The organism is Winogradskyella sp. SYSU M77433 (assembly GCF_029911945.1).
In the GTDB taxonomy this organism is placed as follows: domain Bacteria; phylum Bacteroidota; class Bacteroidia; order Flavobacteriales; family Flavobacteriaceae; genus Winogradskyella.
Genome location: NZ_JARYTG010000006.1, coordinates 288,358 through 333,695 on the forward strand (window position 1 = coordinate 288,358; position 45,338 = coordinate 333,695).

Annotated in this window: 35 protein-coding genes and 1 tRNA gene (1 of these 36 running past the window's edge); 19 read left to right on the forward strand and 17 right to left on the reverse strand. The window is 33.6% G+C overall.

Translation table 11 applies throughout. The features are described from left to right. A protein-coding gene (locus QGM60_RS13815; protein WP_281140834.1) for a carboxypeptidase-like regulatory domain-containing protein crosses the window boundary here: on the reverse strand, positions 1 to 1,592 show its 5' portion. It extends 1,237 nt beyond the left edge of the window; the window shows 1,592 of its 2,829 coding nt (coding positions 1–1,592); it begins with the start codon at positions 1,590 to 1,592; its stop codon lies off the left edge, out of view. A 555-nt stretch (positions 1,593 to 2,147) separates the two neighbouring features. Here QGM60_RS13815 and QGM60_RS13820 point away from each other — a divergent pair. Genes QGM60_RS13820 through QGM60_RS13830 form a run of 3 tightly spaced genes read left to right on the forward strand, consistent with a single transcriptional unit; the run spans position 2,148 to position 5,574 of the window. Then, complete coding sequence (locus tag QGM60_RS13820) at positions 2,148 to 2,561, forward strand: OsmC family protein (RefSeq protein WP_281140835.1); 414 nt, start codon at positions 2,148 to 2,150, stop codon at positions 2,559 to 2,561. Between the two features lie 42 nt (positions 2,562 to 2,603). Next, positions 2,604 to 4,295 (forward strand): single-stranded-DNA-specific exonuclease RecJ, encoded by a 1,692-nt coding sequence (gene recJ, locus QGM60_RS13825; protein ID WP_281140836.1) that lies wholly within the window; start codon positions 2,604 to 2,606, stop codon positions 4,293 to 4,295. A 4-nt stretch (positions 4,296 to 4,299) separates the two neighbouring features. Continuing rightward, the gene (locus tag QGM60_RS13830) at positions 4,300 to 5,574 is read left to right on the forward strand and encodes an MFS transporter (protein WP_281140837.1); all 1,275 of its coding nucleotides are present in this window, start codon (positions 4,300 to 4,302) and stop codon (positions 5,572 to 5,574) included. Here QGM60_RS13830 and QGM60_RS13835 read toward each other — a convergent pair. Both QGM60_RS13835 and QGM60_RS13840 read right to left on the reverse strand, forming a co-directional pair. Beyond that, complete coding sequence (locus QGM60_RS13835; protein ID WP_281140868.1) at positions 5,571 to 6,323, reverse strand: UDP-2,3-diacylglucosamine diphosphatase; 753 nt, start codon at positions 6,321 to 6,323, stop codon at positions 5,571 to 5,573. The two genes, QGM60_RS13830 and QGM60_RS13835, sit on opposite strands and share 4 nt — an antisense overlap. A gap of 10 nt (positions 6,324 to 6,333) precedes the next feature. Beyond that, entirely contained in the window at positions 6,334 to 6,786 is a 453-nt protein-coding gene (locus QGM60_RS13840) for a 6-carboxytetrahydropterin synthase (RefSeq protein ID WP_281140838.1), read from the reverse strand. A 117-nt stretch (positions 6,787 to 6,903) separates the two neighbouring features. On the opposite strand from QGM60_RS13840, the gene QGM60_RS13845 reads away from it, so the two are divergent. Then, positions 6,904 to 7,533 carry a 2OG-Fe(II) oxygenase gene (locus tag QGM60_RS13845; protein WP_281140839.1) on the forward strand — a complete coding sequence of 210 codons (630 nt, stop codon included), beginning with the start codon at positions 6,904 to 6,906 and terminating at the stop codon, positions 7,531 to 7,533. Between the two features lie 99 nt (positions 7,534 to 7,632). Here QGM60_RS13845 and QGM60_RS13850 read toward each other — a convergent pair whose 3' ends face one another. The 3 genes from QGM60_RS13850 to QGM60_RS13860 are packed head-to-tail and all read right to left on the reverse strand — an operon-like array spanning position 7,633 to position 9,661. Then, positions 7,633 to 7,806, reverse strand: coding sequence for a hypothetical protein (locus tag QGM60_RS13850; protein WP_281140840.1), 174 nt, complete (start codon positions 7,804 to 7,806; stop codon positions 7,633 to 7,635). A 23-nt stretch (positions 7,807 to 7,829) separates the two neighbouring features. Continuing rightward, entirely contained in the window at positions 7,830 to 9,164 is a 1,335-nt protein-coding gene (locus QGM60_RS13855; RefSeq protein WP_281140841.1) for an MATE family efflux transporter, read from the reverse strand. Then, entirely contained in the window at positions 9,161 to 9,661 is a 501-nt protein-coding gene (locus QGM60_RS13860) for a GNAT family N-acetyltransferase (protein WP_281140842.1), read from the reverse strand. The genes QGM60_RS13855 and QGM60_RS13860 overlap by 4 nt, the downstream gene beginning before the upstream one ends. A 34-nt stretch (positions 9,662 to 9,695) precedes the next feature. Here QGM60_RS13860 and QGM60_RS13865 point away from each other — a divergent pair, with 34 nt between their 5' ends. The 3 genes from QGM60_RS13865 (at position 9,696) to QGM60_RS13875 (ending at position 13,109) form a co-directional block, all read left to right on the forward strand. Next, entirely contained in the window at positions 9,696 to 10,493 is a 798-nt protein-coding gene (locus QGM60_RS13865) for a universal stress protein (RefSeq protein ID WP_281140843.1), read from the forward strand. Between the two features lie 5 nt (positions 10,494 to 10,498). Next, positions 10,499 to 10,572 (forward strand) — tRNA-Ala (locus QGM60_RS13870). Positions 10,573 to 10,754: 182 nt separating this feature from the next. Beyond that, positions 10,755 to 13,109: a hybrid sensor histidine kinase/response regulator gene (locus QGM60_RS13875; RefSeq protein WP_281140844.1), complete on the forward strand. Its 2,355-nt coding sequence runs from the start codon at positions 10,755 to 10,757 to the stop codon at positions 13,107 to 13,109. 9 nt (positions 13,110 to 13,118) lie between these two features. Here the strand turns inward: QGM60_RS13875 and QGM60_RS13880 are convergent, their stop codons facing one another. From QGM60_RS13880 to QGM60_RS13900, 5 genes are all read right to left on the reverse strand, one after another. Beyond that, entirely contained in the window at positions 13,119 to 13,937 is an 819-nt protein-coding gene (locus tag QGM60_RS13880) for an alpha/beta fold hydrolase (RefSeq protein WP_348634909.1), read from the reverse strand. A gap of 20 nt (positions 13,938 to 13,957) precedes the next feature. After that, on the reverse strand, positions 13,958 to 16,714 hold the full coding sequence (locus tag QGM60_RS13885; protein ID WP_281140846.1) for a PD-(D/E)XK nuclease family protein: 2,757 nt from the start codon (positions 16,712 to 16,714) through the stop codon (positions 13,958 to 13,960). A 63-nt stretch (positions 16,715 to 16,777) separates the two neighbouring features. Next, entirely contained in the window at positions 16,778 to 18,142 is a 1,365-nt protein-coding gene (locus tag QGM60_RS13890) for an OmpA family protein (RefSeq protein ID WP_281140847.1), read from the reverse strand. 123 nt (positions 18,143 to 18,265) lie between these two features. Beyond that, positions 18,266 to 19,459, reverse strand: coding sequence for a glycine C-acetyltransferase (gene kbl / locus QGM60_RS13895; RefSeq protein WP_281140848.1), 1,194 nt, complete (start codon positions 19,457 to 19,459; stop codon positions 18,266 to 18,268). Positions 19,460 to 19,498: 39 nt separating this feature from the next. Continuing rightward, positions 19,499 to 22,630: a UvrD-helicase domain-containing protein gene (locus tag QGM60_RS13900; protein ID WP_281140849.1), complete on the reverse strand. Its 3,132-nt coding sequence runs from the start codon at positions 22,628 to 22,630 to the stop codon at positions 19,499 to 19,501. Between the two features lie 114 nt (positions 22,631 to 22,744). Here QGM60_RS13900 and QGM60_RS13905 point away from each other — a divergent pair, with 114 nt between their 5' ends. Beyond that, positions 22,745 to 23,353 (forward strand): superoxide dismutase, encoded by a 609-nt coding sequence (locus tag QGM60_RS13905; protein WP_281140850.1) that lies wholly within the window; start codon positions 22,745 to 22,747, stop codon positions 23,351 to 23,353. A 519-nt stretch (positions 23,354 to 23,872) separates the two neighbouring features. Here the strand turns inward: QGM60_RS13905 and QGM60_RS13910 are convergent. Together QGM60_RS13910 and QGM60_RS13915 are read right to left on the reverse strand one after the other, a co-directional pair. Beyond that, positions 23,873 to 25,771: an amidophosphoribosyltransferase gene (locus tag QGM60_RS13910; RefSeq protein ID WP_281140851.1), complete on the reverse strand. Its 1,899-nt coding sequence runs from the start codon at positions 25,769 to 25,771 to the stop codon at positions 23,873 to 23,875. A gap of 87 nt (positions 25,772 to 25,858) precedes the next feature. Further along, complete coding sequence (locus QGM60_RS13915; protein ID WP_281140852.1) at positions 25,859 to 26,785, reverse strand: PfkB family carbohydrate kinase; 927 nt, start codon at positions 26,783 to 26,785, stop codon at positions 25,859 to 25,861. 148 nt (positions 26,786 to 26,933) lie between these two features. On the opposite strand from QGM60_RS13915, the gene QGM60_RS13920 reads away from it, so the two are divergent. From QGM60_RS13920 to QGM60_RS13935, 4 genes are all read left to right on the forward strand, one after another. Then, entirely contained in the window at positions 26,934 to 28,901 is a 1,968-nt protein-coding gene (locus tag QGM60_RS13920; RefSeq protein WP_281140853.1) for a histidine kinase, read from the forward strand. 38 nt (positions 28,902 to 28,939) lie between these two features. Further along, positions 28,940 to 29,587, forward strand: coding sequence for a response regulator transcription factor (locus tag QGM60_RS13925; protein ID WP_281140854.1), 648 nt, complete (start codon positions 28,940 to 28,942; stop codon positions 29,585 to 29,587). Between the two features lie 101 nt (positions 29,588 to 29,688). Beyond that, positions 29,689 to 34,026, forward strand: coding sequence for a T9SS type A sorting domain-containing protein (locus QGM60_RS13930; protein ID WP_281140855.1), 4,338 nt, complete (start codon positions 29,689 to 29,691; stop codon positions 34,024 to 34,026). Positions 34,027 to 34,041: 15 nt separating this feature from the next. Next, positions 34,042 to 36,513 carry a T9SS type A sorting domain-containing protein gene (locus QGM60_RS13935; RefSeq protein WP_281140856.1) on the forward strand — a complete coding sequence of 824 codons (2,472 nt, stop codon included), beginning with the start codon at positions 34,042 to 34,044 and terminating at the stop codon, positions 36,511 to 36,513. Between the two features lie 34 nt (positions 36,514 to 36,547). On the opposite strand, the gene QGM60_RS13940 is transcribed toward QGM60_RS13935, so the two are convergent. Genes QGM60_RS13940 through purN form a run of 3 tightly spaced genes read right to left on the reverse strand, consistent with a single transcriptional unit; the run spans position 36,548 to position 38,565 of the window. Continuing rightward, entirely contained in the window at positions 36,548 to 37,189 is a 642-nt protein-coding gene (locus QGM60_RS13940) for a viroplasmin family protein (RefSeq protein ID WP_281140857.1), read from the reverse strand. 29 nt (positions 37,190 to 37,218) lie between these two features. Further along, a complete protein-coding gene (locus QGM60_RS13945; protein ID WP_281140858.1) occupies positions 37,219 to 37,998 on the reverse strand; it encodes a hypothetical protein in 780 nt (259 codons plus the stop codon). Continuing rightward, entirely contained in the window at positions 37,999 to 38,565 is a 567-nt protein-coding gene (gene purN / locus QGM60_RS13950; RefSeq protein ID WP_281140859.1) for a phosphoribosylglycinamide formyltransferase, read from the reverse strand. A gap of 182 nt (positions 38,566 to 38,747) precedes the next feature. Between purN and QGM60_RS13955 the strand changes: the two genes are divergently transcribed. From QGM60_RS13955 to pyk, 5 genes are all read left to right on the forward strand, one after another. Beyond that, positions 38,748 to 38,981, forward strand: coding sequence for an acyl carrier protein (locus QGM60_RS13955; protein ID WP_008269813.1), 234 nt, complete (start codon positions 38,748 to 38,750; stop codon positions 38,979 to 38,981). A gap of 9 nt (positions 38,982 to 38,990) precedes the next feature. Then, entirely contained in the window at positions 38,991 to 40,241 is a 1,251-nt protein-coding gene (gene fabF / locus QGM60_RS13960; RefSeq protein ID WP_281140860.1) for a beta-ketoacyl-ACP synthase II, read from the forward strand. A gap of 7 nt (positions 40,242 to 40,248) precedes the next feature. Continuing rightward, positions 40,249 to 40,992, forward strand: coding sequence for a ribonuclease III (gene rnc / locus QGM60_RS13965; RefSeq protein ID WP_281140861.1), 744 nt, complete (start codon positions 40,249 to 40,251; stop codon positions 40,990 to 40,992). Between the two features lie 133 nt (positions 40,993 to 41,125). After that, positions 41,126 to 41,605 carry an IPExxxVDY family protein gene (locus QGM60_RS13970; protein WP_281140862.1) on the forward strand — a complete coding sequence of 160 codons (480 nt, stop codon included), beginning with the start codon at positions 41,126 to 41,128 and terminating at the stop codon, positions 41,603 to 41,605. 4 nt (positions 41,606 to 41,609) lie between these two features. After that, positions 41,610 to 43,055: a pyruvate kinase gene (gene pyk, locus QGM60_RS13975; RefSeq protein WP_281140863.1), complete on the forward strand. Its 1,446-nt coding sequence runs from the start codon at positions 41,610 to 41,612 to the stop codon at positions 43,053 to 43,055. On the opposite strand, the gene dinB is transcribed toward pyk, so the two are convergent. After that, the gene (dinB, locus tag QGM60_RS13980; RefSeq protein WP_281140864.1) at positions 43,052 to 44,167 is read right to left on the reverse strand and encodes a DNA polymerase IV; all 1,116 of its coding nucleotides are present in this window, start codon (positions 44,165 to 44,167) and stop codon (positions 43,052 to 43,054) included. The two genes, pyk and dinB, sit on opposite strands and share 4 nt — an antisense overlap. 30 nt (positions 44,168 to 44,197) lie before the next feature. Here dinB and QGM60_RS13985 point away from each other — a divergent pair, with 30 nt between their 5' ends. Both QGM60_RS13985 and QGM60_RS13990 read left to right on the forward strand, forming a co-directional pair. Continuing rightward, entirely contained in the window at positions 44,198 to 44,674 is a 477-nt protein-coding gene (locus tag QGM60_RS13985; protein ID WP_281140865.1) for a CYTH domain-containing protein, read from the forward strand. Then, positions 44,662 to 45,210 (forward strand): hypothetical protein, encoded by a 549-nt coding sequence (locus QGM60_RS13990; protein ID WP_281140866.1) that lies wholly within the window; start codon positions 44,662 to 44,664, stop codon positions 45,208 to 45,210. The genes QGM60_RS13985 and QGM60_RS13990 overlap by 13 nt, the downstream gene beginning before the upstream one ends. The last annotated feature ends 128 nt before the right edge of the window (positions 45,211 to 45,338 follow it).

Sequence of the window (45,338 nt, forward strand, 5' to 3'; positions counted from 1 at the left end):
TAGGCAGTATTGCTAAATACAATTTTAGAGTGTCTATTGTATTCTAGAGTAACAGACTGATTTGGTCGTAGCACATTTCTATTAATGCGATTAGAAATTTCAGTTGTATTATTTGGATTTGAAAATGTAAAGGCATCAAACCCTTCAGATTCCTTAAAGCTATAATCTAGACGTTCATTTTTAAATCTAGTAACGGAACGTACATCTATTGAAAAATCTCCCAAGTATTTGTCATAGTGTAAGTCTAGCATCGCATTGAAGCTATTGTTTTTTATGGTTTTGTTGCTTAGATAGCCACTTTCAAAACCTACAGTGTTGGTAAACAAACCAAAGTTTTGCTCGTTTTCTGTTGTTTTATAGCTTAGTTGACTTCCTATTGAAAAGTCATCACCAATATTTAAGTCATTTTTTAGGTTGGCTACAAATAAGGTGTTGGCATCATAGTTTTTATTGTTAAACAACCATTCAGGATTGTTATAGTTGGTTGGGCTAAAACTGCGTTGTGTATTGTCTGGTAAAACGCTGCCTTGACCATTATTAAAAGACACAGGTGTTACCCATGAATTTAAAAGGAGGTTATTTCTAAATCCATTAATATTAGGTTGGTTGTTTTTCCAGTTACTATACTTAACAAAGGATTTCCAGCTTAGTTCTTCACTGTTAGGATTAAGGGTTTTAAAGTTTAGTGCGAGATCGTTATTTATTTTTTGTGCTCTACCAAAAATATCTTCAGTGTTTTTCTGACTAAAGTCAAGTCCTGTAGTCCATTCATCTGTATCAATATCAAAATACACATTGGTAAACCTACTAATGGCAGTGTTTAACACGCTATTGTTGTATTGCTTAGAGCTAACGCCATTTCCATTGCCTTGCGTAACCAGTCTGCCGTTGTTGTCGTATATATAATTACTTCCATCAAACTCCAAAGTATTTAGGTTTGGTCCATAAGAAAAGATGTTTCCTGTTTCTGGTCCTAAAAAAGCAATAGATCTATTTTCGGTGGCTCCTTGGCTGTAGGAAGATTGTAACTTTGGTAAGTTACTTTCCTTAACAAACTGAAAGCTTAAGTTAGATTTTACTCCAACCTGAAAATAAATATCTGGATTAAAATAGGTTAGGTTAACATGTTCTGGGTCAAGATGAATATCTTTTATTCTATGCAAAGCATTGTAGTTGTCTTTTTTGTTATAGCTATGCTTTGAATCTGCTATGGAAGGTATTTTAAAACGCTCCTTTTTTTTGTTTTTTAAAGCTTCACTATAAGCGTCAGTTTCAATAGATTTCACTTTTACTCGCTTAACCGCTGTTTTTTGTATGGCTCCGAACATATCAGCTGTCACTGTAATTTCTTTAGGATCCATACCAACATAGCTAATAACTAAAACATCACCTACATTACATTTTATACTGTAATTTCCATCAAAATCGGTTTGTACTCCATTGGTTGTTCCTTTAACAAATATATTTGCTCCAGGCAAAGGCAAGCCGTCTGATGAAGTGGTTAGTGTTCCTGTTACCGTTCCTTCTTGAGCAAAACAGAATACTGGGAATAATATGAGCAATACGAATATTTTGAATGTAATTTTATTCATAATTGTGTGTGTTGGTTGATTTCAAATGTATAATCAACTTCATTGGTTATAAATAAGAAATGAGTAAAGTACCCAAACGAATGAGTAAAGTGTATAAAGCAAAAAAAACTTCACCATTTCTGATGAGGTTTTTATTGTATTTTTCTTAGTACTAGTGGAGCATTCTGCGCCATAACGCTTAGTTGTCCAAATAGACATACTTAAAAAGAGAAGTTACCCGTTGTACATTTTGAAAAAATTCGTCAATTCGAGTGGATTTTACGACTGATAAAGAGTAAAATCAGTATCGAGAATAGAATTTTTTAATTTAAACAAGTTCTCGATACAATTTTAGGTATCTTCAAACAAAATATATTTTGTTTTCGATAATCTCAAAATCACTCGAACTGACGCTTAATTATGATTTTGAAATCAAAATGCACAACGGGTAGAAGTTATAAATATCTAAGAACTTAAATTCATTCGGCATTACAAACCGTACTTTTGGTTACCTTATCCCATATTTACTTAGTAACTTTAGAACTTTAAATACTTTTAACTTTTAAACTAAAAAATATGTCTCATAAAATCACAACCCAATGGAAAGGTGGAATGACCTTTGAATCTGATAACCCAAGCGGAAAAACCGTAATTATGGACACTGATGTCGAAGGGCAAGAACGAAATGGGCTTTCACCAAAGGCTATGATGCTATCCTCATTGGCAGGTTGCTCAGGATTAGATGTTATTTCTATTTTAGATAAAATGAAAGTTGAAATAGATGATTTTAAAATGGAAGTTTCTGGTGAACTTACCGATGAACATCCTAAATATTATCATTCTGTAAAAGTAGATTATCATTTTTACGGAAAAGATTTAAACGAAAGTAAATGTGAAAAAGCAGTAAATCTCTCTGTTGAAAAATACTGTGGAGTTATGGAAATGTTTAGACAGTTTGCTAAAGTTGAAACAGAAATTCATTTTCATTAATTTATAAAAGTTCCCTTTTGGGGAATTTAAGGGGCTATTTTTATGCGCTGGACACTAAAACCAAAACCAGAAACTTCAAAAGTTGAAACTTTAAAAAATGCACTTCAGGTTGATGATGTTGTGGCAACATTATTGTTGCAACGTGGCATCGAAACCTTTGAAGAGGCTAAAACGTTTTTCAGACCAAGTTTTGAGGATTTACACAATCCATACCTCATGAAGGATATGGATAAGGCCGTCACACGCATAGAGCAAGCTATAGCAGAAGGTGAAAACATTTTGGTTTACGGAGATTATGATGTTGATGGTACTACTTCGGTGGCTTTAATGTCTTCCTATTTAAAAACCAGAACGGCAAATGTAGCCACATATATTCCAGATCGCTACGATGAAGGTTATGGGGTGTCTTACCAAGGTATCGATTTTGCAGATGATAATGGTTTTAGCTTAATCATTGCTTTAGACTGTGGTATCAAAGCCATTGAAAAAGTAGCTTATGCTAAAGAAAAAGGCATCGATTTTATCATTTGCGATCACCATAGACCAGGTGATGAAATTCCGGATGCGGTTGCTGTTTTAGATCCAAAACGAGACGATTGCGAATATCCATTTAAAGAACTTTGTGGTTGTGGAGTTGGCTTTAAGTTGGTAACGGCTTTGGCTTCAAATCAAGGACAAACCGTAGAAGATTTAACCGAATATCTTGATTTGGTTGCCACAGCTATTGGTGCTGATATTGTACCTATTGTTGGTGAAAACAGAGCGCTAGCCTACTTTGGTTTAGAGGTGATTAATAGCAATCCAAGACCAGGTATGAAAGCCATAATTGCCGAGGTAAAAAAAGACAAGCTTACCATTACTGATGTGGTGTTTATCATTGCGCCTCGTATAAATGCCGCAGGTCGCATGAAACATGGCAATCATGCCGTAACTTTATTAACCGAAATAGATTTTAATCTTGCAGCAAGTTATGCTGTAGATATCGATCAATTCAATACAGATCGCAGAGAAACCGACCAACAAATTACCGAAGAGGCTTTAGTTCAAATTGAAAAAAACAATGAACAAGAGCGTTTTACAACCGTAGTTTATGACAAAAACTGGCACAAAGGTGTTATTGGTATTGTGGCTTCGCGTTTAACAGAAACTTATTACAGACCAACTCTGGTATTTACAAAAAGTGGCGATAAGTTAGCGGCTTCAGCACGTTCTGTAAAAGGTTTTGATGTGTATAACGCATTAGAAGCTTGTGGTGAATTTATAGAACAATTCGGAGGTCATAAATATGCTGCTGGTTTAACCTTGTTACCAGAAAACTATGAGGCGTTCAAAGCTAAATTTGAAGCTGTTGTAAAGGAAACGGTTGATCCAAAACTTCTAACTCCAGAATTAAAAATCGATTTAGAAATTAATCTCAACCAAATTGATGATAAATTAATGCGGATTATTCGTCAGTTTGCTCCATTTGGACCAGGAAATATGACACCAGTCTTTATGACTCAAGGCATTCAAGATACAGGTTGGGGAAAATGTGTTGGTGAAGGAGATAAACATTTACGTTTTACAGGAATGCAAGCCAACAGTAATTCTATAGTGTGCATTGGTTTTGGTCTTGGCGATAAATTAGAATTGATAAAAGACAAAAAACCATTTGATGCTGCGTACACTATAGATGAAAATCATTGGAATGGTAATGTTAGCTTACAGTTAAAATTAAAGGATATTAAAGCATAAGATTTTGGCAAAAACAGATCCGTACGCAGCACTCCGCTTTAAAGAATTCAACATCTTTCTTTTAGTAAGATTTGCCTTGGTTTTTGGTTGGTCTATGCAATTTGTGGTTATAGAATGGCAAGTGTATTCTTTAACTAATGACGAACTAAGCCTTGGAATTATTGGGCTTTGCGAATTCCTTCCAGCATTCTTTCTAGCACCTTTTGCAGGTCATATTGTGGACAGAAAAGAGAAACGTAATCTTTTCACAGTTTGTATCGCCTTATTTTCTTTAATAAGCTTTGGCTTGTTTTGGTTAACTTCTGAAAATGTTGAAGCCTCTTGGGAAACCAAAAGTATTTTAATAGGCATTTACGGTTTAGTCTTTTTTGGAGGAGTCTTAAGAGCCTTTTTTGGACCAACTATTTTTTCATTAATTGCTCTGATAGTTCCGAAATCAGCTTACCCAAATGCTGCAACTTGGAGTAGTAGCACATGGAAAGGAGCTGCTGTTTTTGGTGCATTATGTGGTGGTTTTCTTATTGCATGGATAGGAGTGCATTACACGCTAGGAATTATTTTTGGGTTAGTGATGTTGGCTTTGGTGTTGGTTTTTCAAATTGGTAAAAAACCGATTTTAAACAAAGCTACCAACGAATCCATGAAAGAAAGTTTAATATCTGGAATCAAGTTTGTGTTTAATGACAAAGTGATTTTAGGTGCACTAACTTTAGACATGGTTGCCGTATTATTTGGTGGAGCGGTTGCTATTTTTGCTGTCTTTGCAAAAGATGTTTTAGATGCAGGACCTAAAGGCTTCGGAATTTTGAATGCCGCATTATCATCTGGAAGTATTATTACCATGGTAGCCACAACCTATATTCCAATTACAAAGAATACAGGTAAAAAACTGTTGACAGCCGTTTTTGGATTTGGTGTGTTTATGATCATTTTTGGGGCTTCAAAACTAATGTGGCTTAGTGTTATTGCTTTATTTTGTTCTGGTGTGTTTGATGGTATTTCTATGGTAGTTCGCCAAACCATTCTTCAACTTAAAACTCCAGACCATATGCGAGGACGTGTAGGTGCTGTAAACTCTATGTTTGTGGGTTCTTCTAACGAACTTGGTGCGGTTGAAAGCGGTGTTGCAGCAAGAATATTTGGTGCTCCTTTGGCTGTTGTTCTTGGCGGTTCGGTAACGTTACTAGTTGTAGCTATAATGAGCTTGAAAAATAAACCACTTCGCGAACTCGATTTACAACAAGATGTTGAGGAGCATTACGATGAAGTAAAAAACTAGTATTCCTTCAACTCAAAAGTTTCTCCATCAAAAACGCCATAAGTGTAATATTGAATCCAATCTCCTAGATTAATGTATTTTGAGCTGTCATTGAGCTCAATATCTAAAGGCAAATGTCTGTGACCGAAAATAAAATAGTCGCGATGCTTTTCTTCGAGTTTACGTTTGCAATAAACGACTAACCATTCTTTGTCTTCACCTAGAAATTTAGCATCATCATCACCAGAAATCAGCTTATTTTTTACTGAAAAGTATTGCGCGATTCTTACACCAATATCTGGATGTAACCATCTAAACAACCATTGAAAGAAAGGATTGGTAAAAACTTTCTTCATGCGTTTATAGCCTTTATCTTCTGGACCCAAACCATCTCCATGACCAATAAAAAAAGAGGTGTTATTGAAAGTAAATTCTTGTGGTTTATGAAAAACAGGAATATTCAATTCGTCTTCAAAATAACCATTCATCCACAAATCGTGATTACCAACAAAAAAATAAATTGGAATTCCTGAATCCGTGATTTCTGCCAATTTACCCAAAGTTCTGGTAAAACCTTTTGGGATAACGGTTTTGTATTCAAACCAAAAATCAAATAAATCTCCCATCAAAAAAATGGCAGCAGCATCTTTTTTAACTTCGTCTAACCAAGCCACAAACTTTTTTTCACGAGGTCTGGACTTGTCACTCGTAGGAGCGCCAAGATGATTATCTGAAGCAAAGTATATTTTTTTGCCTTTCGGGATTTCTATGTGATGATTTTTACTCATTATCAGAAGCGTACCATTCTGCAAAGCTGGTTGCTGTCTCTTGAAGTTTTAAGGAGTGTAATTTAATATTGTCTGGTAAACGTTCTTTTATTTTCTCAGCAAAGTCAATCACCATCATTTCACTTGTAGGCTGATAATCTACCAGTAAAACATTGTGACCTCTGTCTTGTAACTCTTTTGCCAATTCTACATGAGGTGTGTTTTTGTTAAAGACAGTGGCGTGGTCAAAAACATCTACGATTTCCTCTTTTACAATTTTCTTTAGATCACCAAAATCGATGACCATCCCAAACTTTACATTGCTGTTGTCTGAAATTGGTGTACCAATAACCGTAACGTCCAAACGGTAACTGTGCCCATGTACATTTTTGCATTTACCATCGTAGCCATAAAGTGCATGACCAGTTTCAAAAGAGAATTGTTTTGTAATTCGGATTTTACTCATTCTAATAAAATAATACTGCAAAGATATTATAAATGTAAAACGAAAGGGATTTTAGATTACATTTGCGCACTTTTTTAGAGATTTATAATGAAAAAACACTTCTTTTTTTAGACTAAATTGGAAAGTCTATTTGAATCTATTCCGTTTTCAGAAAACCCTCTGTACGAGAATATTATAACAGATCTTACATCTAAACAATTTAGCATTATAGATAACTTTTTTACGAGTGAAGAGGTTTTGGCTTTGCGTCAATCATTATTAGATAAATACGAAGAGGACGCTTTCAAAAAATCTGCAATTGGTAATAGAACCAATGAGGTTATAAAAAAGGCTATTCGTGGTGATATTATTCTTTGGATTGATGAAAATAACATCAATCTGTCTGAACAGTTATTTTTCAATAAAATTAATGACCTCAAGGATTATTTAAATAGAACTTGCTTTTTGGGTATTAACCAAAAGGAATTCCATTATGCTATCTATCCTGAAGGGACATTTTACAAGCGACACTTAGATACGTTTCAAAATGATGACAGACGAAAACTTTCTTTTGTTTGTTACCTTAATGAAGAAAACTGGAAACCAGAAAATGGTGGCGAACTCGTATTGTATTTAGAAAAAGGAGAAGAAGTTGTTTATCCTTTTCCTGGTAAAGTTGTCATTTTTGAAAGCCAAATTCTAGAGCATGAAGTAAAACCTGTTAACACTCCAAGATTGAGTATAACAGGTTGGCTAAAAACACGATAGTTATCGACGTTTACGATTGTAGAAATAGGCTACGACAAGCACTATACCTAAAATTAAAAACAAGCCGTTTCCACCTAAAAATCTAAGTATATCCATGGGTTAGTCTTTTATTCTGTTTTTGTTATATCTGTAAATGGCGTATGCTATAATTACAAGTACTACAAAAGGTAATAGAGTCCCTATAAACACTCCAATACTGTAACTGTCATCTGGAGCATCTTTAAGTTTTTGTTCTATATCTACTTCTTGAAGTAAGGTAATAAGCAAATGCATGAGATTTGTTTTAAACGTCAAATTTAAAGGTTTTCGGCAAGAGGTTTAAAAGTTTTTCTAAATTTTATGATAAGCGGTAAGCCACGTGCAATTATCCATAGTGTAAAGGCAATAAATACTCCATGAAGTTTATAATCGAAATAATCTAAAGCAAGTATTACTGGTGTAAAAACCAAAAGTGATGAGAACAATAAGACGTCTCTTAGATATTTCATTTCGCCAAGACCTTTAAAAACACCATCAAATATAAACGCTAAAGCACACAAGGGCTGCATGGCTAAAACAATCCAAAAGACCTTATAAAATTCGTGTAACACTTCAGGATCGTTACTAAAAATGTTGCCAATAGGATAATAGAGTATTCCACCAATAACGGCTATAATGATTCCGACCACAATGCCGTATTTTATAAGTTTATCACTGAGGTCAATAAGATTTTTGTAGTCTTTAGCACCAAGTAATTTTCCCGATAAAATATTACCAGCACTAGCATAACCGTCAATAAGAAAAGCACCCAAAAACCAAAGGTTAATCGCGATGGTATAAGCGGCAATATAGTTTTCTCCATATTTGGTAGCAAAACTTGTGGCCAGATATAACGCTAAATTCAATGCTAATGTTCTTATAAACAAATTAGCAATCATTAATAGAAAACGTTTTATTTCTGGATTAAATGGAAACTTTACAAGTAACGGAATATCAGTTTTCTTCAAAATATATACAGCCGAAAGCACAGCCATAATAATTTGTGCTAAAACACTTGCATAAGCTGCACCTTCAATATTGTAAGCAGGAATAAGACCTTCAATACCATACACCAGAATAACATCGAGAATGATGTTGGCTAAAGCCCCTACAATAGCAATTATCATAGGATAGAAGGTGTTTTGTAAGCCTCTAAACGTTCCGAAGACAGCAATGGTAAATAAAGTAAAAGGAAATCCAAACACACGAATGCGATAATAGTCTACACAAAAGTTAAGAATATCTTCTGAAGCATTATAAAGCTTAAATATCTGAGTAGCTAAAGGATAAGTTACCGCAATTATAATAAGGCTCAAAGAGGTGATAATAAAAATGGCTTGTGCAGGCAGGTTTTTTACCTCGTCAATTTTTCCTGCTCCGAGATATTGTGATACAATAGAAGAAATAGCACTACGTGTCTGTCCTAAAACCCAAATAAGCATCGAAAAAAACGTGCCTACAATACCAACAGCAGCTAAAGATACAGTAGCATTTTTATCCATATTACCAATGATAGCAGCATCTGTCAATGATAAAATAGGTTCAGCCACACCAGAAATTAAAGCTGGTATGGCAAGTTTATTAATGTGCTGTAATGTAATTTTTGTACTCAAAGTATTAGCTCATAACAATGAAAAGGAAATTCACTTTGTTTTGGAAAATAAACATCTCCTAATCGTTTGTAGCCGCGAATTTCGTAAAACTTTTGGTTTCTTTTGTTCTGTGAAAATGTGTCTAATCTTATAGAGCTATAATTGTTTTCTATAGCATAATTTTCGGCAAAGCTCATAAGTTGCTGTGCGTAACCTTTACCTTGAAGTCTTGGGTGTACTGCCAATCGGTGGATGTAAACATTGTTTTCGTTTTTTGTCAACCAATTTATAGGTTGGTATTCTTCATCCATAAGAGTTGAAATCACAATGCAACCTTTGATTTCATTATCAACTTCTAAAACAAAAAGTTCGTTTCTAGCTACGTCATTTTCAAAAGCCAATCGGTTAGGGTAGTGTTCATTCCATTGAAAAATACCATGTTCTATCATGTAGGCTCCACATGCTTTGGTGATGTTTAGGATGGCGTCAATATCTTCTTTTACTGCTTTTCGAATCATTAATTATGCTTACTTTTGTTTAAATTTCACTGTAATGAAAACAATACTTGTTCCTGTTGGATCTTCAAAAAATGCAAAATCACATTTACAATATGCCGTTGATTTTGCTCAAGCTTTTGGTGCTAAAGTTTACGTTGTTCAAATATATAATGTTTACACTAAAGCTGGGACAATGATAAAAGTAGACCATATACTAGAACGAGAATCTCAAGCTTTTTTAGAAGCGCATATTGCCTCAATTAATACAAGAGGAGTTGAGGTTGTTGCTAAAACTTTCAAAGGGAAGTTAATAGATACTTTAGAGAAGGTTTGTAATGCTTTGGATGTGGATTTAATTATTTTGGAACCTAGAACCAATTCTATAAAAGATGAGGTTTATTTAGGAAAAACGTCTGGAAAGATTATAAAGCGTACACAAATACCAGCTTTAATTGTTCCTGAAGGTTATGTATATAAGCCTATTGTAAAGATATTACTGGCTGTAAAATCGGCTATCATTAGAAAAGAAGGAGTATTAAAACCTTTACAGTCTATAAAAAATCAGTTTAAAGCAGTCGTTAATATTCTGTTGGTGAAAACATCATATCATATTGAAGCTGATTTTAAACTTAATGATGATTTGGTAGGCATGATTACTAATACCACTGTTGCAGAGAGTCCTTCAACTTTTCAAGCAGTGTTAGAGCATTACAAATCTAATTCGCCAGATTTATTATGTGTGGTAAGACGAAAAAGAGGATTTTTCACCAAATTATGGGAAAATGATACTATCTTGAAAAAAGATTTTCACAGTTCTACCTTACCTGTTCTGGTGTTGAGTGGACTTAAATAAAATTTGGGGCATTAGCTCAGCTGGCTAGAGCGCTACGCTGGCAGCGTAGAGGTCATCGGTTCGACTCCGATATGCTCCACAACTATTTTAAAGCTTTAGACTTATTATGTCTAAGGCTTTTTTATTTATCACCGAATTAAATTGTTCAAAATAAATAGGGAACATTATTTTTATGACTTATCTTCTTAACAAACATTATGATTGTTAAATGCCTTATGTAGTTATTATTTAGTATGTTCGCAGCTGTTTAATGCCCCTTACATGAACAAGCCCTTACTAATTATCTATTTTTTGGCGACCTCCCTATTCGCTCAAAAAACATCTTTCGATCCTGAAACCTCTGAAAAAGAGTTATTTGAATACGCTGAGTACGTAGAAGCTTATGACAAAGTGCTGTCAATTGACGAAGTTTTAGCTAGTGATACACTCAATTACAAAAAGTTAGAATCTGCAAATCATGACCTTGGTTTTACTTCAGAAAACTATTGGGTAAGATTTAAATTAGAAAATTCTTCAAATCACGATAAGCTTTATTTCTTACAAACCGCAAGAGCTATTACCGATGTTGCAAATCTTTATCAGATAGGTGACAAAATTTTAGAACACAAAAGTGGTGATCAAATTAATTTTAGTGACAGAGATGTGAGTCACAGGGAAACGGTTTTTAAGATTATTCTTCCTGCAAATACTGTACAGCAGTTTTACATGGAATTATCTAGTGATGGTGAAACCATAAATATCCCTTTAAACCTCTATGATGGAGTTTCCTTTTTTCTAAGTAATTATAGACAGCAATTGTTTTTGGGTCTGTTTTATGGAGTTTTGTTTTTGGCAGGATTAGTATATCTCTTTTTCTACGGTAGTCTTAAGAGAAAGTCATTTTTATACTATAGTTTTTATGTGTTTTCCATTGCTTTAATGCAAGCCGCTTTAGATGGTTTTATATATCAATATGTTTTTCCTTCAGGTGGTTACATTAATAGTAGAATGGTGCTTATAGCAGCACTACTTTCTAATTTTTTCTTACTAAAATATTGTGAGTACTTTTTAAATATAAAAGTCAACCTTAAGGGTTTTATGAAAGCTTACAATGTTGTTTATGGTATTATAGTAGTGTCGTTTGTAATGCTCTTTATTAGTCCAAAAACTTTTGAACTAAGTTACCCTTTAAGTAACCTTAATGGGCTTATAAGCTTGCTACTTATTCTCACTACGGTGTTTACCATGAGGTTCAAAAAAATAAAGATTGACCGTTATTTTTCTCTTGGAATATTATTCTTGGTGGTTGGACTTTTAGGTTTTGTAATGAATAATTTAGGACTATTGCCAAGTAATTTTTACACGTTGAATAGTTCTAAGTTTGGATCTGGTTTAGAGGTAGTGTTCTTATCACTTTCCATGACCAATTTAATAAAGCGATTAAGACAAGATAATGAGAAAGCACAAAAATTAGCTTTAAAAAGATCAGAAGAGATTAGTGAACTGAAAACGTATTTCATGTCTAACATGAGTCACGAGCTACGGACACCTATTAATGCCATTATGGGAATAGTAGAAGCCGAGCTAGGAAATGGTGATAATAGTATTGAAGATCGAAAGAAATATCAAACGATTAGAAATGCAAGTATAAGTCTTTTGAGTAATGTCAACGATGTCTTAGATTTTGAAAAAATAGAAAAGAACGAATTGCAATTGCGAAATGAAGATTTCAACCCATCACTAATCCTAAACCAGATTAGTGAAAACTGGAAGTTGGAAGCGCAAAATAAAGGTCTAGCTTACAATTTTGAAATGGATACCGATATACCAGCCAAGGTTTCTGGTGACGCTGATAGATTTGTACAGATTATCAATAACGTATTAAGTAATGCTGTAAAGTTTACTAATAGCGGTCAGGTAGTAATGAAGCTGAAATGTATAGACCGACCAGATAATGTATCTGAATTTTCATTTCAAATATCTGATACAGGTGTTGGAATGAATGAAGAAGATAAGGATGATGTATTTAATAGTTTTAACCAGATGCGTTTGAATCACAAACGTCAATTTGGTGGTATTGGTTTAGGTTTAACCATAGCAAAACATTTGGTTACTCTTTTTGGCGGTAAAATCAATATTGAAAGTAAAGTAGACGATGGTACGGATGTCTTTATAGAAATACCTTTAACTCAAGTTGCTGATAACAAAACTAGAGACATCGAAAACCATGTTGTCTTCGAAAAGCAAATGCATATTTTAGTTGTTGAGGATAATAAACTGAACCAAATGGTAATGCGCCAGTTGTTGAAAGGGTTAGACAATGTATCCTTTACCGTTGTTAAAAATGGAGTAGAAGCTATCGATGCATTGAAAAAGGAAGTTTATAACGTTGTTTTAATGGATCTGCAGATGCCGATTATGGATGGTTATGAAGCTACGAAACTAATTAGAAGTGGCGAATTAGGTCAAGCCATAGGAAAGATACCAATTATTGCAGTTACAGCGGATGCCATGCAAGAAACAAGACAACGCGTTATGGATTTGGGTATGAATGATTACATGACCAAACCCGTTAAAAAAGAAACACTTCTAAATAAAATAAAGCGTTGTTGCGATATCGAACTTAGTGTCGCTTAAGTATGATTTTTAGGAATTTAAAAACGTAATGATTTCGGCAACAACTTTTTGTAATTCTATTGATAATTCATCCTTCTGCCATGGATGCGAAGTATTAAAAACATGATTGGCGCCTTCAATAATTTTTAATTGACTTTTGGGATTCCATCTGTGTAGAGCTTCTGATTCTTCCAATTTTACTGAGGTGTCATCAGAACCATGAATCACTAAATGAGGAATATTAATCGACTTTGTGGCTTTTCTAATATTTAGTCGTTCTTCATTGGCTTTAAAATCTTCAAAAAATTGAAAAAAGTGTGGCATTTCTTGTTTAGTTCTACCATTGATCACATATTTTACACCATCTTTCTGCCATTTTTCAATATCGCTTTCAGAACCAAAACGTGAAGCATAGTCACTAACGCTGGCTAAGGATACCAACTTTGATATTCTATGGTCTTCAGAAGCTTTTAAAATGGTAATGCCACCACCTCGACTATGTCCAATTAATGAAATCTCGTTGATGTTTACTTTAGAGTCATTTTTGAAATGTTTTTGAATCCAATCTAGAACATCATTTAAATCATCTAATTCTTTGGTATAGTTGTTATGACCAAAAGCCTCAAGATCTGGAAAATCTATTGGGTTTTCCATAGTGCCTCCGTTATGCGAAAAATTGAATTTCAAAAAACAAAAACCCTTATCAGTTATAGCTTTAGCCATTAAATCCCAAGCTCCCCAATCTTTAAAGCCTTTATAACCATGGCAAAAAATAACGATTGGCTGATTTGTGTTTTTCTGATTATGGAATAGGTCTAAAAGAATGGGTTTCTTGTTAGTTCTTTCCATAACTATGTTTTTCTCAATAATCATTGGTCTAGTTCTTTTTCTATGAAGTCAACATCTGGATTACAGATTTCTATAATTAGATTTTTCAATTCTGTTTCAAAATTTTGAAGCGTTTCTTGAGAGATGAGTTGATCTTTTGTTCTACTAAAAGGAGTTGGTTTTTTTCCAAATTTCAAAAAGCCTTCTCCAAGATTTTTAAAAGATATTATACCACCTTCAATCGGTAATTGAATCTTATTATTTTGATGCATCATATACGCATAGCATAACACTTGAAATGATTTGCTATACTTGTCGTAATCTGTTGTAAGGTCTTCCCAATCTACAATTTCAACTTTGTTTTGCTCAACTTTTCCAGATTTGTAATCGATCACTCTTGTGATGCCATTAAACTCGTCTATTCGGTCTACTTTTCCTGTTAATTTAACCGGAAAATTTAATTCGTCAATTTTAATTTGAACATTTTCATCAGCTTCAATAACTAGAATTTTAATTTGGTTTCCAGCCTTAAGAATTTCAATTTCTAAATTAATAAAGTTGGAAATGTATCTCTGTGCAATTTCGAATATGATAAGGTTTTTTCCTTTTGAAAAATCTCCTTGATTATAAATTAACTTGAAGTGTTTGGTAACCGTTTCTTTTGTTTTTTCTTTAAATGAGTTGAGGTCTTCAATTGTTAAAAATTTTCCTTCAAGAGGTTTATAAAAATCTTCAAGAGTGTTATGAATTACAGAACCTAATGTGTTTGCAGCAATGTTCTCTTCTACGTCTTCAAACTCTTTAATCCCTAAAACCTTTTCATAATAAAAGGCTATAGGATTTCTAATGTAATTGGTAAGAGATGATGGAGAAAAGCCTTTTGCAGACAGCGCTTTTAATTTCTCAATAACAGCATTGTTTTTTGCAATTTGTTTTAAGCTATTGTTTACAACAGGAACCGATGGCGAGGCAATTTTATGTTTTATGTTATGAATGCCTTCAATATCTAATTGCGTAATAAATCTACTTTTTTCACCTCCTTTTAGTGCATCAATTTCGGTATTGTAGAGTATGTAAACATTTTTTGCGCGCTGTAAAAGTCTATAAAAATGGTAGGTATATACAGCGTCTTTTTCTTTATAGGTTGGTAGGTTGTTTTCAACCTTTACATCAAAAGGAATAAAGGAATTATTTGTTTTTCCAGATGGCAAAATGCCTTCATTAACCGAACTTATAATGATGGTTTCAAAATCTAAAACACGAGATTCTAACATTCCCATAATTTGTAAACCTTCTAAGGGTTCTCCTTTAAAGTCTAAAGTTTCAGAACTTAGTAATTCTTTAAAAATGGTATGTAAGGTTGCAACAGTTTTTAAATGTTTGTACGTACTATTTAATTCAGTTAACTGATTAAATAATTGATTGAATCGGTAAAGGTATTCTAATTCAAGTTTATTGGAATTTTCAGTATAGTTTGCCTTCATCTTATAAATAAGATTTGAGCAATTTTTTAAAGCAATAAGTGCATTATCTACCCACGAATTGAATAAAAAACCTAGCAAATCAACGTGAAATTTAGCTAACTTTTTTAATTGTTCTGAATCTGCATAAACAATATTGTTTTTTTGAATATGGGCAATAATTTCATCAGCTGTGTTACGATTTTCATGCTGAAATAGTCCATGAATAGATGGGTGAGAAAGTATGGCAACAATATCTTTATAATAGAAGTTTTTAGGGTTGTGTTTATGAATCGAAAATAACTTTTCAAATAATGACGCAATTGGTGTAAACTTTAAAGGTAAACCCATAGTAACATTTAAAGCCTTAACACTTTCCGGAATTGAGTTAAGAACAGGTACTAAAAGATTTTCTTCTCCTAATATGACGGCTGTTTTAGTAAGATTTTCATTTGTTTGGCTAAGATGTTCTAAAAGCTGCCCAATATATTTTGCCTGTCCAACAAGTTTAGGAACACCAATGACCTCAATGTTTTTTTGTGCTTTGTAATGCGATGTTATCCAATTGAAAGAATGATTTTTAAAGTATTTCCATTGTGCTTTATGAACTCTTGTGAAAATCCCTGCATCATGTATGGGATCATTTATAAAAGTACTGTCAATATCCCAATAGATATTAGCTAAATCACTTTGTAGTAATCCTTGGATAATTTGTGATTCAGATTCATTGAGTGCATTAAAACCAAGAAAAATATGTTGTACTTCGCTATTGTTTTCAATGTAGATTTCTAGGTTATCTACAGCTTCTCTGTAAATTAAACCTTGATAACCTTGTTTGTTTTCAAGAAGGGTCTCGGTATAGGCTAAATAGTAATCTTTTAAACGCTTCCAGAACATAAGATGACGTTTTACGATATCAGTTTGCTCTTTTTCTACCGACCAATGATCTAGCTCTTTTATAGCACTTAAATAATCAAAAATCTTTTCTTGAGGGATTAAGTAACGATCTATTTCATTAAAGTCTTGAAGTAATATTTGTCCCCATTTAGAAAAACTGTCAAATGGTTCTAAATCTTTTTCACTTGTAGTTTTTTTGTAAACATCGAATAAAATGAAAAGTAGATCAGTATTGGGTATGTTTTTTAATCCAGATAATTCCTCTACAAATTCTTCTATACTCAGAATTTTTGGTGCAAAAACATGCTGTTGAATTATTTGGGATAGATGATGTTTTAAAAATACACCAGCACGTTTACTGGGAAGTATAAAAACAAAATCTTCAACGTTTTCATTTTTACGTTGAAGATCTAATAATACTGATTGTATAAAACTTACCATTATATAAAAATAAAAAACGCTCCGAAACTCGGAGCGTTTTTCAAAATATATTTTAGAAAGTTATTAGTTTGTTAACTTAACTTCTACACGTCTGTTTTCAGCTCTACCAGCTCTAGTTTTGTTAGTAGCGATAGGATTTTCTTCACCGTAACCTTTAGCTGTTAATCTTTCAGCTTTAATTCCATTAGCGATTAAGTAATCTCTAACAGCGTTAGCTCTTCTATCAGATAAAGCTTGGTTAGTAGATTTAGCACCTACACTATCAGTATGACCTTCGATAGCAAAATTTGCTTGAGGGTATTCTTTAAAGATAGCTACCATTGCTTGTAATACTTGGTCAGTTTCTTTTTGGAAAGAAGCTTTACCTGTATCGAATAAGATAGTTCTAGCGTAGCTATTTAAAGTTTCCATTACTTCTTGAGTAGGCTTAATTTCAGGACAACCATTGTTAGCAGCTGTACCAGCTTCGTTAGGACACTTATCGTCTTTATCTAAGATGCCATCACCATCAGTATCTGGCCAAGGACAACCGTTGTTAGCAGCAGGACCAGCTTCGTTAGGACAGTTATCATCACCGTCAGCAACACCGTCACCATCAGCATCTGGACAACCAGCTAAAGATTTTAAACCAGCAACATCTGGACATTTATCATCTTTATCAACAACACCGTCACCGTCAGAATCAGGACAACCGTTGAATTCAGCTAAACCTGGAGTGTTTGGACAGTCGTCTTTAGAATCCTGAATACCATCGTTATCAGAATCTGGACAACCGTTGAAGATCTCTAAACCAGCTTCTTCTGGACAAGCATCGTCCTGATCATAGATACCATCACCATCTGTGTCAGTTCCTCCAAACTTGAAAGTTAGACCTACTGAATGTTGGAAATGCTTTGATAAATAGTCTTCGAAAGAATGTTTGTAAGTAGACTGTACATTTATCCCTAATTTTTCACTTAACCAAAAATTAAGACCTAATGAACCATTTAAAGTACCAGCTCCAATATCATCAACCCAAGTATAACCACCACCAACGCCAAGATAAGGGTCAATGACTTCTGATCCAAGGATATTCATAAAGCTGTAAGACACTTTACCATCCAAACCGAAATAAGTTAAATCTTCTAATCTGTCATCACCAAACTTATCTATTTTATTCAAAGAACCAGTAGCGGTGAAAACAAATCCATCACTTAAATATCTTGAAACAGATAAGGTTGAAAGAGAAGGAAGTATATTCCAGTGATCTCCTGTGTTAAAGTATTCATCAAAATAACCTCCTTGTGGTGCATCTTCTCCAACAGGATAAAAATCAACTGCGTTAGCACCAATTGTTATAGCCCATGGATTGTTTTTGTCTTGAGCATTCGAAGTGCTGAAACTCATAAGAAGCACTACGACAAATAATAATCTGCTAAGATTTTTCATATTCAAATTAATTTTAATTTTAAGTGTTAATTGTTGTCAAAAGTAAGTTGTTAAATTTTACTAACAAAGACAAATATAATAAAATATTGTTACAAACCCTTACACAAAGCCGTTTGAACCATTTTAAATTATTTCTAATGTCTTTCCAACTTTAATAAAAGCAGAAATAGCTTTATCTAATTGTTCCTGAGTATGTGCCGCAGATAATTGTACGCGAATTCTGGCTTTGTCTCTCGGAACGACAGGAAAAAAGAAACCAATGACATAGACTCCTTCTTCTAAAAGCATGTTAGCCATAATTTGAGATAATTTGGCGTCATAAAGCATTACAGGAACAATTGCAGAATCACCATCAACAATATCAAAACCTGCTTCTTTCATTCCTCTTTTAAAATATTTTGTATTCCACTCGACTTTGTCCCTTAGGGCGGTGTCGTTTTTAAGCATATCAAAAACTTTAATAGAGGCACCAACAATAGCAGGAGCTAAAGAATTTGAAAACAAATAGGGTCTAGATCTTTGACGTAAAATCTCTATAATTTCTTTTTTTGCTGTAGTGTAACCTCCCATAGCACCACCAAGAGCTTTTCCTAAAGTTCCAGTGATAATATCAATTCTTCCTAAAACACCTTTTTCTTCAAGTGTACCAATTCCTGTTTCACCAATAAATCCTGCCGCATGACATTCATCTATCATAACCATAGCATCATATTTATCTGCTAAATCACAGATTTTATCTAATGGAGCCACTAAACCGTCCATTGAGAAAACACCATCTGTTACAATGATTTTATAACGTGCTCCGTTTTTGTTTGCAGCAATGAGTTGTTTTTCTAAATCTGCCATATCATTATTTTGGTAACGATATCGTGCAGCTTTACACAATCTAACACCATCAATAATTGAAGCATGATTTAAAGAATCTGAAATTATAGCATCTTCTTTTGAAAGTAAAGGTTCAAAAACACCACCATTAGCATCAAAAGCTGCCGCGTACAGAATAGTGTCTTCTGTACCATAAAAATCAGCAATTTTCTGTTCTAATTCTTTATGAATATCCTGAGTACCACAAATAAATCTTACTGAAGACATTCCGAAACCGTGAGAATCTAAAGTATCTTTAGCTGCTTGCACTACATCTGGATGAGATGATAATCCTAGGTAATTGTTAGCGCAAAAGTTAAGTACTTTTTGGCCTGTATTTAAAGTGATTTCTGCTCCTTGAGGTGAGGTTATTATACGCTCTTCCTTAAAAAGGCCAGCATCTTTAATAGACTCAATTTCTTGTTGTAAGTAATTTTTAATATCTCCGTACATAGTTTTTATATTAAGTTACACAAAGATACTAAGTGTATTTTAGACTTCAATGACATCAATCGTGTCATTTATATAGACCAATATTTTTTTGGTTACAGAGAGGTTCATTTGATTAAGAATTAGTTCATATCTCTCCAATTGTTTTGCATAACTAGGCTTATGTGCACCAGTTTTATAATCTATAATGACAACCTCTTTTTTTGAGTTAATATTCAAACGGTCTGGTCTTATTATTTCACCATAATTAGTCACAATATCTTGCTCCATGTAAATGATGTAGTCATCATTAAAATAGGTGCTTAATTTAGGGTGGTCAGTAACCTGAGAAACAAGTTCTTTTAAAGATTCTAGCTGTTCACTTTGAATATCACCAGACATCAACACCTCTTCCATGGCATAATCGATATCTTGGTTGGTTCTTACTTTGGACAAAATTAAATGCACAAGATTACCTCGCTCAATAGCTTTTTCTTGTTTAGTGTCCCACAATAGACCTTCTTTGGTGATTATTTTAAGATTATGATTTTCTTTTGGCACAGATATCAAAGGAATGGTATTTAAACTGTCTTTGGCTTCAGTTTTAAGTGAATTTTTTTCTGCCTTTCCAAAAGTATAAACGAGTTGATTGTCATTCCACAGATGTTCTTCTTTTAGATATGAAATAAACATCCCAGAAAAGGTGTTTTCTTTCACCACACCTTTAGTTGAAATATCTTTTTTTGAAATAATATAAAGCTGTTTTTCGGCCCTTGTCAAGGCAACATAAAGAAGATTAATGTTATCTAATTCTAATTTTGATTGTCTGTTTTGATAAATTTCTCTTCCCGCTTCACCGAATTGTTCAACATTCTTATTGTAGTTAATTAACAAGGTTTCAAAACCATTATAATCATCTTTATTTACTGGAAACCAAATTTTTGGCTCTAGCTCTCTATAGATGTCTAGTTCAGCAAATGGAAAAATAACAATAGGGAATTCTAGGCCTTTCGATTTATGAATAGTCATGATTTCAACAGCATTAGTATTGTTTGGCGACACTATACTTAATGCGTCTTTCTTATTTTCAAAATAAGTAACAAAATCAACTAAATCAGAATTTCTCTTTTGCGTAAATTCTAAAACAATATCTAAATAAAACTGAACGTAAGCATCAGATTCCTTGTTAAGCTGAAAACGTCTCACTAAGTCTTCTATAAGTTCGTACAACGGCTGTTGAAGTAATTTTTCTTTATCTAAAAATATATTTAAATCTTTAAAACCCTCAAAAAAGTTTGATAAGTCTCTTTTGAGATAACTTTCAAAAAAGAGATGCTGATCTTCAACCTGATGTTGCTTAGCTAAAAAGGATAATAACTCAATTTTAAGTTCATCATTATTTGGTTGAATTAATAGCTTCAGGAAATTTGAAAGGAAGTCAACCTTATCAGAATTTTTCAGCAAAAGTGTTTCAGAAGAGGTAATTTTCACTCCTTTTTCTGTAAGATAATTGGCGATCTTAACACCTTCTTTTTTCTTTCTTACCAAAACACAAATATCGCTTAATGCATAATCATTATCTAAACAGTGTTGTATAGTTTCTAAAGTTTTAACAGCATAAAGTTCAGCGGCATCATCTTCCTTTTGAATATCCAAAAATTGAAGATTAACATAGCCTTCGTAATCTGAATGCTGATTTTGACTTGAATTTTGATACAAGTCCGCATAATCATCAAGGCTAAAATAGCGTTCACTCAAAAATTTAAAAAACGAATTATTAAAACCAATAATCTCTTTTGAGCTTCTATAGTTGGTCTCTAATGCTAAGACATTAGGTTCAACATGAAAAGGGTTTACAGTTTTGTTATATAGATCAATAAACTGCTCAGCTTCACCGCCACGCCATCTATAAATTGCTTGTTTGGCGTCGCCGACCAGCATTGTGGTGCCGTTTGCAGAAGATAATGCATTATCTAATAAAGGCACCAAGTTTTGCCATTGTAAAGTTGAAGTATCTTGAAACTCATCAATAAAATAGTGCTTAAACTTTTCTCCCAAGCGTTCGTAAATAAATGGTGTGGGTTGGTTTTTTATTTCATTGCTAATGATTTTATTAAATTCTGAAATAAGCATTTTATTTTGCTCTTCTTTTAAGGAGTCTAATTCCTTTTGAATGGCATTTAAAACTGAAAGCGGTGTAATATTTCTGTAGACAGCTTTCTTAAATTTTACCTCGTAAATCAGAGCTTTAGTTTTTGTAAAAGCATCGGATAAATTTGGTTGAATACTCTCAATAGTTGAAGCGATAAACTCAGTAACACGTTTTGGGTAGAGTACATTCCCTTCGATTAAATCTGTTTGCCAATTAGAGTCGAAACTTACATTATAATCTTTTCGCTGTAGTTTTTCAAAATGATTTGGTAATGATTTACGGTTAAAATCATCGTATTGTAAACCACATTCGTTTATTAAATTCAATGTGGCTTCAGCAGTTTCTACAATGAGATTTTCAATTGTTTTTATCTGACTAACAAGCTGCTTTTTTAAGGCTTTAAAATCTTCTAGTGATTTGTTTTTTAGCGTGTTTAATGCGGTTATGTCATTTTCGTTAACAAGTAGCTTTGCTATTTTATTAAAATCATAACTAATATCCCAACTTTTATCATCATCGGCTTTTTCAATAGCAAAATCCACCAACAGATTTGTTAAGTTCTCATCACTTCCTGCTCTAGAAATTAAACGATCTACAGCTTCATTAAGTAGTTGATCTTGGTCTAATTCAACTTCAAAATTTATGGGTAAATTAAGGTCGTAAGCAAATGTCCGGATGATTCTGTGTGTAAAGCCATCAATCGTAGAAACATCAAAACCACCATAATTATGAACAATATGTTTTAAGATTAGTTTGGATTTGTTGTGAAGTTTTTCTGGCGAAATAGAAAGTTCATTACAGATAGCCTCAAACATTGGGTGAGGTTCGGTTAAACTTTTCTCAGATGAAAACAGCTTTAGCATATCTATAATACGCGCTTTCATTTCACCAACCGCTTTATTAGTAAACGTAATGGCTAGTATGGTTTTAAAGCGATCTAAATTATTGGATTGTACCAATATTTTTAGATATGATTTGGTTAGTGTAAATGTTTTCCCACTACCAGCTGAAGCGTTATAAATCTTATATGTTGACTCTTTCAAAAGATAAATTTTATACCAAAATAGGGAATCTTAATAATTTATTTAGAACTTCTTAATGTCAAAGTTGTAAATTTGTTAAGAATCGAAATATTAACAAAAAAATCAAAAAATATTATGGCTTTTGAATTACCAAAATTAAAATATGCATATGATGCTTTAGAACCAAATATTGATGCTCGTACAATGGAGATACATCATTCAAAGCACCATAACGGATACACAACAAAACTAAATGCTGCAATTGAAGGAACAGATTTAGAAGGAAAAACAATAGAAAATATCCTTATCAATTTAGATATGGATAATGCTGCTGTTAGAAATAATGGTGGTGGATTTTATAACCACTCATTATTTTGGGAAGTAATGAACCCTGAAGGAAAAGGGCGTTTATCAGGAGAATTAAAAGATGCTATTGAAGCTGAATTTGGTTCTTTTGATGCTTTTAAAGATGCATTTTCTAAAGCGGCAGCTACACAATTTGGTTCTGGATGGGCTTGGTTATGTGTACACGAAGGTGGTAAAGTAGAAGTTTGTTCTACTCCAAACCAAGATAACCCATTAATGCCAGGCGTAAGTTGTGGCGGAACACCTATATTAGGTTTAGACGTTTGGGAGCATGCTTATTACTTAAACTACCAAAACAGAAGACCAGATTATATTGAAGCTTTCTTTAATGTAATCAACTGGAATGAAGTTGAGCGTCGTTATGCAGAAGCAAAATAATATTTGATAATTTTATATTATCTTAATAAAAAATCCAAAGCATTTGCTTTGGATTTTTTTATATGTATATGTAAGAAAATAAAGATCTTACGAAGTTTTTAAAATGAAAAAGGTGAACGAGAGTGTTCACCTTTTTGCCCCAAATCTACCATAAACTTAACCTACTTATGTTATGGTGAGTCAAATATAAGTTGACATTAATTTAACTATTAAATTTTTTGGACAAACGACCTATATATTAGTCTAAGAGTGGAAAGCGTAATGTTTTACAATACTTTGAGTCGAAACAAAACTCAATAGTAAGGTTACTTAAAGTGATACTTTAAATTCAAGGAATAAAAAAAGGTGAACAGTGTTCACCTTTTTTTGCCCCAAATCTACCATGAACTTAACCTACTTATGTTATGGTGATACCAATGTAGATTTTATTTGATAAAAAGTTGCAAATATTGGATGAAATACCTTTTTCTTCGGCAAAACACCTTTTTTTCGGATAAAAAGCTTGTTTTTTGTTAATAACTAATAAGCACGTTCTTTGTTTCCTTCATAGAAATTAATAAAAGCTCTATTCACAACTCTGTTACCTCCAGCTGTTGGATAATTTCCTGTGAAATACCAATCTCCTAAATTTTTAGGGCAGGCTTTATGAAGATTTTCAACAGGTTGAAAAATGATTTTAACCTCTGCTTTTACTTCATCATCACTAAGCAATTCTGAGATTTTATCTGAAATCTCCTCGTTGGTGAACTTGTCATAGATTTCTTTCACATAGTTAATGACTTTTTTATCCTTAAGGTTAACCTGAGAAAGACACTTTTTATAAACGTCGTCAACAATACTATAAAGTCCTCGTTCCTTTAATAGTTCTAATGCAGCTCTAAAGGCAACTAAACTTTCAAGATTGGCCATATCTATACCATAACAATCAGGATATCTAATTTGTGGAGCCGAAGAAACCACAACTATTTTTTTAGGGTTTAGTCTATCCATCATTTTGATGATACTCTTTTTAAGCGTTGTACCACGTACAATACTATCATCAATAATAACTAAATTGTCAGTTGGTTTTATAACACCATAGGTTACATCATAGACGTGAGCTACTAAATCATCTCTACTGCTGTCTTCAGTGATAAATGTTCTTAGTTTGGCATCTTTAATAGCTATTTTTTCAATTCTCGGACGTTCAGATAGTATTTCTGTGACGCGCTCTGCGGACAACTTACCATTACCATCTAAAATAGATTGAGTTTTTTTCTGATTAAGATGTTCTTCAACGGTATCAATCATTCCAAAGAATGATGTTTCTGCTGTGTTTGGTATGAATGAAAAAACAGTATTTTCTGTATCGTTATCTATAGCTTCAAGAACTTTTGGCATTAATAATCTACCCAGTTCTTTTCGTTCTTCATAAATTTCGGCATCACTTCCTCTAGAGAAATAAATACGTTCAAAAGAACAAGCTTTTCGCTCTAAAGGTTCAAGTATTTTCTTGATTTGGATTTCACCAGACTTTTTAGTGATGATAGCATGTCCTGGATCTAACTCTATAACGTCTTCAAAAGGTACATTAAACACGGTTTGAATAACTGGTCTTTCTGATGCTACCACAACAACTTCATCATCTTTGTAATAATAAGCTGGACGAATTCCTGCAGGATCTCTAAGTACAAAAGAATCACCATGACCTAAAAGACCTGCCATAGCATAACCTCCATCCCAGTTTTTAGCAGCACGCTTCAGGATTTTTCCAACTTTTAGGCGTTCTGCAATAAGTGGAGAACATTCTCTTTTGTTATAGCCTTCTTTTTTAAGGTCTTTATATACTTTACTTACAGCATCATCCAAAAAGTGACCTATTTTTTCCATAACGGTAATAGTATCGGCTTTTTCTTTAGGATGCTGACCAATATCAACTAAATTATCAAAGAGCTCGTTAACGTTGGTCATGTTAAAGTTACCAGCTACAATTAAATTTCTATGCATCCAGTTGTTTTGTCTTAGGAAAGGGTGTACACTTTCTACACTATTTTTCCCGAAAGTTCCATAACGAACATGTCCAAGTAAAAGCTCACCTACGTAAGGAATGTATCTTTTTTGAAGCTCAACATTGTCTTGGTATTCAGGATGTTTTGTGAGCTCTAAATTAATACGTTGGTTAATTTGGGCAAAAATATCTTGTATAGGTTGCTGAGCGATAGATCTTACTCTACTGATATAGCGTTCACCTGGATGTGTATCTAATTTTATACTTGCAAAACCAGCACCATCTTGTCCACGGTTGTGCTGTTTTTCCATCATTAAATACATTTTGTTTACACCATAGAAAGCACTACCGTATTTTTCCTTGTAGTATTCTAAAGGTTTCAAAAGTCTAATAAGTGCTATACCACACTCATGTTTTAAAGCGTCACTCATACCTATGTAATCTGCTATTAATATATAAATATCTGCTTTACTGGTGTAAGCAGAATAAAAAACGCGCTCAGTTTAGAGCGCGTTTGTTTATGTTAATTCTATTTCAAATTGTGTTAGACTCTTAAATTGGTCTAATCGTTTGTAAATTTCTTCGTCATTAAGATTCAGCATGCGTTCTGTGCCAAATTTTTCTACACAAAATGAGGCTAACGTAGATCCGTAAATAACTGCTGTTTTCATATTCTCGAAAGAATAATCTCCTGTCTTGGCTAAATAGCCTGCAAATCCGCCTGCAAAAGTATCACCAGCTCCAGTTGGATCAAAAACCTCTTCTAATGGTAAAGCAGGAGCAAAGAATACATTACCATTATGAAATAATAATGCACCATGCTCACCTTTTTTAATAACGACAAACTTAGGTCCCATTTCATGAATTTTTCTAGCGGCAACAACTAAAGAGTATTCTCCTGTTAATTGTCTAGCTTCTTCATCGTTTATGGTGATAACATCAATTTTTGCAATGGTTTTGTGCAAGTCTTCAAGCGCACAGTCCATCCAAAAATTCATAGTATCTAAAATAACCAGTTTTGGTTTTTCAGTCATTTGATTTAGGACACTCATCTGTGTTAAAGGATGAAGGTTTCCTAACATTACCACTTCAGCATCTTTGTAATTTTCAGGAACTACAGGTTCAAAATCAGCTAAAACATTTAATTCTGTTGCTAAAGTATCACGAGAGTTCATATCATTATGGTATTTACCACTCCAAAAGAATGTTTTACCATCTTTTACGATTTCAACACCAGAAACATCGATGTTTCTATCAGTCATTAAATCCAAGTATTCTTGAGGAAAATCACCACCAACCACAGAAACTACAGCCGAATCTACATTAAAGTTTGAGGCTGCAAGACCTATAAAAGTACCTGCTCCTCCAAGGATTTTATCAGTTTTACCAAATGGAGTTTCAATAGCATCAAAAGCTACAGTACCCACAATTACTAATTTGCTCATAAAGCGTTTTGAAAATTTGTTGCAAATATACAGTTTTTAGTTGCTAAAAAACGAATTAAATTTTGTGATTAGGCGTGGTTTTGTGAGTAAATCTAGTTCTTCAAAAAGTAAAGATGACGTATCTTTATAGCTTTTATCAACAGCTTTTATGAGATTTAGTTATTCTATTTTTTTATTGTCTTTGTTGCTAGTTAGTTACAGTTCTGTGGCAAGGTCACAGAATATAACAAGTAATGCAACCAAACGATTGATAGAGCTAGACAGCTTGTGCGATAGTCAGTTAAAAAACGATTCTCTGCTAAAGGAAACAATAACATTGGCTAAACAATTAAAAAAGTACGACATTGCTGTTAAGCAAAGCGCTAATCTTATCCGTTTTTTTAATTATGAAACCAATACAAAGCACCAAGGTAAATTAGTAATTTCCGAAACAAAACCTTTATTACCCTATGTTAATGATAAGGAATTGGTAGGTAAATATTTCTTTGAAGTTGCAGATTTGCACTACTATTTAGGTGAATTTGAAGCTTCATTAGAGAATTACGATAGCGCTTTTTATTATGCCAATAATAGAAGCACGTCTTTACAAGGGCTTTCAAAATTTGGAAAAGGTATTGTGTATGTTGATAAAGGTGAATTCGGAAAAGCATCTTTGGCTCTACAAGAAGCTATAGCATATTTTCAAGCAGATAAGGATACTTTAAATTGGATTAATGCCAAAAATTCTATGACCATCTTATATGGAAAAAATGAATTTTATAATGATGAAACAACAGAGCGAAAAGAGCTTATAGATTTAGCATTAAAATATAAAAACTACCCTAGCTTACCCAGCGTTTACTATAATGCGGCGGCTAGTGCCAATAAGAAGGGGAATCAAAAACTGAGGATAAATTATTTAAAAGAAGCTTTGGAGGTTAATAAAGATTCTGACTACAAAGAGTTTTTTTTACCAATTTTAAAAGCCGGTTTAGTATCAGCATATGCCGATAATGATAGCTTGGCAAAAGCCGAAGAACTTCTAGGTGATATTGAGAAAAATTCTAATGACATTTCTGGTTACAATGAATCGTTCTATATAGATGCTAAAATGCGATTAGCTTTTATGAAAAAAGAATACTTAGAAGCTAAAAACTATGCCGAACGCTATTTATTGCTCAAAAAACAGAGTCAAGAATTTGAAGAAATACAACAAGCGGAAAGATTTCTATCCAAAATCTATAAAAGGACAGGAAACTCTGAAAAGGCCTTAGAACATTTTGAAAATTATACAGCTTTAAAAGATTCTATCTTAGGTGTTCAGAGAGCTAGAATTCTAAGTTATTATCAAACATTATATGAAACCGAAAAACGCGATTTAAAAATACAAGCACAACAAAGTGATATTGATCTTCTAGCAACAAAAAACAAGCTAAAAACACAATGGTTGTTATTTGGCGGACTAAGTCTAGTAGGTTTATTTGCTTTTATATCTATACTAAGATCTCGCAGTTTTGCCAAAAAAGAACAGAAACTACAAGAAGAGTTAACGCAAAACATTATTGCATCTCAAGAAGAAGAACGAAATAGAGTTGCCATGGAGCTTCATGATAGCGTAGGTCAGCAGCTCATTTTATTAAGCAGAAAAGCACAAAATTTAAATGATGAAGCTCTAAAAGAGCTCACCAAACAAACCTTAGCAGATGTCAGGTCTATTTCCCATGGATTGTTTCCTGTTGTACTAAAACGACTAGGTTTTTCGGCAGCCGTTCAGGATATGGTCAATAATTTAGATGAAGAATCTGATGTTTTTTTCACCACAGAAATAGATCCTGTAGATGAATCTCTAACAGAAGATAAAGCATTGCATTTATATAGAATCATTCAAGAGTCTCTAAACAACATTGTAAAACATTCAGAAGCTAAAGCTGTTTCAGTAGAAATTTTTAAAAATGAACAAGAAAAAGTTGTGCTTAAAATAAAAGACAATGGTAAAGGTTTTGACTTTAATGAAAAATCTCAAAAAAGTAAAAGTCTAGGTATCAAATCCATACAAGAGCGATGTAAAATCATTTGTGCAAATCTTAAAATTACCACTGCTATTAATGAAGGAACCGAAACAAAAATAGTAGCATAAACTATAGCTTTTAAGTATTTTTGTTGAAATATACTTACATGACTAAAGCCAATATTTCTATCGTTATTGTTGATGATCATCCTGTGATGCTAAAAGGACTTCAACAGGAGCTAGAACATGTGGGTTATCAGGTTTTAGCAACAGCAACTAACGGAGCTTCGGCTATAGAAGTCATCACAACAAATCACCCAGATATTGCTATCCTAGATATTGAAATGCCATTTCTTAATGGTTTTGAAGTTGTAAAGCGTTTAAAAGCGTTAGATTTAAATACGCGTTATATCATTATGTCTTACCATAAAGAGAAAGGCTTTATTGTGCAAGCCAAAAAGGTAGGAGTCAATGGCTATTTATTAAAAGAAGACAGTATTCAAGATATAGAAAAATGTATTGAAGAAATTGTAAAGGGCAATACATTTTACAGTAGTTCTTTTACAGATGATTTTGAAAAAACTGCTAGCGAAGAGTTGAGAAAAATTGCATTATTAACACCTTCTGAAAGAACAATACTAAGGCTCATAGCACAAGAAAGAACCTCTATAGAAATCTGTGAGGTATTAAGTATATCAAAACGAACCGTTGAAAAACACAGATCTAATATCATAGCGAAGTTAGAACTAGATTCCTCTGCAAATACATTAATAAATTGGGTTCAATTTCATAAAGAATTAGTGTTATCTCTATAGTTTAAGTAGTACGTACCCTACGTAATATCTGCATTTACTACGTATTTTATTAGGGCTTTTTCATCTCTACTTTTGTGGCGATTCAACTTAACCTATCAGCCATGAAAAAAAATACTTTAATTTTTTCGTTTTTTCTATTCACCCTATTGGGTTTTTCACAAACTGAAACATTAACACCTAATGGGGATTTAACGAGTAATGATATTACCTATATTAATTTTACAGACCCTAATCCAAGAACAAGATCTCTGGCTTCAGGATTTCTTCCTTTATTAAGTAGCGGCGCAACAGAAGTGCATTTTGCTTTAAAAGGAGGAGATGGAGGATCAGCTACTTGGGATGGAGCATTTGTAGATTTAGGTGCAAATGGTGGGCAAGGAGCAACATTATATTTTACGTTACCAATTACTTCTGAAAATGAAGGGCAACTAATTACCTTTTATCAGGGCAAACATGGAGAGAGCTACTCACACGGCTTATTAGCTAGTGGTGGCGGTGGAGGCTCTACAGGTGTTAGGATTGGTAATAATGTTATAGCAGTAGCCTCAGGCGGTGGCGGTGGGTGTGCTACTGAACTAGTACAATCTGCAGGATTAGGTGCAGGTGAGTCTTCTAATGAGGGGATTGAACTCTACTGTATTAGTGGGAATGGTTATACAAATATATCTGGTTATGGTCGTTTTACTTCGATCGATGATGTTATGTCCATGTCTGATGGTAGTACAACTCACTATTACATAGGAAATGGAGGTGGAGGTGGCTTAAATGCTAATTATGGTACAATTTATTATAACACTCATGTAAACTATGAGAGTACCCAAGGAAAGGCTTTTGCTGAAGGAGGTTTTGGCGGTTATAATATTACTGATACTTATATGAGGGGTGAAAATTGTGATTATTTATCGACAAATCCATTTATTATAAATGGCTGTAATAGTATAACAGGTACAGATGCTAGTGCTGGTGGTGCCGGATTTAGTGGTGGTGGTGCAGGAGGTGTCTGGTATGATGGTCTTTCTACAGGTACTGTTTGTGGCGGCACTAATAGATTTGCAGGTGGCGGTGGTGGTGCAGGCTATGGCGGTGGCGGTGGCGGTGGAAATCATTCTGGCGGTGGAGGTGGACAATCCTATGCGCATCCAAATATGCTTAATGATTTTGTTATTAGTGGTACTACAACAGATTCGCCTGAAAATGGTTATGTGTCTTACCAGGTCATTTATGATGACCAGAACCCTAATGCGGTTTGCCAAGACACAAGTGTGACACTCGGTTATGAAAATTATTATACAGGAATAGCTGGGCAGATTAACTTAGGTCAAGGTATTCATGGGCAGTCTTCAATAAATATTAGTGATATTGACGGTGGCTCAACCGATAATACGGCTATATCTAGTATTTCTGCTTCTCAATTAGAATTTACTTGTGATGACTTAGGAGATACTGAGGTTATACTTACTGTTACAGATCCTATGGGATTAACAGACACTTGTACAGCAACGGTTACAGTTATTGATGACCATGCGCCTGGACTTACTTGGGAGTCACACAGTTTAATTTCTTCCCCAACTTTTGGGCTTATCGACTTAGGAAATAGTTCGTCTATGACTATCAATCCGCCTACGCTTACATTTGTAGATAATTGCGCCGTTTATAGTCCAAGTATTCAACAAGCAGATTCTTTTACCGTAACTTGTAGTGACATAGGACAAACAATTATAAAAGAAGTTAGAGCTTCTGATACTTCAGGAAATGAGCGTATTTTTTATCTCAACTATACCATTGCAGCCACACCAACCGCTTTTGGACATGATATTACTAGATGGTTAGACAACACAGGGCAAGTTACCATAACACCACAAGATGTTATAGACACAGGTACTTTTAGTGATTGCTTTACATACAGCCTTGATAAAACAACGTTTAGTTGTCAAGATGTCGGTGAGAATGCGGTTACCTTAACAGTTACAAATACGCTTACTAACCAATCAGACAGTATTACTGTTGTGGTAACTATAGAACCTTTTTCATCTTTTTTAACCACGCTTTACGTAGATGCTAATTCACCAACCGAAACAGGTAATGGCTATTCTTGGAATGAGGCTTTTAGAAGTTTAGAAGAAGCTTTAGAAATACAAAAATGTAGGGTTATAGATGAAATAAAAGTCGCTTCAGGGACTTATTACCCTAGTACAAGTAGAGATTGTGATAACTGCTCGTCAGAACGCGAGTACTACTTTTTAATGAACACCGATTTTGAATTAAGAGGTAGCTACAATCCTGCAACAGGAGAGCAAGATTACAACAATCCTTCTATTTTAAATGGTGATTTAGGTGTCATTGGAGACATGACAGATAATGCGTTTCATGTATTTATGACACAAGGATTAAGCGATCAAGCCATTATAGATGGTTTTGTAATTCAAAACGGAAACGCAAACGGAAATACCAACATTACTGTGGCATCTTTTTCAAACCCACCTTATCAAGGCAATGGTGGAGGTATTTATAATGATATGTCTAATGCCATTTTTAGTAATGTCTTTCTGTATAACAACTCGGCCAATAATGGTGGTGGCGGGATGATTAATTTATATGAGTCACCACAGTTAATTAATATGGTGTTTGCTAATAACCATTCTAATACTAATGGTGGCGGACTTTATAATTATTTTTCTGGTCCAACTATTATAAACAATACCATTTACGGTAATACAGCCATACAAGGTGGTGGTGTTTACAATGACCATAATGTTACTGAAAGTATTGTTCCAACATTATATAACACGGTGTTGTATAATAATGGTTCTGATATAACAAACTACTTAACCATTATAAGTGCTAATAGTTCTCATAATTATTCTGAAAATTATACAGATAATGGTTTTGTTGCTCTTACAGTAAATCCGTTTATAGATGCTTTCAATTTTATAGGAGATGATTTCATTCCTGGAACTATGGATGACGGCTTATTACCAAGTCTTAATAGTCCATTAATAAACGCTGGTGACAATACATACAACACATTAACTACAGATATTACAGGAAATGATAGGATTAATGAAGGGATTATAGATATTGGTGCTTACGAATACAACAGTTGCTTTACATATGCATCAGGTGTGATTTTTGTAGATGTAAACGCTTCGGGAGCTAATAATGGATCTAGTTGGACTGATGCTTTTATTTCTTTAGATGATGCGCTTATAGAGGCTAAAGGCTGTAATAATGTTTCAGAAATACGTGTGGCTGGCGGAACCTACACACCAAATTCATCTAGAGCATGTACTAATTGTAGTACAGCTAGAGAAACCTATTTTTTAATAGACCAAGATATCATTATTAAAGGAGGTTATAATCCTGTAACCGAAATATTTGACGTCAATACGCCTACCATTTTAAGTGGTGATATAGGTGCCAGCTCAAATTCCGACAACACACACCATGTGCTTATTACCCAAAATCTAACAGCAAATGCGGTTATTGATGGCTTTATTATTAATGATGGCAATGCCAATGTAACAGGAAATAATTTTATAAATGCAGTACCGCTATTAAAAAATTATGGAGGAGGTATTTATAACATAAACTCTAGCCCAACCTATCAAAATATTGTTGTTTCTAACAATGCATCATCTTTTGCAGGTGGTGGTGTTTATAATCAAAATAACTCTCAGGCAACATTTATCAACGCAATTATTACAGGTAATACTTCGAGTTCTGGAGGTGGAATGCATAATACCCAATCTAGCCCAACGCTTATAAATCTTACTGTTGTTGGTAACTCGGCGCCAAGTGGAGGTGGTGGTATATTCAATTTTACGTCAGCTTCCCCTTTAATATATAATTCTGTCTTTTATAATAATGGTATAGATATTACCAACTTTAATGGCTCTGTAAACGGTAACAGTTCTCATAACTTTTCAGCTACTTATGGAGGTGTTGGTTTTACGGTTCTAAATGCTAATCCATTTGTAGATTCTGGTGATGCCATAGGTTATGACGGCTTATGGAAAACTGAAGACGATGGACTTATTCAAACACCAGATGCTATTTTAATAGATGCTGGAAATTCAAACTTTAATCCATTGGGTTTGGATATTAAAGGCGATAATAGATTTTTAGGAAATGCTATTGATGTAGGTGCTTATGAAATTGAAGGCAGTACATTAAACTTAGATGACAATCTTTTCAGCAACGCCAACATTTCCGTATTTCCAAATCCAGCTGAAAGTATCATTACCATAAAAAATGATACCCGTCAGAAAATAGAAACCTTCGAGCTTTATGATCTTACAGGAAGATTAATTAAAACCATTCGTTTTGGCGAAAACCAAGAATCATATACGGTAGATTTATCAGAAATAAACCAAAGTACATACATGGTAATTATTACTTCCAAAAACTTCAAAGTGACTAAAGTGTTAATTAAAAAATAAACTAAAGTCTTCATCATGAAAAAACATCTCAATTCCAGTTCAGTTGTATTATTAATTAGTATGTTATTTGCGTTCAACGCTTGGGGACAAATAAGCAACCCTTCTTATCCGTTGCAAAGCGATTTAAATACAAAGCTAGCACAAACAAAAGTTCCGTTAATCAAATTAGAAGATATTGATTTAAAAAAAGTAACTGCAGAAGATGTTATTGAAGATGAAAAAAACGAAAAAGCCACTAGATTCGGAATTATTATCCAAACAAATATAGGCTTTGAAAAAGGTGTTTGGGAGACACTAGCAAATGGTGATAGATTATGGAGAGTTCATATAAACCCTCAAAACGCCAAAGCAACTAACCTATATTTTGATGATTTTTTTATGCCTAATGGCGCAACATTACATGTCTATAACCCTGATAAAACAGAAGTTTTAGGAGGTTTTGGTACGCATAACAATTCAGAAAAAAACATTTTTGCAACAGCGCTTATTTATGGCGAAGATATTATAGTTGAATATTTTGAGCCAGCAGCCGTTAAAAACCAAGGAAGACTTCATATTTCTGGTGTTAATCATGCTTACAGAATGGTTAATAATCCTAAAGATACTTCAGATTATGGCAGTTCTGGTGATTGTGAAGTTAACGTAAATTGCTCACCAGAAGGCGATGGTAAAACAGAACAAAGAGATGCGTCTGTAAGAATTTTAGTTGTAGAAGATGGTTCTACGGGATGGTGTTCTGGTACAGTAATGAATAATGCAAATTTTGACTGTACCCCATATTTACTTACAGCACTTCATTGTTTATCAGGTAGTATATCCCAGTGGGTTTTTTATTTTAACTACCAAAGTACTGATTGTAGCAATGGTATCGAAACAGAAATTCCGACCCAAACGGTAACAGGTGCTACATTATTGGCAAATTATAATGGTGCAGATTGGGCGTTATTAGAGCTTAATAGCAATATTCCAGATTCTTATAATGTGTTTTATTCTGGTTGGGATATGTCAGAAAACGATTTTACTGGCGGATTTGGTATTCATCACCCAGCAGGAGATATTAAAAAAGTATCCATTTTTAATAGTACGGTATCTGTTATTTCTACACCAGAAGTACAATCTTGCAGAGAAGTATTTTGGGATGCTACTACAAATGGTCATGGTGTTACAGAAGGTGGCTCTTCAGGCTCTGGTTTATTTAATAATAATGGACATCTTATAGGGACGTTATATGGAGGATACTCTTCTTGTTCAAATACATCAGGCTCTGATTATTATGGTAATATTGCGCATCAAGGAGGTAGCAGTGATAGTAGATTAAACGATTGGCTAAACACTAGTAATTATAATATTACTTCTTTAGATGGAGCGTATTCGCCATGTAGTCAAAACAACTCAGAGTTATCAAATATAGCTATACCTGGTAATTATTTTTGTGGCAGTTCTGTAATCCCTGAAGTTAGTATACTAAATAAAAGTAGCATACCATTAACAAGCTTAACTATCAATTATCAAGTTAATTCAGAAGCTATTCAAACCTATAACTGGTCAGGAAATCTTAATCAGAATCAATCAGAAATGGTCACCTTACCAGAAGTTTTAGTAGCAGCAGATAGCCCTTTAACCTTGCAAGTGTCTACAGAAATGCCAAACGGTAGTATAGATGTATATGCAGAAAATGACATTTTAACAATTACTAGTCAACCTAGAACCGTTGTAAGTCTTCCTTATTCCGAAGATTTTCAAGCTGGAAATTTACCAGATAATATGGTTGTTTACGTAGAACCTTCCTATGGTACTAACTGGATTTATGATGCCAATGTCAACGCGTTTCAAGATGCTAGTTCTGGATCAAGTATTATGATGGATAATTATAATAATGATACTAGATATTATGAAAATTTCATAGAAACAGTCGTTGATCTGTCTGCTCAAACAGCTTCTAATCTTTCTTTTGATGTAGCCTATGCTAGATTTGATGACACTTTTTATGACGGTTTAGAGGTAAGAGTCTCTACAGATTGTGGAGTTACATACACCACGCTTTTTTCTGAAAGCGGCTCTACCTTAGCAACTGCACCAGACGCATCGGATTTCTTTGTGCCAAGTGCTTCACAATGGGCTACTAAAACGGTAGATTTGTCGGCTTATGATGGTTCAGATAATCTTATTGTAACTTTTGTAAATATTGGTGGTTATGGACAAGCACTTTATTTAGATAATATACTTGTAGAATCTTCAGAAACATTATCTGTTATAGACCAAACTATAAACAATGAGCTGCTAGTGTATCCTAATCCAACATCCAACAAATTAACGATTAAAACTAGCTATGATATTGATAAAGTAGAACTTTATAATATACTAGGTAAGAAAGTAATGGAAAGCACTAATCTTGAATTAACCCTAAACTCTTTATCTGATGGTGTGTATATATTGCAAATATATTCAGGTGAAACTAAATTGATAAAACGTATTGTGAAGCAATAATAGGTTTGGGGTATAGCTTTATTTTAAAGGAAAGTTATTTTCTGCCAAAATCTGCTGGTATTTCGCCCCAAGCTTTGGTTTCCCATTTTACAATTGTAGTAGTGTAAGTATTTTCTTTTAACCATTTTACAGCGCGATCTACCAAATCAAAAACAGGTTTGTTTTTAGCGTTTCGTTCTAATTTACTGTTGCAGTTTTTCTTTTTAACCCAACTTATGGCTGTTTTAGAGTCTGTATAAATGATTCTGTCGCTATTATGTTGTTTTAAAAATGCTAATCCATGAACAATAGCTAAAAATTCACCAATATTATTTGTGCCCTCTTCAAAAGGTCCTTGTATAAAGAGTTGCTTTTGGGTTTTGGTATCTACGCCACGATATTCCATTTTACCAGGATTACCAGAAGATGCAGCATCAACCGAAATAGAATTATAGTTAGGTTTACCTATTTTTTTAAGTTGTGCCTCAGAAAGTTCGCTTTTAAACGTTTTAGATTTTCCTATATAATCCTTTGGACCTTCTTTGTAAGCTTTTTTTGCAGCATCAAAAGAGGCGAATGATTTATACTGAGCACCTTTATAATCCTTGATTTGAGCTTTGCAGTCGTCCCAAGTTTCAAAAACACCAGTGTTGTGACCTTTCCAAACCGTATAATATTTTTTCTTTTTTTTACTCATTTACAGTTCTGTAATAATGAAATCATAGATTATAATTTACTAATTATAATTTCTAGTTTCTTAATGTCTTCAATATTTACAAGGCGTAAAGTTTGAATAAATAAATTGTCGTTGTGTATTTCAATTTCAAGACCTTGATGACTGATTATTTTTTCTGCTAGGTTCTTAACAAGTACTTTGTTGAAAGACTTTTTAATAGTAGCACATTCGTAATTATCAAAAATAATATCATTATCTTTTCTTATCCTATCGAAAAACCTCTCTACTGCAGTTTTTTCTTTGAAAAGATAATGTCCATTTATATTTGAAATTTTTAGCCAAATAAGTATATAAGACTCACTGTAATTAGAGGTGTTTAATTTTCCGACAGGCAAAATAAGTATACCCTTGTCAAACTTAAAAGGATGAGAATATGACCAATCATCATATCCACTGAGAATTTTCGTTGAATCAAGTGTTTCGATATCATCTTCAGTCAATTCACATTCTCTGAAGGATTTACTGCTTTTTAAATAGTTTATTGCATGTTGAGCCACTCTAGATTGTTCTTCAGGAATTTTTTCTAATTCATCTAAAGGCATAACTCTAAACTCATCATCTGGATAGTCTTCAATAGACCAATTTCCACTTTCAGCTTCTTCTAAAGTGAGTTTTTTTCCTGTTTCAGGGTCTATAATAAATTCATCTTTTAAACTCTCTTTAAGCTTTTTATCATATTCTTTTTCAGATTCAGTTCTGTGCGTTATCCAAGCATATGAAATATAGGTGATTAAAACAAATATTAATATGAGGATGAAATTTTCAATCACTTAATTATTCAATAAATCTTTAACAACCTTTGGAAAATGCTCCATTTCTAATAAATGAATTTTTTTAGCAACATCATCTGCGGTATCCTGTGGTAAAACTTCGCATTTTGCCTGAAAAATAGTGGCACCTTCATCGTAGTTTTCATTTACATAATGAATTGTAATGCCGCTTTCAGTTTCTTTGTTTTCAACTATGGCATTATGCACATGCATACCATACATACCTTTTCCTCCATATTTTGGTAAAAGTGCAGGGTGTATGTTGATTATTTTGTTAGGGAATGCATTAAGAATATTTTCTGGCATTTTCCATAAAAAACCAGCGAGTAATATTAAATCAGGTTTCGATGCTTTTAAGATATTTAAAACATCTTCCGTTTCTAAGAAAGCAACTCTGTTAAATGATAAGGTGCTAATTTTAAATTTCTTGCATCTATCAATAACTTTGGCATGAGGGTTGTTCGTTAGCAACTGAACAACAGAAGCTTGATTGTTATTTTGAAAAAAATCAATTAAATTTTCAGCATTACTTCCACCTCCGGACGCAAAAATTACTATACGTTTCATAGATACTTCCAATCTTCTTTTAGTTCAAGACAAAAGAAAGAATAATAATTAACAATTAGGTGCAAAATGAAAATACTTATGCCTAATTTGTGTAATTAAATACACATTTTATCGGTAAAGGTGATTTTTAAAATAAAGTTTTTTATTTTTGCCATCTAATTAAAACTTAAAATTAAAAGATTATGTCAGACATTGCATCAAGAGTAAAAGCGATTATCGTAGACAAATTAGGTGTTGATGAAAACGAAGTTGTTACTGAAGCAAGCTTCACTAACGACTTAGGAGCAGATTCATTAGATACTGTAGAATTAATAATGGAGTTTGAAAAAGAATTCGATATTCAAATCCCAGACGATCAAGCTGAAAACATTGCAACAGTTGGTCAAGCTATCTCTTACATAGAAGAAGCAAAATAATAAGTTTTTATGGAATTAAAGCGAGTCGTAGTTACTGGTCTTGGTGCACTAACACCAATTGGCAATACCAAAGATGAATATTGGAATGGTCTTGTTAATGGAAAAAGTGGTGCTGCACCTATTACATATTTTGATGCTGAAAAGTTCAAAACGCAATTCGCTTGTGAAATAAAAAACTTCGAAGTTACTGACTTTATTGATAGAAAGTTAGCAAAGCGAATGGATAAGTTTTCGCAGTATGCTATGGTGGCTTCTGATGAAGCTATAGTAGACTCAAAACTAGACCTAGAAACTTTAAACAAATATAGAGTAGGAGTAATTTGGGGCGCTGGTATAGGTGGCTTAGAGACATTTCAAGACGAAGTGTTAAACTATGCTGCTGGTGACGGTACACCTCGTTTTAACCCTTTCTTTATCCCAAAAATGATTGCTGATATAGCTCCAGGTAATATTTCCATAAAATATGGATTTATGGGACCTAACTATACTACTGTTTCAGCTTGTGCATCTTCTGCAAACTCTATGATCGATGCCTTAAACACTATTCGTTTAGGACATTGTGATGTAGTAATTACAGGTGGAAGTGAAGCAGCTGTTACTATTGCTGGTATGGGCGGTTTTAATGCTATGCATGCTATGAGTACTAGAAATGATAGTCCTGAAACAGCCTCAAGACCATTTGATGCTAATCGCGATGGTTTTGTGTTAGGAGAAGGAGCAGGTGCTATTGTATTAGAAGAGTACGAACATGCTAAAGCAAGAGGAGCTAAAATATATGCCGAAGTTGTTGGTGGAGGTTTATCTTCTGACGCTTACCATATGACAGCGCCACATCCTGATGGTATAGGTGTTGTAGCAGTAATGAAAAATTGTTTAGAGAACGCTGGTTTAAATCCTGAAGACGTAGACCATATTAATACACACGGAACATCAACTCCACTGGGTGATGTTGCCGAACTTAAAGCTATATCTGAAGTATTTGGAAGCCACGCTAAAAATATTAATATCAATTCTACTAAATCCATGACAGGTCACTTGTTGGGAGCTGCTGGTGCAATTGAGGCTATCGCTTCTATTCTAGCGCTCGAAAATGGTATTATACCACCAACAATTAACCACGAAACTGTGGATGAAAACATAGATTCAGAATTGAATTTAACACTTAATAAAGCTCAGAAACGAGATATTAAAGTCGCAATGAGTAATACATTTGGATTTGGCGGACATAACGCTTGTGTATTATTCAAAAAATTAGATTAAATCCCGAATGAGTTTCATTCGTAACATATTAAATAATTCCCGTTCTGATGAAGACGGGAATTTTTTTTTAAAACTCAAAGCTATTTTAGAGTTTAAGCCTAAGTCTAAAGAGCTTTATATTAAGGCTTTTACACATCGTTCTATGAATCTTAAGGACGAAAAAGGTCATCCTATAAATTATGAACGACTAGAATTTGTTGGCGATGCCATGCTTAGTTCTGTAATTGCCGCCTATTTATTTGAGCAAGTGCCACAAGGAGATGAAGGCTACCTTACTAAAATGCGATCTAAAGTAGTAAGTAGAGAACATCTAAATGAACTTGGGAAAGAGCTAGGTTTAATAGATTTGGTAAAAAGTCGTATTCCAAAATCTAATTTTGGAAACAATATTCATGGTAACCTTTTTGAAGCATTGGTTGGTGCTATTTATTTAGATAGAGGTTATAAGCTGTGCGAAAAATTCATTTACAAGCGTGTTATAAATCCTCATGTAGATATTGAAACTCTTGAAGGCAAAGTTATAAGCTACAAAAGCTTACTGATAGAATGGTGCCAAAAGGAAAAAAACACTTTTGATTATGATGTTTATGAAGATACAGGCAAGGATGAACTAAAACACTTTTCTGTAAAACTAAGCATTAATGATAAAGTTGTAGCTAAAGCGAGGGCAACTTCAAAAAAGAAAGCTGAAGAAAAAGCATCAAAACGTGCCTTTTTTGCTTTTCAAAAACAAATTACCAAATTAATCTAATCGAAAAATTAATTTTTTCTTCGATAAAAGATTTACGATAACGTTTTCGTATTTTTTATAGGTTAAGATTAACCAATTCTTAATAAAACTAAGTTTTTATTATAGTATATTTACCCACTAAAGTTATAATGGTATGGCTTTACACAAACTTCTGGTTGATGATTTCTATGACGATGAGTACAAACTCATTGCTATCCATTGCAGATTAGAAGATTACCGTTTGGCCTATCTGCTTAACAAAAATCTAGACTTAAACCTGAAACGAAAAGACGAAGACTTGGATTTTGAATACTTAAAATCTTCGTATAGTTTTTTTGAGTGGAATAATGAAGCACAGTATATCACTTGGAATTTAATTTCCAATATATGCAAAAAGGAGGAAGATAGTTTGTACAGTACAGGGACACTCTTTGCGAGCAATGAAAAAACCCTAAAAACGTATTATTTAATCTCTGAATATAAAAAGGTAGATTATTTTATTAAAATATCTAATGAAATTCAGAATGTAAATGAACATTTAGTTTTAAAGAAGTTACAAGCTATACCCGAAATAATAACAAGTTATACGGTAGATCCGTTAAAATTAAAATCAAGAGACCATTTAATTTTTTGAATTGATGTCAGCAATAAACAAGAAAACAAAAATAGTAGCCACCTTAGGCCCAGCAACAAGTAAGAAAGAAGTATTAAAAGCAATGCTTGATGAAGGAGCCAATGTGTTCAGAATCAATTTTTCGCATGCAGATTATGATGCTGTTTCAGAGCGCATAAAAATGATAAGAGAGCTTAATGAAGAATATGGCTACAACGCTTCTATTTTAGGAGATTTACAAGGCCCTAAACTCCGTGTTGGAGTTATGAAAGGTGAGGTTATTGTTGACGAAGGTGATGAAATTATTTTTGCTACGGGAGAACGTTTTGAAGGTACACGTGAGCGTGTTTACATGACTTATGATAATTTCCCACAAGATGCTAAACCAGGTGAACGTATTTTGTTAGACGATGGAAAATTGATTTTTGAAGTTGTTTCTACAGATGGAAAATCTGAAGTAAAAGCAAAAGTGATTCAAGGTGGTCCATTAAAATCTAAGAAAGGTGTAAACTTACCTAACACTAATATTTCTCAACCAGCATTAACTGAAAAGGATATTGAAGATGCTATTTATGCTATTGGACAAAAAGTAGATTGGATTGCATTATCCTTTGTACGTCATGCCGAAGATTTAATGCAGTTGGAAAAACTGATTAATGAGCATAGTGATCATAAAATTCCTATCATAGCTAAAATTGAAAAGCCAGAAGCGGTAGAAAACATTGACAAAATTGTGGCTTATTGTGATGGTCTTATGGTAGCTCGTGGTGATTTGGGTGTAGAAATTCCTGCTGAAGAAGTGCCGTTAATCCAAAAGCAATTGGTACTTAGAGCTAAACGTGCAAGAATACCAGTGATTATTGCTACACAGATGATGGAAACTATGATCACAAGCCTTACACCAACACGTGCTGAGGTTAATGACGTTGCCAACTCTGTTATGGATGGAGCTGATGCAGTAATGCTATCTGGTGAAACTTCTGTTGGTCAATATCCTGTACAAGTTATAAGACAAATGTCTAATATCATTCGTAGTGTTGAAGATTCTCACTTAATCGAAGTACCACAATCTCCACCACACATTCGTACTAAGCGTTATATAACTAAGTCTATATGTTTTCATGCGGCTAACATGGCTAATGAAATTAACGCTAAAGCTATTTCCACATTAACCAATAGTGGTTACACAGCGTTTCAGATTTCGGCTTGGAGACCAAGTGCTCACATTCTTGTATTTACATCTAATAAAAGAATTCTAACTCAACTGAGTTTACTTTGGGGTGTAACGGCATTTTACTATGATAAGTTTGTAAGTACAGATGAAACTATAGAAGATGTTAATGCCATAGCATGTAAAAAAGGCTACCTTGAAGTAGGAGATATGCTTATCAGTTTAGCAGCTATGCCTATACAAGATAAAGGTATGGTAAACACACTTCGTGTCACAGAAATTGAGAGTTGTAGTTTTTAAAACTCAAACTTTAATTGTACACTGACCGTTTTTTTGTCTTTGTCTGCTATTTTTTGTGCTAAAGCTTTTTTATCGGTATTTAAATTTGATAAAGAAATACCTAATAGTCTAACAGAGTTGTTTAATTTTTCTTGATATAGCAAATCTTTTGCTGTGTCAAGAATTATGGCTTTTTCGCTTACAAAATAGGGTAGCGTTTTGCTTCTGGTTTGTAATGTAAAATCACTGTATTTTATCTTTAGCGTTACTGTTTTTCCAGAAACTTTACTTTTAGCCAAACGCTTAGCAACTTCGTCTGCAATATGATCTAGTTTCTCTAGCATAAATATTTCAGAAGAAAGATTTTCGCTAAAGGTACGCTCAGCGGCCAAAGATTTTCTAATACGGTTTGGTTTTACTTCGCTGGTATGAATGCCTCGTACCACGTAGTAGTAATATTTTCCGGATTTACCAAAATGAGTTTCTAAATATTCTAATGATTTAGATTTTAGATCTTTTCCGGTGAAAATTCCTTTTTGATACATCTTTTCAGCGGTAACCTTACCAACTCCATAGAATTTTCTTATGTCTAAATCTTCTAAAAACTGGAGTACATCTTCAGGATTAACCGTTTTTTGGCCGTTAGGTTTGTTATAATCGCTCGCCACTTTAGCAATAAACTTGTTAATAGAGATGCCTGCGGAAGCCGTTAAGCCTACTTCGTCAAAAATTCGTTGTCGTATCTTTTTTGCAATCAAAGTAGCGCTAGGAAGTCCAATTTTGTTTTCGGTAACATCGAGATATGCTTCGTCCAAGGAAAGCGGTTCTACCAAATCGGTATAGTCAAAAAAAATCTTTCGTATTCGATTAGAAATTTCTTTGTAGCGTTCAAAATCTGTACGAACAAAAATTAAATCAGGACATAATTTTATGGCCAATCGACCAGACATAGCACTTTTTACACCAAACTTTCTAGCTTCATAACTTGCGGCACTTATTACACCTCTGTCACCACCTCCACCTACAGCAATAGCTTTACCTTTTAATTCAGGATTATCCATCTGAGCTACGGAGGCGTAAAATGCGTCCATATCCACATGAATTATCTTTCTTATTGGTAAATCGCTAAGCATGCTGTAAATTTAGACATTATATACCTTAAAATGGCTGTAGAAATAGAACGTAAATTTTTAGTAAATTCATTAGCTTTTAAGCAAGAAGCCTTTAACAGTTATGTCATAAAACAAGGATTTTTAAATAGTCATAAAGAACGAACTGTGCGCGTAAGACTAATTGAAGATAAAGGGTTTTTAACTGTAAAAGGAAAATCTTCAAATGATGGTTTGTCGCGTTTTGAATGGGAAAAAGAAATTTCTATATCAGAAGCCGAATCGCTTTTAATGCTTTGTGAAGAAGGTGTTATTGACAAAACACGATATGAAGTTAGAGTAGACAAGCATACTTTTGAAGTCGATGAATTTCATGGAGAAAATGAAGGCTTAATTTTAGCCGAAGTAGAATTACATTCCGAAAATGAAGAATTTACAAACCCAAAATGGTTAGCTCGAGAAGTAACGGGTGATGTAAGATATTATAATTCACAATTAAGTAAAACACCTTATAATCTATGGAAAAACTAAAACACATCGTCGTATTCGTTATTGTGGTTTTGAGTTTCTCATCTTGTAAAGATGAACCTCAAACAAAGGAAGAAGTGATATTGCCAAAGGTTGAAACTGAAACTATTGAAGAGCAACCTGAAGTTCAAAAAGTAGAAGAAAAAAAGGAATCTGTTTCGGTTTTAAAGAAAAGACTAAAAAGTGAAGGTTACGAAATTTTTGACTATGTAGATGAAAAAACACAAGATACCATTTTGATGCAACAGTATTTTATAGCTTTTCTAAAAAGAGGACCAATTAGAACTCAAAATGAAGAAGAGGCAGCATTACTTCAAGAAGAACATTTAGCTCATTTAGGAAACATGTATGAATTAGGTTATGCAGACATTTCCGGACCTTTTGGTGATGATGGAGATATAAGAGGTATAACTATTTATAATGTGCCAACATTGAAAATGGCAGATAGTTTAGCGAGTTCCGATCCAATGGTACAAGCAGGAAGATTAGTTATAGAAGTCCATCCGTGGTGGGCAGCCAAAGGATTTCCTTTGCGCTAAAAACAAAAACGCTCTGAAGAAAATCAGAGCGTTTTTTTATTATGATTTAATAACAAACGTTACTCGTTTTCCTGAGTATTTACGATAATAAATTCAGAACGTCTGTTATCAGCATGCTGTTCTTTAGT

Bases quoted from the DNA above. Each gene is read 5' to 3' on its own strand.
- QGM60_RS13820 (WP_281140835.1), top strand. From the start codon at position 2,148: ATGTCTCATAAAATCACAACCCAATGGAAAGGTGGAATGACCTTTGAA.
- recJ (WP_281140836.1), top strand. From the start codon at position 2,604: ATGCGCTGGACACTAAAACCAAAACCAGAAACTTCAAAAGTTGAAACT.
- QGM60_RS13840 (WP_281140838.1), bottom strand. From the start codon at position 6,786: ATGAGTAAAATCCGAATTACAAAACAATTCTCTTTTGAAACTGGTCAT.
- QGM60_RS13850 (WP_281140840.1), bottom strand. From the start codon at position 7,806: ATGCATTTGCTTATTACCTTACTTCAAGAAGTAGATATAGAACAAAAA.
- QGM60_RS13860 (WP_281140842.1), bottom strand. From the start codon at position 9,661: ATGATTCGAAAAGCAGTAAAAGAAGATATTGACGCCATCCTAAACATC.
- QGM60_RS13865 (WP_281140843.1), top strand. From the start codon at position 9,696: ATGAAAACAATACTTGTTCCTGTTGGATCTTCAAAAAATGCAAAATCA.
- QGM60_RS13875 (WP_281140844.1), top strand. From the start codon at position 10,755: ATGAACAAGCCCTTACTAATTATCTATTTTTTGGCGACCTCCCTATTC.
- QGM60_RS13880 (WP_348634909.1), bottom strand. From the start codon at position 13,937: ATGGAAAGAACTAACAAGAAACCCATTCTTTTAGACCTATTCCATAAT.
- QGM60_RS13885 (WP_281140846.1), bottom strand. From the start codon at position 16,714: ATGGTAAGTTTTATACAATCAGTATTATTAGATCTTCAACGTAAAAAT.
- QGM60_RS13890 (WP_281140847.1), bottom strand. From the start codon at position 18,142: ATGAAAAATCTTAGCAGATTATTATTTGTCGTAGTGCTTCTTATGAGT.
- kbl (WP_281140848.1), bottom strand. From the start codon at position 19,459: ATGTACGGAGATATTAAAAATTACTTACAACAAGAAATTGAGTCTATT.
- QGM60_RS13905 (WP_281140850.1), top strand. From the start codon at position 22,745: ATGGCTTTTGAATTACCAAAATTAAAATATGCATATGATGCTTTAGAA.
- QGM60_RS13910 (WP_281140851.1), bottom strand. From the start codon at position 25,771: ATGAGTGACGCTTTAAAACATGAGTGTGGTATAGCACTTATTAGACTT.
- QGM60_RS13915 (WP_281140852.1), bottom strand. From the start codon at position 26,785: ATGAGCAAATTAGTAATTGTGGGTACTGTAGCTTTTGATGCTATTGAA.
- QGM60_RS13920 (WP_281140853.1), top strand. From the start codon at position 26,934: ATGAGATTTAGTTATTCTATTTTTTTATTGTCTTTGTTGCTAGTTAGT.
- QGM60_RS13925 (WP_281140854.1), top strand. From the start codon at position 28,940: ATGACTAAAGCCAATATTTCTATCGTTATTGTTGATGATCATCCTGTG.
- QGM60_RS13930 (WP_281140855.1), top strand. From the start codon at position 29,689: ATGAAAAAAAATACTTTAATTTTTTCGTTTTTTCTATTCACCCTATTG.
- QGM60_RS13935 (WP_281140856.1), top strand. From the start codon at position 34,042: ATGAAAAAACATCTCAATTCCAGTTCAGTTGTATTATTAATTAGTATG.
- QGM60_RS13940 (WP_281140857.1), bottom strand. From the start codon at position 37,189: ATGAGTAAAAAAAAGAAAAAATATTATACGGTTTGGAAAGGTCACAAC.
- purN (WP_281140859.1), bottom strand. From the start codon at position 38,565: ATGAAACGTATAGTAATTTTTGCGTCCGGAGGTGGAAGTAATGCTGAA.
- QGM60_RS13955 (WP_008269813.1), top strand. From the start codon at position 38,748: ATGTCAGACATTGCATCAAGAGTAAAAGCGATTATCGTAGACAAATTA.
- fabF (WP_281140860.1), top strand. From the start codon at position 38,991: ATGGAATTAAAGCGAGTCGTAGTTACTGGTCTTGGTGCACTAACACCA.
- rnc (WP_281140861.1), top strand. From the start codon at position 40,249: ATGAGTTTCATTCGTAACATATTAAATAATTCCCGTTCTGATGAAGAC.
- QGM60_RS13970 (WP_281140862.1), top strand. From the start codon at position 41,126: ATGGCTTTACACAAACTTCTGGTTGATGATTTCTATGACGATGAGTAC.
- pyk (WP_281140863.1), top strand. From the start codon at position 41,610: ATGTCAGCAATAAACAAGAAAACAAAAATAGTAGCCACCTTAGGCCCA.
- dinB (WP_281140864.1), bottom strand. From the start codon at position 44,167: ATGCTTAGCGATTTACCAATAAGAAAGATAATTCATGTGGATATGGAC.
- QGM60_RS13985 (WP_281140865.1), top strand. From the start codon at position 44,198: ATGGCTGTAGAAATAGAACGTAAATTTTTAGTAAATTCATTAGCTTTT.
- QGM60_RS13990 (WP_281140866.1), top strand. From the start codon at position 44,662: ATGGAAAAACTAAAACACATCGTCGTATTCGTTATTGTGGTTTTGAGT.